We start from the raw sequence: 51,535 nt of genomic DNA on the forward strand, positions 1-51,535 counted from the left end.
GACCGGCTTCTACTGGATCGCCCACACCGCGAAAATGCCCATCGTGATGGCCTATATGGACTACGAGCGCAAGCTCAGCGGGCTTGGGCCGACCTTTGTGCCGAGCGGCGACATCGAGGCCGATATGGTCAAGATCAAGGCCTTTTACGCCCAGTTCAAGGGCAAGAACGCCTCGCAGTTCGACCACCAATGAGCGAACACCACGACAGCGCCGCGCCGCCAGCCCCGCTCGCCAAGAAACCCAAAGACCCATTACACGGCATCACCCTAGAAGCCATGGTGACCGAGCTGGCGCACTACTTCGGCTGGCGTGAACTGGGCGAACAAATCGCCATCCGCTGCTTCCAGCAAGACCCCAGCGTCGCCTCCAGCCTCAAGTTCCTGCGCAAGACACCGTGGGCACGCGCCAAGGTGGAAAGCCTCTATCTGTTCATGAAGCGCGAACAGGCGCGCCAGCGCTAACGGCCAAGAGGCAGCATGCCGCACAGAGCCGTCATTCGCTGAGATTTGAATACGAACGCAGAGTGCGCGGAGGTTCGCAGAGAGAGAGAAGAAGAAGAGCGAGGATTGTGTTCTCAGCGTCCTCTGCGGTCCTCAGCGAGCTCTGCGTGCGGCAACTTCCTCGCGACCGACCGCTCCGTGCCCTTAGGCGCCATGCAAGGCCCTTCGATGCGCCCACAAAAAAGGCCGCTTCAGCGGCCTTTTGATTCATAACTCGCAATCTCAGCGCCCTTCAGGCAGCTCGATCTTCAACTCCAGCACGTCCATATCACCATGATGCTGAACATCGACGTTGATGTCCTTCATGTCGATGTCGATGTACTTGGAAATCACCGCCAGCAGCTCGTTCTTGAGCTGAGGCAGGTAGTCGGCGCTGGGCTTGCGGCCGTTGCGCTCATGGGCCAGGATCAGCTGCAGGCGCTCCTTGGCGACGCTGGCCGTGCTCTTCTTTTCGCCCAGAAAGTATTTGAGGAAACTCATCCGGTCCTCCCGCTTACTTGCCGCCAAACAGGCGTTTGAACAGGCTGGGCTTGACGGCTTCGATGAAGCGCATCGGCTTTTCTTCGCCCAGGAAGCGGCTGATCACATCCTTGTAAGCCTCCGAAACATCGGTGCCTTGCATATGGATGGCAGGTGAGCCTTGGTTGGAAGCTTGCAGCACCACTTCCGATTCCGGGATCACGCCGATCAGCGGCGTGCGCAGGATCTCGTGGATGTCTTCCAGCGACAGCATATGGCCGCCCTCGACCCGGTTGGGGTTGTAGCGGGTGATCAGCAGGTGCTCCTGGATGGGGTCCTTGCCTTCGATGGCGCGCTTGGTCTTGCTGTTGAGCATGCCCAGGATACGGTCCGAGTCACGCACCGAGGAAACCTCGGGGTTGGTCACCACCAGAGCCTCGTCAGCGAAGTGCATGGCCATCAGTGCACCGGTTTCGATGCCGGCCGGCGAGTCGCAGACGATGTACTCGAAGTCCATGGACTTGAGCTCTTCGAGCACGCGCTCCACGCCTTCATAGGTCAGCGCATCTTTGTCGCGGGTCTGTGAGGCGGCCAAGATGAAGAGCTTGTCCAGCTGCTTGTCCTTGATGAGCGCTTGGCTGAGCTTGATCTCGTCATTGATGACGTTGATCAGGTCATAGACCACACGGCGCTCGCAGCCCATGATCAGGTCGAGATTGCGCAGACCGACGTCGAAGTCGATCACGCAGGTCTTGTGTCCACGCAAAGCCAGGCCGGTTGCGAAACTGGCGCTGGTGGTGGTCTTGCCGACGCCACCCTTGCCCGAGGTCACCACGACGATCTTGGTCATCGAATCAGTTCCTTTCAAAACTACAACTGAGGCGGCCGGCGCCAGCGCCGACCTGCTTTTTTCGTTCCGACCGGAGATTCCGGCCATTCTTTCAAATCAGGCGCTCAGAGCTTCAGCGCTTCCATCACCAGCTTCTCGCCCTCTAACCGGATCTGGGCCGGCTTGCCCTGCACCGTATCGGGCAAGGGGTTCTCGGTGGTGCGGTAGATGCCGGCGATCGAAATCAGCTCGGCTTCCATGCTCGCCGCAAAAATTCGCGCCTCGGTGTTGCCGCGCGCGCCGGCAATGGCCTTGCCGCGCAGCGGCGCATAGACATGAATATGGCCATCAGCGATCACCTCGGCACCGTGGTTGACCAGGGCCAGCACGACCAAATCGCCGCCCTTGGCATAGATGCGCTGGCCCGAGCGCAGCGGCTTGTCCACCACCAGGGTGCGGACCGCTTCGCCCGGCACGGCGACTTCACGAATGACCTCGTGCACCACTTCCCGTATCACTTCCTGCACCACGGGCGCCGGCTCCACCGAGCGTGCGCGAGGCGCTGCTGGCACTTCGGGTTCGGGCGCTTCGCCCAAACCCAAAGACAGGGCCTGCGCCAATTCAGCCGGCTGGGCGCCGTACACCGCCACCGGCGCCATGCGGTGGCGCCGTAGCAAGGTAAGCAAAGCTGCCACATCAAGGTCGGCCCGCACCGGCAGCACGGGCTCCAGGCTGAGCTGGGTCGGCTGCTCTCGCGCATCGCTCGCCTCTGCCGCCTCCAGCGGCAGCTGACTCAGATCGATCAGCAAGGGCTCGTGACCGAACACATCGGGCGTGTCGCCCAAGCGAAGCTCCAGCTGGCGCCCGAGTTCGGACAGGTCTGCGGTCTTGAGCTGCAGCGACAGCAGACTCAGCGTCGTGCTCTTCAACTCAAAACCCTCGGCGGCTTTGGCCGCCGTCCTTCCCTGTTGTGCCTGAGTCATCTGTTGCCCTGATGCCGATACCGTGCAAAGTGCGCGATTTTAGCCACGCGACGCGCGCGAGGACCTAGGCATCGCCCCCGATACCGACGCATGCCTGCACAAAAACCAGGCAAACCAGCAAAGCGCCAGCCCTATCAAGTACTTAGCAAGGCTATCGAGATTCAGCCCACAAAGTTGTCCACAGCAGCTGTGCAAAAACAAGGCATGTCTGTCACCGCAATGTCACTGAATTTCGCGACGAAGCGTGTTCAGGGCTTGACTTATCCCCACTTCTTGATCCACAGGAATTGGATCAAGCAACTCTGGGGCCGCGCCGGGCAGCTCGCGCGGACGATCGCTAAGTCATTGATTCATATAGAAACAGCAAGGGTGCCGCGAAAAGAGGCAGATTAAGCCAGATGGCCTCGCCACAAGGGTTTGGCGCGCTCCAGAGGGCCTTGTCCACAAAGTTATCCACAGCGAAAGTGGATAGTCTTTTTAGACCATAAGAATCAGGCACTTAGGGCAGATGCTTCATGTTCAACCGAGCTTTTTGCGCTAACTGGAGACGGACCAGAACCAAGCCGGCGCGCCGGCCACAGCGTCCAGCGGTTACAGTGACACCCCTATCTGCGCCCCGCAGATGCCTTGCAGGAGCATGTCCTTGGCCACACCGAACTACTCATACGAAAAACGCCAACGCGAATTGGCCAAGAAGAAGAAAACTGAAGAGAAACGCCAGCGCAAGCTGCAAAAGCCGGACGGCAGCCCCGACCAGGACGCGCCCACCGAAGACGGCAGCGGCGAAGTTGCCCCCGACGAAGGCGGCGTCAGCTCCGATCCTGCGGCGCCTGCCACGAGCAGCTGAGCCCGGCCCGCTGCGGCGGCTGCGGCGAGGCCTGTGCACGCATGGCCCTAAAATGCGCGCCTCCCAGGCACCTCCGCCAGGCCCGCAAAGACACCATGACACGCAAGCTCTTCGTCACCACCGCCCTGCCCTATGCCAATGGCAACTGCCATATTGGCCACATCATGGAGTGGACCCAGGCCGATATCTGGGTGCGCTTCCAGCGCATGCTGGGTCAGCAGGTGCATTTCGTCTGCGCCGACGATGCCCACGGAGCGCCCATCATGATTGCCGCCGAGAAGGCCGGCATCACGCCGCAACAGTTCGTGGCCCAGATTGCGGCCGGCCGCAAGGCCTATCTGGACGGCTTCCACATCGCCTTCGACAACTGGCACTCGACCGACGGAGTCGAGAACCACGAGCTGTCCAAGGAGGTCTACAAGGCCTTGCGTCGCAACGAGCTGATCGAGGTGAAAACCATCGAGCAGTTCTTCGACCCGGAAAAGGCCATGTTCCTGCCGGACCGCTTCATCAAGGGCGAATGCCCGAAATGTGGCGCCAAAGACCAGTACGGCGACAGCTGCGAATCCTGCGGTGCCGTCTACACACCGACCGAGCTGAAGAATCCCTTCTCGGTGCTCAGCGGTGCCACGCCGGTGATGAAGAGCTCGGAGCATTACTTCTTCAAGCTCAGCGATCCGCGCTGCGTCGAGTTCCTCGAGCAGTGGACGCAAACGCCGGGCCGCCTGCAGTCCGAGGTGCTGAACAAGATCAAGGAATGGTTCACCAAGGATGAAGACGGCAAGGGTGGGCTCGGAGACTGGGACATCAGCCGCGACGCGCCCTATTTCGGCATCGAGATTCCCGATGCGCCGGGCAAGTATTTCTACGTCTGGCTGGATGCACCGATTGGCTATCTGGCCTCGCTGAAGAACTACTTCAGCAAGACCGGCCAAGATTACGAGGCCTTCATGGCCGACGAGTCGGTGGAGCAGATTCACTTCATCGGCAAGGACATCACCTATTTCCACACCTTGTTCTGGCCGGCCATGCTGCATTTCAGCGGCCGCAAGACGCCCAACCATGTCTTCGTGCACGGCTTCCTGACCGTCAACAACGGCGAGAAGATGAGCAAGAGTCGCGGCACCGGCCTGGACCCGCTCAAGTACCTGAACCTGGGCATGAATGCCGAGTGGCTGCGTTACTACATCGCCGCCAAGCTCAACGCCCGGGTCGAGGACATCGACTTCAACCCCGATGACTTCGTCGCCCGCGTCAACAGCGATCTGGTCGGCAAATACATCAACATCGCTTCGCGCGCCGCCGGCTTCCTGTCCAAGCGCTTCGACGGTCACCTGTCGGCCGATCTGGGCGTGGAAGGCCGTGCCCTGCTGGACGGCCTGCGCGCCCACAGCGGCACCATTGCCGAGCTGTACGAAGAACGCGAGTTCGGCAAGGCCTTGCGCGAGACCATGCTGCTGGCCGACCGGGTCAACGAATATGTGGACCAAAACAAACCCTGGGAACTGGCCAAGCAAGAGGGCAAGGACGCCGTGCTGCACGATGTCTGCAGCGTCTGCATCGAGGCCTTCCGCCTGCTGACCATCTACCTGAAACCGGTGCTGCCAGTGCTGGCCGCCAAGGTTGAGACCTTCCTTCGCATCGCGCCGCTGCAATTCGCCGACAGCGCACGCGCCCTGGGCGCCCACCAGATCGGCGCCTACGAGCACTTGATGCAACGGGTCGATCCCAAGCTGCTGGAGGCGCTATTCGAAGCACCGGCCGCAGCCGCCGCGCCCAAGCCCGTGCCCGGCGGCGAGGAGCTGGCGCCCGAGATCAAGATCGAAGACTTCAGCAAGGTCGATCTGCGCATCGCCAAGATCGTCAAAGCCGAGCATGTCGAGGGTTCGGACAAGCTGCTGCGCCTGACCCTGGATGTGGGCGAAGGCCGCCTGCGCAATGTCTTCAGCGGCATCAAGAGCGCCTACCAACCCGAACAGCTCGAAGGCAAGCTGACGGTGATGGTGGCCAATCTGGCGCCGCGCAAGATGAAGTTCGGTATCAGCGAGGGCATGGTGCTGGCTGCCAGCCACGCCGATGAAAAGACCACGCCCGGCATCTTTGTGCTTGAGCCATTCCCCGGCGCGCAGCCAGGCATGCGGGTACGCTGAAGCGAACAGGCCCATGCCGCAGTGCGCCCGGGTTCAAGCCTGCACGCCGCGTCGCCGGGCCCTGGGCCTGATGGGCGCCGGCATGCTCGGCGCTGGCCTGCTGATGGGCCCGCTAACGTTGCAGGCCGCCGGCATCCGCCAGCGCTTGCTGATGAGCTACAACGACGACTACGCGCCCTACTCCTTCATTGACCCGCTGACCCAGCCCGGGCGCGTCCAGGGCATCCTGCCCGATGTGCTGCAGGCGCTGCTGAAGGACCTGGACAGCATCGAGATCGAAAACCTGGGCCTGCCCTGGCGGCGCGCCCAGGCCGTGGTCAAGCTCGGCCAGGCCGATGGCCTGTGCACCTTCGCCTCGGATGAGCGCAAGGTCTACGCGCACTTCAACGACGTGCCCCTTGTCGAACTGCGGCCGCATCTGTTCTTCAGCGCGCGCCATCCACAGCGTGCACAGCTCGAAAAGCTGCGCTCGCGTGAGGAACTCAAGGCCTTTCAACTGGTGGACCAAAAAGGCAATCAATGGGCCGAGCAGACCCTGGCTGATTTCCCCCATGTCGAGTGGACCACCGGCCATGACGCCATCTTCCGCATGGTGATGGCGGCGCGTGGTGATGTCCATGTCTCCCTGAGCCCCCTGGTCACGCAGTGGCGACTCAAAAAACTGGCCATCCACGCTCAGGTGATGTCGATCCCGGCCCCATATATGGCCGCGTCCGTGCCCTTCCATGTGGGCCTGCGTCAAGACTTCCCCGGGGCGCGCCAGATCATCGCCCATCTCGACCGCCGGCTGAGTCAGTCCAGCAGCGCGCAGCTGATCGACAACATCGTGCGCAACTACGCCGGCTGATCAGCGCCTCAGTTGCAGCCAGCAGGCGCAGAATCAGTGCAACGCCATGTTGCCGCTCCACCCTTTCCGACCCCGCTCGCTGAGCCTGCTGCAGGGCTACAGCCGTCAGCGCTTCATTGCCGACTTGGGCGCCGGCTTCACGGTCGGCATCGTCGCCCTGCCGCTGGCGATTGCCTTCGCCATCGCCTCGGGCGTGAAACCGGAACAGGGCATCTTCACCGCCATCATCGCCGGCTTCCTGATCTCGGCCCTGGGTGGCTCCAGCGTGCAGATCGGCGGTCCGGCGGGTGCATTCATCGTCGTCATTTACGGCATTGTGCAGCGTTACGGTCTGGCGAATCTCCTGATAGCAAGCATGCTGGCCGGCTGCTTGCTGACCGTCATGGGCGCCCTGCGTCTGGGCGCCTGGGTGCGCTACATCCCGGTCAGCATCGTCATCGGCTTCACCAATGGCATCGCGGTGCTGATCGGCCTGTCCCAGCTGAAGGACTTCCTCGGCCTGCCGATTGCCCACATGCCGGCCGATTTCTTCAGCCAGATTCACTTGATCGCACAGCATCTGGGGCAGATCAATCCGATGGCGCTCCTGGTCGGCAGCGCCTGCGTGGCCATCGTCAGCCTCTGGCCCAAAACCTACGCCATGGAGCGCGGAGCCCAGGCCTGGCGTGCTCGCCTGCGGCATTCGATGGCCTTGTTGCCCGGAACCGTGATTGCCCTGATCGCCGCCACCCTGGCCTGCTACGGGCTGGACCTGCCGCTCGAAACCATTGGCAGCCGCTTTGGCGGCATTCCCCAAGCCCTGCCCAGTTTTGCCTGGCCGAGCTTCAGCTGGACCGGGGTCAAGCAGCTGCTCATGCCCACGCTGACCCTGACCCTGCTCGGCGCCATCGAGTCGCTGCTCTGCGCACGCGTGGCCGACAAGCTCAGCGAACAACCGCGCCATGACCCCAATCAGGAACTGATGGCGCAAGGCATTGCCAATCTGCTAACACCGCTTTTCGGTGGCATCCCAGCCACCGGCACCATCGCCCGCACAGTCACCAATGTGCGCGCCGGCGCCAGCAGTCCGGTGGCGGGCATGGTACATGCGCTGGTGCTGCTGATCATCGTGCTGGCAGCCGCGCCCTTGGCCGCCCATATCCCGCTGGCGGCCTTGGCAGGAATACTGCTGGTGGTGGCCTGGAATATGGGCGAGTGGCACGAATTTGCGCGCCTGCGCCACTTCAGTCGGCCCTACCGCACCATCCTGCTGGGCACCTTCGGCTTGACCGTGATCTTCGACTTGATGATCGCCGTAGAGGCGGGCCTGGTGCTGGCCTGTCTGTTCTTCATCTACCGCATGAGCACCCTCTTCACGGTGCAAGTGCTGCCGCGGGAAGGGCTGCCACCCGGCACACGGGCGCTCAAGCTGTTCGGGTCTTTGTTCTTCGCCGCGGTCGGCAAGGTCGAGGGACTGAACCAGGCCTTGCAAGCGGGTGAGCACACCTTGGTGCTGGACATGCACATGCTGATCTCGATGGACAGCTCGGGTCTCGATGCGCTCTTGCAGTTGCAGCGCAGCCTGCAGAAACAGGGCCAGACCTTGCTGCTATGCGGGCTGAACGAGCAGCCGGCCAGCTTGATCCAGCGCGGCGGCTTGGCCGAGGCCCTGGGCCCGCAAGGGATTCATGGCGATTTCACGCAATGGCTGGTCTCGGCCAAGGCAGCAAGCCTGTAAAATTCAAGCATTGCGGTCCGCCGCCCCTCAGCACCTGCCCACACCATGCCTCTGTTCTGGAAAGCCTACAAGTCCGAAGCCAGCACCTTCATCGACGAGCTCAAGGCCAAGAAGCCGACGCTGGAAGCGGAACAGCGTGCCGGCCGTGCCCTGCTCTGGGACAAGCCAGTGGACCGAGCCGCCCAGGCAGACTACCGGGCCGCACGTGTCGAGCAGCAGCCCTACGTCTACCAGACCCAGGCCAAGTAAGCCGCGATTCCGGTTCTCGCACCGACCGAGACCATGAGCAGCGAGCACCCGCCCGCGGCCGACCTGCCGCCGCCACCGGCCGACCCTCTGCCCGGCTTGCCGGAGACCATCGACAGTGTGGCCGTGGCGCGGCTCTACGGCGAGCCGCTGTTCCAGATGCCGCTGGACCTGTACATCCCGCCCGATGCGCTGGAGGTGTTCCTGGAGGCCTTCCAGGGTCCGCTGGACTTGCTGCTCTACCTGATCCGGCGCCAGAACTTCAACATCCTGGACATCCCGCTGGCCGATGTGACGCGCCAGTACCTCAGCTACGTCGACCAGCTGCGCAAGCACAACCTAGAGCTGGCCAGCGAGTACCTGCTGATGGCGGCCATGCTGATCGAAATCAAGTCGCGCATGTTGCTGCCGCCCAAGAAAAGCGAGGACGGCAAAGAGCCTGAGGACCCGCGCGCCGAGCTGGTGCGGCGTCTGCTGGAGTATGAGCAGATCAAGCTGGCTGCAGCCCGGCTGGACGCCCTGCCGGTCTTGGGTCGGGATTTTCTACGGGCCCAGATTCACATCGAGCAATCGCTGCAGCCACGTTTCCCGGACGTCGACGCCAATGACTTGCGCGACGCCTGGCTGGACATCCTGCGCCGCGCCAAGCTCAATCAGCACCACAAGATCACGCGCGAGCAGCTGTCGGTGCGAGAGCATATGAGCATTGTGCTGCGCCGGCTGCAAGGGCAGCGCTTCGTGGAGTTCGAGCAGCTGTTTGATGTGTCACGCGGCCAGTCGGTGCTGGTGGTGACCTTCATCGCCATGTTGGAACTGGCGCGCGAGCGCCTCTTGGAAATCACCCAGGCCGAGGCCTTTGCGCCAATTTATGTGCGCTTGGCCTATACGCCAGTCTGAAACCACCCGGCCCAACCGGGCCTGAGGCTCAGAGCGGGGCCACCCGCCAGGTCGAGAAATGCGCATCGGGCTGACGCTGCACCATTTGCCCGACGGCCAACACCGCCTGCGTACGTGAACCGACGCCCAGGGCCTTGAGCACGGCTGCCACATGATCCTTGATGGTCTCCACCGAAACCCCGAGCTCGCGCGCGATGATCTTGTTCGGCTTGCCTTGCAAAAGCAGGGCAAGCACATCGGTCTGGCGCGGTGTCAGGGCCAAGCCCTCCAAACCAGTCGTCACCTGGTAGTTTGAAGCGAGCGCCTGTTGCTGAATCTGCTGCAGCTTGCTTTGCTGCGGGCTCAGACCATCGGCGCGTGCAGCGCTGTCCTGCTCCGAGCTGCCATCTGAGCCCAGACCCATAGGCGGCACATAGATGCCTCCTGACATGACCAGTTTGAGCGCCTGAGACAGCAGCTCGGTCTCGGCACGCTTGGGCACAAAGCCCATGGCTCCCTGGTCAATCGCACGGATCACATCGCTGGCACGGTCAGAGGCGGAGATGATCACGACTGGCAGGGCCGGATAAGCGGTGCGGAACTCGTCCAGCACATCGAAACCGCTGGCGTCGCCCAACTGCAGATCCAGCAGCACGAGATTGAAGTCGCTGTGAGCCAACAAAGCCTGGCGCGCGGCCGCCGCGCTTTCGGCGCCGACCACCTGCACATGATCGCCCATGCCCTCGATGACGGTCTTCAAAGCCGCCAATATCAGCGGGTGATCGTCGATCAGCAAAACCTTCATGCCCATCCTTCAGCGCAGCCTATGGTGTGTCTCATGCGGGCTGAATGATAGAGCGCCGCAGGCGACTGGGGTACACACCCCGATGGGTGATACGCCCGCACAGCTGTTCTGAAGGCGCACGGACTGGGGTGCTGCGCATCAGGGTGACTTGGCGTCCAGCCAGGCCGTTAGCGGCGCCCATTGCGCCAGGTCGCGCTCGACCCGACCTTCGGCGACATCCCAAAGGCTCAGGCCTTGCGCCGCCAGCTGCACATAGTTCTGAGTGTCACGCAAGATGGCCAGCACGGGCGTGTCCAGCCCGGCGAGAAAGCCGCGCAGCTGCTGCAGGGACAGCGTGCCCTCCTTGGCGCGCATGCCGACCAGGGCCAACTGGGGTAGACGCTTGGGAGGGTCATCACGGCTGCGCAGCTCCGCCAGTTTCTGGACAAAGTCAAAGCTGGCCTGGATGTCAAACATGCTGGGCTGCAGCGGGATGATGAGTTTGTCAGCCAGCTTGAGCAGGGTCTTGAGGCGCTTGCCGTCCAGGCCGGCGGGCGAGTCCAGCACGACGTGGCTGACTCCCTTGGGCGGCTTGACGACTTGCTCACCGTCGAAATCCCAGCCCTGGATCAAGGGCAGCTGCGCCGGGCGCTGGGCCAGCCAGCGGCGGGCCGATTGCTGTTTGTCGACGTCGCCCAACATGACTTTGTGGCCGCGCGACGCGAGGTAGCCGGCCACATTGGTCGACAAGGTGCTCTTGCCGACCCCTCCCTTGGGATTGGCGATCAGGATCACGGGCATGGGCACACTCCTCAGGGGCGTCAACAAAAGCCGCTGCAAGCGACAACACAGTCCGACATCCTAACGGTGCCCTGCTCGGGTTAACCTCGGCGCATGCCCGAGATTTCTGACATCCTCATCCTCGCTGCCCACCCCGATCGGGCCCGGTCGCGTGTCAGCGCCGCCCTGCTGGACGCACTGAGCGCCCAGCCTGCGCGCTGGACCCTGCATGATTTGTATCGCCGCTACCCCGACTACGCCATCGAGGTGGCCGAAGAGCAGCGCGCCTTGAGCGCCGCCAAGTTGGTGGTGCTCTTGCACCCGCTCCATTGGTACGGCATGCCGGCCCTGCAAAAGCTCTGGGTGGACGAGGTGCTGAGCTTTGGTTGGGCCTACGGGCCCGGCGGTCGCGCCCTGCACGGCAAGGATGTCTGGTTGGTCAGCTCCACCGGCGGCAGCGCCGAAGCCTACAGCGCCGGCGGCCACCATGAACATCCGATCGGTGATTTCTTGCTGCCCTACGCCCAGACCGCGCGCATCTGCGGCATGAATTTCCTACCGCCCCTGCTGCTGCACGGCGCCCACCAAGCCGGCGAACCGGAACTGCAGCAGCATGCCCAGATCTTCATCGACAAGCTGATGCACTACCCACAATGGTGCGACGCCGGGGCCCGCAGCGCGCAGTCCATCCCGGAAGTTCCGCTGGACGCCCGCCCGGCCCCGTTCTCAAGCCTGCAACGCCAGCCGCAGGAGGCGCAGCCATGAGCGCCGCCGGTAGCAGCTGGCTGCATTTGCCCCTGGTCTGCCTGGGCGCAGCGGTGGTCGCCGTGCCACTGGCACGTTTTCTGCGCCTGGGCTCCATCCTGGGCTATCTGATCGCCGGCGTGCTGATCGGACCCAGCGTGATGGGCTGGGTCAGCGAGCCGGGGCAGATTCTGGAAGTGGCCGAGTTCGGCGTGGTGCTGATGATGTTCCTGGTGGGCCTGGAGCTGGAACCCAAACGCCTCTGGGCCTTGCGCCGGCCGATCTTCGGCTGGGGTTCCTTGCAGCTCTTCGGCTCCGCCGCTCTGCTCCTGGGCCTGGCCTTGCTGTTCGGCGTGCCTGCTGGACTTGGCCTGGTACTGAGCTTGGGTCTGGCCATGTCGTCCACGGCCGTGGCCCTGGCGGTGCTGGCCGAGCGCAATCTGGGCCGCACCACGGCCGGGCAGAGCATCCTCAGCGTCGCCCTGCTTCAGGACATCGCGGCGATTCCCGTGCTGGCCTTGGTACCCATCGTCGCGGCCGCAGGCGTGGCTGCCACCGCCGCGGACCCCAGCAGCGGCGGCAGTGGCTGGGCAGCAGCCAAGGCCCTGGGCATGGTGCTGCTGATCGTGCTGGGCGGTCGCCTGGCCTTGCGACCGGCGCTGCGCTGGATTGCACGCAGCCGCACACCTGAGATCTTCACCGCGGCGGCCCTGCTGCTCGTGATCGGAACGGCAGCCCTGATGCACAGCGTCGGTCTGTCCATGGCCTTGGGCGCTTTTCTGGCCGGCGTGCTGCTGGCCGAGAGCGAATACCGGCGCGAGCTGGAAACCGATCTGGAGCCTTTCAAGGGCTTGCTGCTGGGCCTGTTCTTCATCGCCGTGGGCATGGGCTTGGAACTGCGCGTGCTGCGCGAGCAGACCGCCCTGGTCCTGGGTCTGCTGGCCGCACTCCTGCTCTGCAAGGGTCTGCTCTTGAGCTTCATGGCGCGCTGGATGCAGATCCCGGTGCTGGAGCGCCCGGTGTTCGTCATCCTGTTGGCCCAGGGTGGTGAATTCGGATTCGTGGTCTTTCAACTGTCGCAGCAGGCCGGCTTGATCGATGCCACCCAAAGCTCGGCCCTGGTGGCGGCCGTGGCCCTGTCCCTGGCCTGCACGCCGGCCCTGCTGCTGCTCAGTGATCGCCTGTTGCTGCCGCGCTTGCAGCGCCGCAAGGAGGCGGTGCCTGGAGAGCAGGAGGCGCCGGAGCCTGCACCCATCCTGATCGCCGGTTTTGGGCGCTATGGCCAGATTGTCGGTCGCCTGCTGTTCGCCCACGGCTATGAAGCTACGGTGCTGGACCATGACGCCGAGGCGATCGAGACCATGCGCAAGTTCGGCTGGCGGGTGTTTTTCGGCGATGCAACGCGCCTGGACCTGCTGCGCAGCGCCGGGGCAGCACAGGCGAAAGTGCTGGTGATCGCCGTCGACGATATGGAGCAAAGCCTGGCGATTGCCGAGCTGGCACGCGAACATTTTCCGCAAGCCCGGGTGGTGGCTCGGGCACGCCATGTGCGCCATTACTTCGGCCTGCGCAACCTCGGCGTGGAGCTGATCGAGCGGGAAACCTTTGACGCCGCGCTCAACAGCGGTCGCAGTGTCATGGAGGTTTTGGGGCTGGAGCCCCATGCCGCACGCAAGCTGGCCTGGCGCTTCCGCCAGCACAATATCGAGCAGCTTGAGCAAATGCTGCCGCTGCAACACGACACCGGCGCCCTGATTGCCGCCGCTCGCCAAGCAAGGCTGCAGCTCGAAGCGCTGATGGCCCAGGAGCGCGAACAGGCCCGGCAGCAACAGCAAGCCCGCGCCGGCGGGAGTTGGAGCCGCGCAGACAAGCAAGAGCCCGACCTCAAGCCGAGCAAGGATTGAGCGACTGCAGCGACAATCGGCGCCTATGTTTGCCCCCTCCCAACTCGAGGTGCGCCGTTTTTTCTGCGCCACCTACCGCAAGCTGCGCGACGGCCTGCCCTTGATTCCCATGGAGGCAATCGCCGCCGACTGGATCGCCCAGCATCCGGAGTACCACGCCGAACTCGACGACGAGGAAGCGGCGCTGGCCGCGGTGTACAGCGTGGAGGAGGGTCGAACCAACCCCTTTCTGCACCTGTCCATGCACCTGACGATCAGCGAGCAGCAGTCCATCGACCAGCCGCACGGCGTGCGCCAGGCGGTCGATCTGCTGGCGGCCAAGCGCAATTCGCTCCATGAGGCCCACCATGTGGCCATGGACTGCCTGGGCGAGATGATCTGGGAATCGCAGCGCAGCGGCCTGCCGCCGGACGGCCACGCCTACCTGGACAAGGTGCGAAAAAAAGCCACGCAGTGAGCGTGGCTGGCAGCGAGGTCGGCTCTGGGGCCCATAGCGACCCGGGCCGGCTTGGGCTCAGGCCTGAATCGAGGGGCCGCCCAAGCTCTTGCGCTCACTCTTGCCGAGCGCCGAGTACAAGCCCGTGGGCTCGCCGGGCATCAGCACATCGATAGCGCGGTCGAGTGCGGCCGTGGCACGGGCCAAAGACTCACGCTGCGCTGCCACTCGCCCGCCGGCCTGGACCAAGCGGTGGCGCAGATGCGGTGGCACGACGCCGGCGCGTGCGGCTTCGCTGAAGCTGGCAATGGCCTGCGCCAAGGCTTGGTGTAGGCGACCGGCGTACTGTTCGATCGCCTGGGTGTCCCGGCGCAACAAGGCGTCGCCGAGCAGATTCAGACAGCTTTCCACCTCCAACAAAGGTTGTTCGAGTTGCTGGCCGACCGCGGCCGGGCTGGATTCAGTTGGAGGCAAAGCGTGCATGGCTGTCCCCGCCATAAGGCGTTGAGAACGCGTTGGGTATCAATCGAAACTCCTGGCAGCAGGCCGACTCGCGCTTGCTGACCCTGCCGTCAAAGCGCCTCAGTGCGGCGACATGCGACTGAGCATTTCCTGGGCATTGGCAATCAGCTTGTCGGCAATGACATTGGCATTGACCGTGAATTTGCCGTCTGAAATCGCCTGGGAGATGCGGCCGACCTTTTCCGTGTCAAAGCTGCCATCTTCAGGAACGCCGGCTAGCAGCTTGGTGGCATTGGTCGACAGCTCCAACGTAGCGCTGGCTTCGGGCGCCTTTTTGCCGGCCACCGCTGCGGCCGCGCCCTGAGCCTGCGAACGCCCGGCCTGGGTTGCGCCCGCCTTGTCGGCACCAACGGCCGACGCTGCGATTTCTGGGCTATTACCGATTTTCATGGTGCTCTCCATAGGCCTGGGTCATGCCCAAACCTGTCCAGGTTTTCCGGTGTATCGACGCTCAACATGAAGACTTTAGTACTTTCGACAAGATCGACCCCACCCCGCGGCAGTTTGTCACTGCCACAGAGCTGCGCCGCAACACCGGCCGGCTGAAGCGAAAGGCTGTTCACAACAGCACCTCCACCCGCCGCTCACCGACGACCCGACCCGTCACGACCCGCCCATTGTCAAAACGGACCTTGACGTTCTGTCCTTCCAGACCTGCGGCCATGGCCTGCCCTTCGCCGGCGACGGCATAACCCGGGCCGGACACCCGGACCTGCACCGTCTCACCCGCAGCGAACCATTGCCGCATCTTCAAGCTGCTGCTGCTCAGCGCCTCGCCAGCCGCCACCGGGTGGCTGAGCGTACGCCCCAGCAGACCGGCGGCATCTGTGAACACCGCGCCAGGCACTGCAGCTATGTCTATTTCGGCCGTTGCCAACTGCGCTTGAGTCAGATTGACCCCCGAAGCCAGGGGTTCAGCGGCCACCACGGCGCGGGCAAACACCCGCACCTGCACCGGCACCGTGACATTCCAGCGCGCACGGCCGTCGACGCAGCGCAGACCGACGCGGGTGCGACCCCACATTTGCAGGCCAGCCGGCAAATAGGGCTGCACCTGGCTGCAAGGCGCCAGCTTCAGACGAGGATCGAGTTGCCCGACCTGCACATCCACCCGGGCCTGTGCCGGCATGCCGGCACGCGCTCCGCTCTGGGCCATGTCCTGCACTTGCAAGCGCAGCTCGGCACTCAAGCCGGACAGAGCTGCAGCCGGTGCCTGCGAGCGAGCCACCAGGGGCAGGCCAGCGAGCACCAGCAGAACCGCCAGCGCCGGACGGCGGAGCGACTCAGTTGCAGGAATGTGGGCTCGGGAAATCATGCGTGGACTTTAGGCCTGCCCCCCCGTCGCCCTTGGTCCGAAATGCGCAGCAAAGCCCATGCTATTCCCGCTAATGTTTTGGAAAGCACCCAACACAATCCTTTCACATCGCCCAATCCCGTCCATCCGGCCGGAACCTGGCAGCTCTGCAGCTGTCCAGGCGTGGCGCTCCAGCCCGAACATCACCGGGGCACGCATCATGCTGAATCGACTCACCGACAACCTGAACTTCCAGACCCAGGCCCTGGCCTTGCGCTCGGAACGCCAGCGCATGCTTGCCAGCAATATCGCCAATGCGGACACCCCGGGCTTCCAGGCCCGCGACCTGGACTTTGCCCGCGCCCTGCGCGAGGCCACGGCTTCAAGCAGCACGGGCAGCGGCAATCTGCTGAGCACCCATGGCGGCCATATGGGGCTGGCGGGCGGCGGGCGCAGCGAAGCCAGCAAACTCTACGCGGTGCCGGCCCAGACCAATCTGGACAGCAACACCGTCGACATGGACCGTGAGCGTGCCAGCTTCGCCGACAACACGGTCAAGTACGAGGCCACCTTGCGCTTCATCAGCGGCTCGGTGCGCACCACGCTCGACGCGATGAAATCGCACAACGCGTCCTGATGCACTGAGCGCCCACGCAGTCACCCGGCCAGGAGCACCCCATGTCCATGTTTCAGATCTTCAACGTTGCCGGCAGCGCCGTCAGCGCGCAGAGCCAGCGCCTCAATGTGGTGGCCAGCAATCTGGCCAATGCTGACACCGTGGCCGGCCCCGATGGCAAGGCCTACAAGGCCAGGCAGGTGGTGTTTCAGACCGCGCTCATGGGGGCCAGCGGCGACCAAGCGGCGGCCGGCGTGCGCGTCAGCACGATCAGCGAAGACCAGACCCCCGGCCGGCGCGTGCACGACCCCAAGCACCCCAAGGCCGATGCCGAAGGCTATGTGACCTACAGCAATGTCAACACGGTCGAGGAGATGGTCAACATGATCTCGGCCTCGCGTTCCTACCAAAACAACATCGAGGTGATGAGCACCGCCAAGAACCTGTTGCTCAAAACCCTGCAGCTCGGCCAGTCCTGAGCTCCACCTGAAAGAGGCCCGCCATGGATGTCATCAGCGCCGTCAAGTCAACCGGCACCACCACCAACTCCGCCCAGGAATCGGCCAGCAAAAAGGCGGTGGACACGCAGGACCGCTTTCTCAAGCTGCTGGTGGCCCAGATGCAGAACCAGGACCCCATGAACCCCATGGACAACGCCCAGGTGACCAGCCAGATGGCACAGATTCAGACAGTGAGCGGCGTCAGCACCCTGGACACCAGCATCAAGTCCCTGGCCAACCAGTTCACCCAGATGCAGGCTCTGCAGAGTGTCTCCTTGGTCGGCCGCGAGGTCAGCGTGGAAGGCAATCGCCTGCAAATGAGCAACGGAGTCGCCGAGGGCAGCTACGACATCAGCAGTCCGGCCGATGCCGTCAAGCTGGAGGTACTGAGCCCAGCCGGCGGCGTCATCGACACCGTCCAACTGGGCGCCCAAGGCACCGGGCGCCATGACTTCAAGTGGCCTTCCGACAAATACGCAGACGACGCCGGGCTGAAGTTCCGCATCACCGCCACCAAGGGCACGGCGGCCGTCAGCAGCACCCTCTATGCCCAGGACAAGGTGCTGGCCGTCAACACGACGGGCACCTCGCTCAAGCTGCAGCTGCAGAACGCCGGCCTGGTGGACTACGCCAGCGTCAAGACCTTCGACTGACGCCGCGCGCACAGCAGCCACTCCAGCAGTCCATCACAACAGATCCATCCGAAGGAAACACCATGAGCTTCCAACAAGGCCTCTCCGGTTTGAACGGCGCGAGCAAGAACCTCGACGTCATCGGCAACAACATCGCCAATGCCGGCACCTACGGTTCCAAGGCTTCTCGGGCCGAGTTCAAAGATGTCTATGCCGGTGCATTGAATGGCGCAGGCGGCAGCCCGGTCGGTATCGGTACCAGCCTGGCGGCCGTGGCACAGCAGTTCACCCAAGGCAATATCACGACCACAGAAAGCCCCATGGACCTGGCCATCAACGGCGGTGGTTTCTTCCAGGTCAGTGATGGCGTCAACCCGATCATGTACAGCCGCAATGGCCAGTTCAAGCTCGACCGAAACGGCTACGTTGTCAACAACGACCAGCTCAAGCTGATGGGTTATCCGGCCGATGGCAGCGGTGTGATCCAGCCGGGCCTGGCCCAGCCACTGAAACTGCCGACCTCGGGCATCGCACCCAAGACCACCTCGGAAATCACGACCGAGTTCAACCTCGACTCGCGCTCCAAGATCACGGCCAATGCCGCTGCGCCCGGCATCGACATGAAGAACCCGGCCACCTACAACAACGCCACCTCGCTGACCGCCTACGACGCCAAGGGCCAGGACGTGGCCATCACCATGTACTTCCAGAAGAACGAGCCGGCGGCCGACGGCAGCACCACCTGGAACATCTTCGCCACCGCCAACGGTGTGCCCTTCGCCACCGACGCACTCGGCGGCGCCATCGGCACCGATGCCAATGGCAACCCATTGACGCCCTATGCCACCGTCACCTTCCCCAAGACCGGCGGCAAGCCCATCGACCCGACCGCCAAGATCAATATGGATGTACCGGCCGGCAAGAACGCGGCCGGCGCGACCACCCTGGACATTCCAGGGATCCAATTCGACATGCTCGGCGCCACCGAGAACGGCTCCAGCTTCGCGGTCACCAACCTGACTCAAGATGGCTATGCCCCGGGCCAGCTCTCGGGCATCCTGATCGAGAACAGCGGCATCGTCATGGCGCGCTACTCCAACGGACAGTCCAAACCGGCCGGCCAGGTTGAGCTGGCCACCTTCCGCAGCCCGCAAGGCCTGCAGCCCATGGGCGGCAACGTCTGGGCGCGCACCTTCGCCTCGGGCGAGGCGGTGGTGGGTGTGCCAGGCGATGGCAATCTGGGCAAGCTGCAATCGGGCGCCCTGGAGGAGTCCAACGTCGACCTGACCGCCGAGCTGGTCAATATGGTCACCGCCCAGCGCGCCTACCAGGCAAGCGCCCAGACCATCAAGACCCAGGATCAGGTGCTGCAGACCATCGTCAACCTGCGTTGACCTGTCTGAACCTGAATCCACTCTCGCCTGACTGAAGCCAAGGACCCGCCATGGACCGCATGATCTACCTCTCGATGGCAGGCGCCAAGGCGGCCATGCAGCGCCAGGATGTACTGGCCAACAACCTGGCCAATGTCTCGACCAACGGCTTTCGCGCCGAGCTGCAGGCCTTTCGCTCGGTGCCGATTCGCGGCGACGGCGCCAGCACCCGCGCCTACGCACTCGAGACCACCACCGGCTACAACTCCGACCCCGGCGTGATGCAAGCCACCAGCCGAAATCTCGACGTGGCCATGAAGGGCAACGCCTGGCTGGCCGTGCAAGGACTGGACGGCACCGAGGCCTACACCCGCGCCGGCGCGCTCGATGTCAACGCCGAGGGCCTGCTGGTCATGCGCAATGGCTTGCAGGTTCAAGGCGATGGCGGCCCCATCAATGCACCGCCGAACACCGAGCTGTCGATCGGCAACGACGGCACCGTCAGCGCCAAGGCCGCCAATGGCACCAGCACCACCATCGGCAAGCTCAAGCTGGTCACGCCCGAGGCGCGCATGACACGGGGCGCCGACGGCTTGTTCCGCGCCCCCGATGGCGACCTGCCCGCCGACCCCACGGCCCGCTTACAAGACGGCGCCCTGGAAGGCTCCAACGTCAGCGCGGTCGAGACCATGGTCAGCATGATCGCGGCCGGCCGCCAGTTCGAGCAGCAGATGAAGCTGATGCAGATTGCCCAGACCCAGGGCCAGCAGTCGGCCAAGCTGCTCGGCACCTCCTGACCTCCCGATTCGCCTGAAGGACACCCACCATGATCCGCTCACTCTGGATTGCCAAGACCGGCATGGAGGCCCAGCAGACTCAGCTGGACACCATCTCCAACAACCTCGCCAATGTCGCCACCAACGGCTTCAAACGCTCGCATGCCGTGTTCGAGGATCTGATCTACCAGAACCTGCGGCAAAGCGGCGCCAACACCACCGAACAGACCCAGCTGCCCACCGGCTTGCAAGTCGGCCTGGGCGTGCGCCCGGTCGCCACCTCGCGCATCTACAGCCAAGGCAATCTGCAGCAGACCACGAACAATCTGGACCTGGCCATCAAGGGCAATGGCTTCTTCCAGGTGCAGATGCCCGACGGCACCACCGCCTACACCCGCGACGGCTCCTTCCAGCTGGACTCGGCCGGCCAGATCGTCACCAACAACGGCTACACGGTGCTGCCCGGCATCACCGTGCCGGCCAATGCCCAAAGCCTGACCATCGGCAACGACGGCACCGTCAGCATCACCGTGCCGGGTTCGCCCGCGCCGCAGACCTTGGGTCAGGTGCAGCTGGCCAATTTCGTCAATCCGGCCGGCCTGGACCCCAAGGGACAGAACCTGTTCTCGGAGACCGCCTCATCGGGCACACCGAATGCTGGCGCGCCCAATGCCAATGGCCTGGGCGCCTTGCAGCAGGGCTTTGTCGAAACTTCGAACGTCAATGTGGTTGAGGAGCTGGTGTCCATGATCCAGACCCAGCGCGCCTACGAACTGAACTCCAAGGCCGTGCAGACCTCGGACCAGATGCTGCAAAAGCTCGCCCAGATCTGATGGAGCGCCTCATGAAGACCCTGCCTGACGCCCGATTCCTGCTGACCCTGGGCAGCGCCCTGTTGCTCGGCGGCTGCAGCACCTTGTACCGCGAACCCCAGGTCGAGCTGCAGCACATGCCGGTGGTCAATTTGCCGGCCCTGCCACTGCAGCCACCCAACAATGGCGCCATCTACCAAGCCGCAGCCTACCGCCCCCTGTTCGAGGACCACCGCGCCCGCTTGGTCGGCGACACCCTGACCATCCAGATCGTCGAAAAAGTCACGGCCAGCCAAAGCAGCACCAGCGAGCTGAACAAGAGCGGCTCGCTGACGGCTGGCGTCACCGCCCTGCCCTTCATCAGCGCCAACTCCTTCGGCCGGGCCTCGGCCGGCGGCAGTTCGGCCACCAAATCGACCGGCAAGGGCACGAACGAAAACACCAACGACTTCTCCGGCAGCATCACCGCCGTGGTGACCGCCGTGCTGCCCAACGGGCATCTGATGATCAGCGGCGAGAAGCAGATCGGCGTCAACCATAACGTCGATGTTCTGCGCTTCTCGGGCCAGGTCGACCCCCGTTCGATCACCCAGGGCAATGTCGTGCCCTCCGCGTCCGTCGCCAATGTTCGGATCGAACAGAAGGGCCGCGGCGCCACCGCCGACGCCCATGGAATAGGCTGGTTGTCGCGGTTCTTTTTGAACCTTTGGCCCACTTAAGTTTGCCCAGAATCGGTCGTAGAGGATTCCCCCTCCACGACCATCATGCAAACAGCCACCGAAAAACTCCTACGCGCCCTGATCGGCCTTGCCGCCCTGCTGGCCAGTGCCGCCTTGTGGTGGCCCGTTGAGGCCGAAGCGGCCCGCATCAAGGAAGTGGCCGCGATCCAAGGAGTGCGCACCAATGCCCTGACCGGCTACGGCCTGGTGGTCGGCCTTGATGGCACGGGTGACCAGACCACCCAGGCCCCCTACACAGGCCAGAGCTTGGCCGCCATGCTGCAGCAGTTCGGCGTCATCCTGCCGCAAGGCGTGACCATGCAGCCGCGCAATATCGCCGCGGTCATGGTGACCGCTCAGCTGCCCGCCTTCGCCCAGCCCGGCCAGCAGCTCGACATCGCCGTGTCCTCGGTTGGCAATGCCAAAAGCTTGCGCGGCGGCACCCTGATCACCACCCCACTGCGCGGGGCCGACGGCCAGGTCTATGCCCTGGCACAAGGAAATCTGATCGTTGGCGGTGCCGGCGCTTCGGCGGGCGGCTCGAAGGTCCAGATCAACCACCTCTCGGCCGGCCGCATCCCGGCCGGCGCCCTGGTCGAGCGCTCGGTGCCGACACCGTTGCAGAACGGCGACTTCATCCAGCTCGACCTCAACGCCGCCGACTTCAACACCGCACGAGCCGTGGCCCGCGCCATCAACAAGGCCAAGGGCGCCGGCGTGGCCCAGGCCATGGATGGCCGCGTGGTGCGCGTGCGCGCCCCCAACGACCCCGACGAACGAGTCAACTTCCTGGCCGATATGGAAAACCTGGCCCTGGACTTGGCCGAACCTGCAGCGCGCATCGTCATCAATGCCCGGACCGGATCGGTGGTCATGAACCAGGCCGTGACCCTGGCCGCCTGCGCTGTTGCGCACGGCAACTTGTCGGTCACCATCAGCTCCACACCCCAGGTCAGCCAGCCCAATGCCATGTCGGGCGGACAGACCCAGGTCACCGAGAAAGTCGACATCTCCATCAAGCAAGACCCGGGCTCGCTGATCCAGCTGCCCGCCGGTGCCAAGCTGGCCGATGTCGTCAAGGCGCTGAATTCGCTGGGCGCCACGCCGCAAGACCTGCTGGCCATTCTGCAAGCGATGAAAACCGCCGGCGCGCTGAACGCCGAGCTGGAGGTGATCTGATATGGCCCTCTCTCCCAACAATGGCATGGCCCTGGGCGGTGGCACCAGCCTGGGCAATGACCACCGCTCGATCGAAGCCCTGCGCTCGGCCGCCGCGCGCGACCCCAAGAGCAGCATCCGCGAAACCGCCAAGCAGTTCGAGTCCCTGTTCATGCAGGAGGTGATGAAGAGCATGCGCTCCAACACCATGGCCACCGGCATGCTCGAGAACTCCGCCACCCAGATGGGCAGCGAGATGCTGGACACCCAGTTCGCCGGCAAGATGACCGGTCTGCCCGGCGGACTGTCCGATGCGATCGCGCGCCAACTGCAGCGCCAGATGGGCGTCAGCGATGGCAAGGCCGAGCCGCTCAAGACCTTGCAGCCCCTGCCCACACTGGCCAAGAAGAATGTGGCGCCTCATGTGGCCAGCTTTATCCAGAAGCACGACGACGCGGCCAAGGCCGCAGAAGCCAGCACCGGCATCCCGGCCAGCTTCATGATTGCCCAGGCCGCACACGAATCTGGCTGGGGCAAGCGCGAGATCAACACCAAGGACGGCCAGCCATCCTTCAACGTCTTCGGCATCAAGGCCACGTCGGCATGGAAGGGTGCCGTGGCCGAGGTGCAGACCACCGAGTTCATCGACGGCAAAGCCCAGCGCGTCACCGCCAAATTCCGCGCCTATGGCAGCTATGAAGAAGCCTTCAAGGACTACGCCAAGCTGATCAGCAACAACGAGCGCTACAGCAAGGTGGTGGCGCAGGCCCAGAACGGCGGCGCCAAGGGCTTTGCCCAAGGCTTGCAAAACGCCGGCTACGCCACCGACCCCGACTACGCCAGCAAGCTGGCCCGGGTCATCAACACCACGGTGCGCGTCCAGCGCGCCCTGGCCTGAAGTTCAGGCCTGAGGAGCGCAAGCCATGAGCGGATTGCTGTCCATCGGCGTACGGGCGATGTTTGCCAATCAGGCCGCCCTGCAGGCGGTCGGGCAGAACATCGCCAATGCAAACACCCCGGGCTATTCCCGCCAGTCGGTGGTGTTGACCACGCCGGAAGGCCAGTACACCGGCGCCGGCTATTTCGGCAAAGGCGTGACGATCCAGACGGTCGAACGCTCGCACAATGAGTTCCTGACCCGCCAGGCGGCCGGCAGCAAGTCGCTGGCCCATATGGACTCGACCCGCATGAGCCAGCTGTCGCAGCTGGAGAAGATCTTCCCGCCTGGCGAAACCGGCTTGGGCGCGGCCGCAGGCCAGTTCCTGAACGCCATGGTGGATGTCAGCAGCCGGCCCTCCGACCCGTCCGCGCGCCAAGTCGTGATGGGCCGGGCGACCGAAGTCGCGGCCCGCTTTGCCAGTGCCGGCCAGCAGCTGGTGGAACTGCAGTCGGGCGTGGTCAGCGACCTCAAAGCCAATGTCGACGTGGTCAACCAGTTGAGCAAGCAAATCGCCTTCGCCAACGACCAGATCTCGCGAGCCAACGGCAATGGTCACACCCCCAATGACCTGCTGGACCAACGCGACAAGCTGGTCTCCGAGCTCAGCCAGTACATCCAGGTGTCGACTCTGCCGGCCACCGATGGCACCTTGGGGGTTTTCATCGGCGGCGGCCAGCGCTTGGTTCTCGGCACCGAGGCACAGCAACTCACCGTCACGCAGGACCCCTACGACAGCCAGCGTGCGGCCCTCAGCATCACCGATTCCAGCGGTCCGCGCTCCTTGGATGAAAGCGTGCTCACAGGCGGCTCGATTTCTGCCTTGCTGCAGTACCAGAACAAGGACCTGCAGGACGCCCGCAATATGTTGGGCCAGATGGCAGCAGCGCTGGCCTCGCGGGTCAATGACCAGCAGGCCCTGGGCCTGGACCTGTCCGACCCACCGGGCAAGGGCGTGCCGATCTTTGCCTTCGGCTCACCTCGCGCCTTGCCGGCGAGCACCAATGCACGCGCCCCCGACGGCAGCTTTGCGTCTGATGTGACCATGACCATCACCAACGCCAGCCAGCTGCAGGCCAGCGCCTACCGCCTGGAGACCGATCCGACCGGTGGTGGTGCCAGCTACAAGCTGACCCGGATCAGCGACGGTTACAGCCAGACCGTGGTCAATGGCGACACGGTGGATGGCTTCCGCATCGACTTCTCGGCCACACCGCCTGGCCCCGGTGACTCCTACATCCTGGAGCCCGTCGCACAGGCTGCCGTGGAAATGCGCCGGGTGCTGGAGCAGCCTACCGGCATCGCCGCCGCGTCGCCGCTGACCGCGACCACCAATGTCGACAACAAGGGCTCGACCACGGTCAATTCCATCTACGCGGTGAATGACAAGTTTGACGCCAGCAAGCTGCCCATCAGCCTCGCTTTCGGTGACCCCGACCCAGTCAACCCCGCCAAGCTGCAGTACACCCTGACCCTGGGCGATGGCTCGGTGCTGACCGGCACCTGGTCAGCCGGCCAGAACATCGGCAACCAGCCCACCGCCGTGCCGCCGATCGACCTGGGCTTCGAACTCAGCCTGAACGGCGTGCCGCGCAAGGACGACACCATCACGCTGGAGCGCACCCAGTTTCCGGCCACCAACAACGGCAATGCCAAGGCCTTCCTGAACATCCAGGGCGAAAAATTCGTCGGCCAGCGCGTGCGCGCCGATGGCAGCGTCGCCGTTGGTGCCACCATCAACGAAGCCTACTCCGCCACCATGAGCGAAATTGGTTCGCGGGTGCAGGGTGCCACCTATTTGTCCAGTGTCTCCGTGGCGGTGGCGGCCGAAGCAGAATCCAGCCGCGCTGGCCAGGCTGGCGTCAACCTCGACGAAGAAGCCGCTCGGCTGATGCAGTACCAGCAGGGCTACCAAGCCGCGGCCAAGGTGCTGCAAGCCGCCCAGAGCCTGTTCGATGAATTGCTGCGCCTGGCTGCGCGCTGAGCTCTCAGCGGCTGGCAGGCACTGAGCCGACCCCATACGAATAAGGAGCACCGCCATGCGCCTCGCCACATCCAATATCTTTGACACCAGCATCGCCACCTTGCAGCGCCGCCAGCAGTCCATGCAAGCTTCGCAGCAGCAGCTGACCTCGGGCAAGAAAATCAACCTGGCCAGTGACGACCCGACCGGCGCCGCGCGCGCCGAGCGCTCGCTCGCCACCATCGGCCGGGTCGATGCCAACCAGCGCGCCTTGGAAGCCAGCCGCAACGGCATGACGCTCAGCGAGGCCGCCCTGGGCGACGCCAACGAGCTCCTGCAGCAGATGCGCGAGACCATGATCGCTGCGGGCAACGCCAGCTACAGCGATGCCGAGCGCGCCGGCTTGGCCAACAAAATTGCCGGCCTGCGCAACCAGCTGCTGGCGATTGCCAACCGCGGCGATGGCGCCGGCGGCTATCTGTTCTCAGGCCAGGGCGCCAGCGACCCGCCCTTCCTGGACCAAGCCGGCGGCGTGCGCTTCAATGGCGTGTCGGGCTCCATTCAGACCGGCAATATCGACAACTTCCCCCTCACCGTGGACGGCCGTCTGGTGTTCGAGCAAGCGAGCAGCGGCAACGGCACCTTCGAGACTGGCCCCCTGCCCAATCTGATCTCGGTGCCGCCCGGCGCGGCACCCAAGGGTTGGATCGACGCCGGCCGCACGGCCGACCCCTCGCAGCTGACCGGTCACAACTACTTGGTTGAAATCAGCGGCACCGGGCCCGGCGCCACCGTCACCGTGACCGACACAGACCTGGGCGCAGCCGTGATGTCCGGCCCCTTCACCCCGGGCAAGGCCGTGACCTTCGACGGCATGGCCATCAACATCTCAGGGCAGCCGGTCGACGGCGACCGCTTCGAGATCAAGCCGTCCACCAACTCGCTGAAGCTGTTCGACGTGCTGGACCGCACTGTGGCCGAGTTGCGCACGCCGCTGCGCACTGGCGTCGAAATTTCCCAGTCCAACTCCGGCCGCGTGCGCGACCTGGATGCGGTGATGACGAACTTACAAAATGTTCGCAGTCAGCTGGGCGAGAGGTTGAATAATCTGGATGGCACCGAGTCCCGCATGGCGGCACTCAAGCAGTACAACCAAGCCGAACGTTCCGCGGCCGAAGACCTCGACATGGTGCAAGGCATTTCCGACTTCCAGAACCAGCAAACCGGCTATGACACGGCGCTGAAGACCTATGCGATGGTGCAGCGCATGTCGCTGTTCCAGTACCTCAACGTTTGATTCCCCCAGCGGCTTCATGAACCATCCCATACTCGGCGCCATTGCCCTCGGCTACACCCCTTTGATCGACCGCCAGCGCATGGTCGGCGCGACCCGACTGACCGTGGTTCCCCTGCGTCCGGACGCGCCGCTGGAGGCAGCCGAGCTGCTGGCCGCCGTGGCCGAAGTCTGGCCCGCCGGCGGCGGCCAAGTGATTCTCAACGTCATCAACGAAGGCCTGCTGACGGCCTTGCTGAGCAGCGAGCTCAGCCCCAATGTGCTGATCGAGGTGCCGGCCTTCATGGCCTGTGACGCGGTACATGCAGAACTTCTGCTGGCACTGAAAAAACGCGGCACCGGCCTGCTCTTGAAAGGTCGACCTGCCGCGGCCGTGCCAGCCGAGCTGCTGCCCTGCTTCAAGCAGGCCGTACTCGACCTCGATGACGAAAGCCGGCCCTCCGATGTGGCCATGCCTGCCTTGCCGCGCTATGTGGCGGGCCTGCGCAGTGCGGTCGACATCGATGCAGCCTTCGGCCGCGGCGCAACCGGCGTGATCGGCTGGCCCATGCAAGGCCCCTACGAGCCGCCGGCCAATGCAGCGCGCAGCGATATTCAGGCCGACCTGCAGGTGATCGTTGAGCTGATGTCCCGGGTGGATCAGGATGAAGACATCGAGCGCTTGGAACAGACCCTCAAGCGCGACCCCAGCCTGGCCTTCAAGCTGCTGCGCTACCTGAACTCGGCCGCATTTGGCCTGCCAGTCGAGGTGTCTTCCTTCCGGCACGCCATCATGCTGCTGGGCTATCCGCGCCTCAAGCGCTGGCTGGCCCTCTTGCTGACCACGGCCAGCAAGGACCACAGCATGCGACCCATCATGTTCGCCGCCCTGCGCCGCGGCCTGCTGATGGAGGAGCTGGCCAAGAGCATGAGCGACAGCGAGCTGCGCGACGAAATGTTCATCTGCGGCTTGTTCTCCCTGCTCGACCACATGCTCAAGCAGCCCTTCACCAAGCTGCTGCAGTCGATTCCCATGCCCGAACGCGTTCGCCAGGCCCTGGTCGAAGGCAGCGGCCCCTACCAACCCTATCTGGAGCTGGTGCACGCGATCGAGAACGAATCGGTCTATGACTTCCGCAGCGCCGCCGAGCAGCTGATGCTGAGCGCCGAGGAGATCAACCAATGCGTGCTGCGGGCGCTGAGCAAGGCCGCCCAGCTCGAGTGAACCCGGCATCCCCCGGGCGGCCCGTAAACTCGGCGCCAATGTCAGCCCAACTCTCTCTCCTGCCCCAAGACCTCGCCGCCCTGCGCGGCGTGTTCGGGCTCATCAGCGACCCGGTCCTGCTGCTCGGCGAAGCGCTGGAAGTGGTGGAAGCCAATCCCAGTGCGCAGAGCCTTTTGGAGCAAGCCGCAGGGCTGAGTGGTGGCAAGGGTCTGCACGGCCTGCAGACCAGCCATGGCGGCCGGGTCGGCGACTGGTTGCGTCTGGCCAGCCGGGCCCTGCTGGACGGCCGACAGGGCCCACCGCCGACCGGCATCAAATTGGTCAGCGGCCAGAAAGCGCTGCTGACCCTGGTGGCGCTGGAGCCCCGCGACGATGATGCAGCGCGCTGGATGCTCCATGCCCGCCCGGAAGAGAAACACCGCGGCAAGCCGGCGGCCGGCAAGGCCAACTCGCCCGAGCCCGCCGCAGAGGGTCAGGTCTTGCCTAGCACCCCAGCGCCCAGCCCTGCTGCAGCCCCTGCCCAGCCGGGTGAGGCCGGCGCGCGCGAGCAGCTGCTGCGTGAACAGACCGAACGCGCCCAGACCGAACTGGCCCAATGGTTCGAAATGAGCCCCCTGCCCATGTGCAGCTTCGACGCGCAGGGCCTGCTGCTCAAAGCCAACAGCGCCTTCAGTGCACTGTGCCTGCGCCCGCTGAGCACCTTGCACGAGGCCGATGCCGCCATCCAGCAATTGCTGGCTTGGGACCAGGGCCGCCTCAGCGAAGCCCTGACGGCGCAGGACGAAGGGCTGCTGACCCAGGCCACCCTGATCGACCCGGCCGGGCGCACGCGCTGGCTGCTCGGTCGGCTGCGGCCCCTGGCAGGCAGCGGCGGCTCAGCACGCCGCTTCCTGGCTGTGCTGGAGGACCGCAGCTCGGAGCAAGAGCGAGACCTCGCTCACCAGCAGCTGGACGCCCTGATGGACACTGCCGGCGTCGGCCTGGCGACTTTCCAGCAGGATGCCGGCTGGCTGCGCCCGCGCGCGCCGCGCACACCGCCACCGGCGACAGGCAGCCTGGGCCAGACAGCCGCCAGCCAGCGCAACTCGCTGGCCAGCCTTCAAGGCGTCGGCCGCGACATCGTCGAGCCGGGCTCGCTGCATGAATTCGAACGGCTGCAGAAAGCACTCAAAAAAGGCGATCGGATCGAAGTCCGCTACGCCGTACGCCACCCCGAACTGGGCCGGCGCTGGCTGCTGACCCGGGTCGAGCCCGGCCAGCTGGCTTCGGGCAAACGGACCACTTCGGTCGTCACCCTGGACGTGACGGCCCAGGCCCAGGCCGAAACCCGCAGCGAGCAACTGTTGCATGAGTTGACCACCATCATGGACAGCGCCAGCCTGGGTCTGGCCTATCTGCGCGGTGACCAGCTGGTGCGCTGCAATGGCGGGTTCGAACAGATGCTGGGCCTGCCCGGTCTGCAACATGCCGGCACGCCGGTGGCGCAGCTGTTTGCGGCCCTGCCCGAACTGGCGCAGCAGGTGCAGGACGCCCTGCCCAAACTACAAGCTCAGCAAACCTTCGAGGCGGAATTCCTGCAAGTGGGCAGCGAAGCGGCCCAGCCGCGTTGGCTGTCCCTGAGCCTTCGTCAGGTGCGCGCGGCCACCCCGGCCGGCGAGGCCGACAGCGGCCCGCCGCGCGACAGCGAAACCATTGTGGTCATCAGCGACATCTCGCGCCTCAAGGCGCAGCAGAGCGAGCTGGAGGCCCTGGTGCAGGACCGCGAGCTGATGTTCAGCCTGTCCGACGTCGGCATCGCCATCTTGCGCAAGGGCCGCATCGCCCGTGCCAATGACGCGCTGGCCGCCCTGACCGGCTACCGCATCCACGAGCTCGGCGGCCTGGCCCATGAAGCCCTGTTCGAAAGCCCACAAGATTTCGAGCACCTGAGCGCCGAGGTGCGCGAGGCCTTGCAAAACCGAGGTCTCTGGCGTGGTGAACGCCGGGTGCGACGCCAGGACGGCAGCGTGCTCTGGATGCAAGTCAGCAAGCGCGTGATGCGGCCCGGCGCCCCGGACGAGGGCATCATCGCCACCTACGTCAATGTGGACGACCGCTGGCGCGCCCAGCAGTCGCTGATGCTGCAGACCGAGCGCGAACGCGCGGTGCTGGACTCGGTGCTGGTCGGCATCGTCACCGTCGGCCGCGGCGGCATCGAGTGGATGAATCGCTCGGCGCGACGCATGTTTGGCGGCGACCTGAGCGAGTTTGCCGGCCACTCCATGAGCATTGTGGCCACGCCGGCGTCTGACCACCCCTTCCGCCAGACCCATTACCTGGACGAAATGACCGAGGGCCAGACCGAGGCCTTCGAGTGCCGCCTGAAAGCGCGCGACGGGCGTGAATTCTGGGTGGTCGGCAATGTGGTGGTCACTGGCGCGCGCGGTACCGGCCGCCAGCTGACCTTCGCCCTGCTCGACATCGACCGCCGCCGCCAGGCCGAGGCCCAGACCCTGCAGGCGCAGGCCTCGCTGAGCCGCATCATCGAAGCCGCGCCGCTGGCCATCAGCCTGCATGACGCCAAGACCTTGCGGGTCGAACAGATCAACCAGGCCGCCGCCGCGCTGGCCGGGCGCAGCGAAGAGGAACTGATGGGCGCCAGCCCCGAGGACTTGTTCGGCCCCATGCAGGGCGAGCTGATCCGGCGCGATATGTTGAGCGCCCTGTCCGCCAGCGCCAGCACCGTGCTGCAACGCGAGTACCGGCTCGGCGAGGGCGAGCATGAACGCGTCTGGGACGCGCGCATCCTGCACCTGGCCGGCACCGGCGACAGCCCCGACGCGATCGACGAAGGCACGCCCGAGCAGCTGCTGCTGGTGGCCAGCGATGTGACCGAGCACCGCGCCGCTGAAGAAGCGCGCTTGCAAGCCGCCATCTCGCAGCGCGAATTGCTGGTGCGCGAGGTGCACCACCGCATCAAGAACAATCTGCAAGGCGTGGCCGGTCTGCTGCAGCAGATCGCGGCGCGCCGACCCGAGGTGGCCGGCGTGATCAACGAGGCGGTCGGCCAGGTGCAAGCGATTGCCCAGGTCTACGGCCTGCAAGTCGGCAGCTCCGGGCCGCTGCGTCTGCGCCGGGTGGTGGACGCCATCATCGGCTCGGTGCAGCGCATGAGCGGGCGCCAGATCGCCAGTCACATCGAAGGCGCCACGGCCGAACGTGTCAATGACTGGACCCTGCCCGAGGCAGAATCGATCCCGATCGCCCTGACCCTCAACGAGCTGCTCAGCAATGCGCTCAAGCACAGCCCGGCCGGCGCTGTCAGCTGTACCTTGCACTGCGGAGCCGATAGCGTCAGTGTGGCCATCACCAATCCGGGCCGTCTGCCGGCAGACTTCAGCCTGGCGCAAGTGCCTGGCGGTGTTTCGGGTCTGGGCTTGGTACGCGCCCTGTTGCCGCGTCGCACCGCCCGCCTGAACCTGGAGCAGGAGGGCGAGCTGGTGGTCTGCCGAGTCGAGCTGCTGCAACCGAGCGTCAGCCTGCTGCCAAACTCTCCCACAGCCCCGTAGTCACCCCAGGGCGCCCCCTTCGCTGGTTTGGGCGACAATGCCGCCAAACACAAGGTCGGCAGCAGCCGGCCATATTCCAGCACAGCGGGGGACCTCCAACGGTGAGCAGCAAGGGCAAGATTCTCGTAGTCGACGATGACCGTCTGGTTCTGGCGACCCTGACCTATGGGCTGGCGCAGGCCGGCTTCGAAGTCATTGACGCAGACAACGGCGACGACGCCATCCTGCTGGCGCGCGAACACCGCCCCGAGTTGGCCTTGCTCGACATCCGCATGGAAGGCTTGAGCGGCTTCGATGTCGCCGCCTATTTGCGCGAGTACCTTCAGATCCCCTTCATGTTCCTGTCGGCCTTTGCCGACGAGGAAACCGTGGCCAAGGTCAAGGAGCTGGGCGCCGTCGCCTACCTGGTCAAGCCGCTGGACATTCACCAGATCGTTCCCGCGGTCGAAGCTGCGTTTGCCCAGCGGCGCCAGAACCCGAGCCAGGAAGCAGCGCCCAGCGCCCATGCCCGGCGCGATCCCCACCCGGTGCTCGACGATCTGCAAGCACTGGCCGTGGGCGTGCTGATGCACCGCTACTCGCTGGCGCGTGGCGACGCCCTGGCGCGGCTGCAGAAGCTGAGTGCCAGTGAAGGCAGGTCGGATGCCGAGCAGGCTCGCCTGCTGGTCGAAGCGGTGGAGATGCTGGCTCAGCCAGCCAATGTGAAGTAAAACCGGGCGCCCTCGCCCACGGCCGACTCGGCCCAGATGTCGCCGCCATGGCGACGCACAATGCGGCGCACCGAGGCCAGGCCGACGCCCGTGCCCTGGAAGTCACTGGCGCTGTGCAGGCGCTGGAAGACGCCGAACAGGCGGTCGGCGAAGCGCATGTCAAAACCGGCGCCGTTGTCGCTGATCCGATAAGTCCATTGCCCCTCTTCCAGCTGTGCCTCGAAGCGGATCTGGGCCTGCGCACATTTGCCGCTGTACTTCCAGGCATTGCCGAGCAGGTTCTCCAACACCATGCGCAAGAGGGTCGGGTCACCCTGCGCCACCATACGGGGCTGGATGTGCACGGTCACCGAGCGCTCGGGCGCACTGCGGCGCAGCTCTTCCACCACGAAGCCGGCCAGCTGAGACAGGTCGACCGGCTGGCGCGCCAGCGGCTGGGCCGAGAGCTGGGACAGCGACAGCAAGGAATCGATCATGCTGTTCATGCGCGCGGCCGCGCCCATGACCCGGTCCAGGTGGTCGTTGCCGATGCGATCCAGCAAGCGACCGTAGTCCTCTTTCAAGATGCGGGCAAAGCCCTCGACCACGCGCAGTGGTGCGCGCAAATCATGGGAGACGGTGTAGCTGAAGGACTCGTGCTCGCCGGCATCGCTGGGCGGCGGCAGGGCCGGTGCCGTGACCGGCGGCAAGAGTGCCAAGGCGTAGCTGCCGGATGCATCGGTGTAGGCGCGTGGCAAGTGCCCGCTCAAGCGTTCGCACAGGCCGGCGCTGAACTGGCCCTGGCAGTCTTGCCAGCGTTCGCCAACGCGCGCGCCGGCCGCTGCAGCCTGCGAATTCTGAGCCAGCAGCAGAACCGGTGGCACGACACTGAGCAACCAGGCCGGGCCGGGCAAGGCCTCCAGCCAGGCGGTGCTCAGCACCGGCGGCGGCAGATCGAGCGGCAAGGCCAGCTCCTGCAAAGGTCGGGCGCTGCCGCAATAGCCTTCAAAACAACCCTGCGCATCCCAGCGCGCAAGGCCGTGCAAGAGCCACAAACCGGAGTGCGGCGCGCCGTCCACCGCCTGAACCTGCAGTTCAAACTCCTGCCTCTGCTGGCCGAGCAGCTCGCGCAAGCTACCGGTCGCGCTGCCCTCGGCGCCACTCAACAAGTGGAAGCGCTCCCAAAGCGCCTGACAGGTGCTGTGGCCGACCCACTGGGAGCTGAGCGCCTCACGCGGCCCCTGCCAGCGCACGAGATGGTGTTCGGCGTCGGTGGCCCATTGCCAGTCGGTCTGTAGCTGCGACATCAAGCGGCTGTGCTGCCGCGCCTCGCGCAGGCTGTCGTGCAGACGCTGGCGGGTCAGTCGCACGCCCACATGCCAGCCCAAGCCAGCCACCAGCAAAAACAGCAGTCCGGTGCAAAACACTGTCAGCAGGCTGACCGTCCAGCTCAGGGAAACAAGCTCCTGCAGCGCCACGAACCAGGCCAAACTCAGCAAGGAAACGCCAGCCAGCAGCAGCGCCAGCGTGGCAGCGGCGGCCCGGCGGGGCAGGCGGCGTGTGCTGACACGGGCATCGCTGGAGCTGTTCATGCGAGGCATTGTACGGAGCACGATCGGGCGCTCAGCGCACTCAGTGGAAACGCACCGTCAGCCGCCCTCAGACGCTTGGATCAAGTCCTTGACAGTGCGGCTACATTCCGTCAGTGACTGCCATCCACACCGTCTTTTCAGCCCGTCAAGCCGAGGCACCGGCATCGCCGGCGGCTGGCTTTTCAGCAGGCAAAATGAAGTCCGTCAGCTCACCGCCCAGCCGGGCGAGGGAAAACCGCGTCAAGCGCCATAAGAATTCTCAAGCTTTGCTACCGCAGCCCCGATATCCTGATCAGGCCACGTATGCCTGCCTGCCCGCACAGGCGCCGGACGGTCGACATCCCGTGCTTGCGCATCTCGTCCAGCCGCCATCTGCCTTCTGACATGTCCACGCCCACGCCGCCTCTAGCCCACACCGACGTGCAGCCTGCCGCTGCGAGCACCTGCCTGGACCCGATTGCCCTGGAACGGCTGCGCGAGCTGGACCCAAGCGGCCAGAACAAGCTGATCGAACGCGTGCTGGCGGCCTATATGAAGTCGCTCGACCGCATGCTGCCCGAGCTCAGCCAGGCGCGCGGCGAAAACCTGGACCTGCAAGTGATTCGCCACATCAGCCACACCCTCAAGTCCTCCTCGGCCAGCCTGGGCGCCATGGCGCTGGCCGAGCGCTGTGCCGAAATCGAGACCCTGGCCAGAAATCAGCAGACTGAAGGCATGGAGACCTTGTTGGACGCTATGCTTGACGACATCCAACAAGTGCGCCTGGCACTCACCGCCCTCGCCCCGACGACGCCATGAATTCAGCCGGATCGACCATCCACGACGAACTGCCGGAACGCGCCAAGGTGCTGCTCGTCGATGACGACGAGGTCAACCTGCTGCTGACGGCGGCGGCACTGCGCGAGCGTGGCTTCGAGGTCACCGAGTCGGCCAGCGGCGAAGCGGCCCTGGGGCAGATCGCGACCATGTCGCCGGACCTGATCGTGCTCGACGCAATGATGCCCGAGTTGGACGGTTTCGAGACCTGCACCCGCCTGCGTGAATTCCCCGGCTTCGAGTCGACCCCGGTGCTGATGCTCACCGGCCTCGACGACGATGCCTCCATCAATCGCGCCTACCAGGTCGGCGCCACTGATTTCTTCGTCAAGTCCACCCAGTGGAGCCTGCTGGCCGGCCGGCTGCGCTACCTGCTGCGCAGTTCGCGCACCCGCATCGAGCTCGAACGTAGCAAGGCCAGGCTGGCGCGTGCGCAGGATTTGGCCCGCATGGGCAGTTTCGAATGGCATTTGGGTGGCGGTTTCACCCTGGCGGCGGAAGCCCTGCGGGTGTTCGGTCGCGGGCCGCAGGAAGGGCTCGATTTCATCGGTGTGATGCGCATGATCCCGCATGAAGAGCGTGCTCTTTTCCTGCGCCTGCTGCGCGACGTGATCGCCCACAACTCGGTGCTGGTGACCGACCTGCCGGTGACCCTGCTCGACGGCCGCCAACGTGTGGTCCATATCGAGGCCGAGCCAGAATTCAACGAGCAAGGCAATGCCAACGGCTACACCGGCGTGATGCAGGACGTGACCGACCGGCGCCAGGCCGAGGACCGCATTCGCCAGCTTGCCCACTTTGACGCCCTGACTGGTCTGCCCAACCGGCGCCAACTGATCTGGCGCGTCGAGCGCGCCATTGAGCAAGCGCGTCGCGGCGGCCATGAAGTCGGACTGCTGCTGATCGACCTCGACCGCTTCAAGATCATCAACGACACCTTGGGCCATGCCGCCGGCGACGAGCTGCTGATCGAGGTGGGCCGGCGCCTGCGCGCCTGCGTGCGCCATTCCGACCAGGTCATGGAAGGCATGCTGGAAACCATCGGCGGGCGTTCGCACCGCACGCTGGAAGCGGTCGGCCGGCTGGGTGGCGACGAGTTCGTGGCCCTGCTGCCCGAGATCACGGACGAGCGCGATGCCGAGCGCGTCGCAGAGCGCGTGCTCGACGCCATGCGCGAGCCCATCTTCATCTCGGGCCAGGAGTGCTTTGTCACCGCCAGCGTCGGCATTGCCATCTACCCGCGCGACGGCCTGACCATGGCCGATCTGCTGCGCAATTCCGACGTGGCCATGTATGCCGTCAAATCGCAGGGCCGCAATGCTGCGGCACTCTACACACCGCAGCTGGCCGGCCAGGGCCGCGAGAAGCTGGAGCTGGAAAGCGCCCTGCACAAGGCCCTGGAGCGCGGCGAAATCGTGCTGCATTACCAGCCCAAGATCGATGTGCGCGCCGCCCGCATGGTCGGCGCCGAGGCGCTGATGCGCTGGAAGCGCGGCGACAAGTTGGTGCCGCCCAGCGAGTTCATTCCGCTGGCCGAGGAGACCGGCCTGATCGTGCCGCTGTCCGAATGGGCGCTCAAGGAAGCGGCGCGCCAGGCCAAGGTCTGGCAGCTCAATTTCGGCTTCTCGGATTCGATCGCCGTCAACCTGCCCAGCCGCATGTTCGAGCGCTCCGATCTGGTCGAGCACATCCATCAATGCGTGAGCGCCTATGGCGTCCCGCACCGGGCGATCCAGCTGGAGATCACCGAAAACAACCTGATGAAAGACCTGCAGAACGTCATCCCGGCTCTGCACCGGCTGAACGAAGTGGGCGTGGAGATTTCCATCGACGACTTCGGCACTGGCTATTCATCGCTGGCTTACCTGACGACGCTGCCGATCTCCGAGGTCAAGATCGACCGCACCTTTGTGCGCGACCTGGGCATCACGCCGCAGAGCTCGGCCGTGGTCACGGCCATCATTGCCCTGGCCCGCGCCATGGGCCTGCGCGTGATCGCTGAGGGCGTGGAGACCCTGCGCCAGATGGATGTGCTGCACCGCCTGGGTTGCAGCCTGATGCAAGGCTTTCTGTTCAGCAAGCCGCTGCCGCCGGAAGAAATCGAACTGTGGCTGGCACAGACCGTGCTGCCGCGCAAAGCACCCTGGATCGCCCAGGCCCACAACGAACTCGACGGCGACTCGGGCACGGCCGGCAGCGGCCTGCCCAGCGGCACGCTGCGACCCCATGGCGGCAAACTGCCCTTGAAATGATGGACGACTCACGCCGCCCCGCGCCTCTGCCCGCCAACTCGGCCCGCAAGCCCGGCGCCACGCCGCCGGCCCAGATCGCCAAGGCCGCCTTGCTGCGCCTGGCCCAGGCCCAGCTGGAGCCGACGCCCGAGAACTATGCGCGCGCCTTTGCCATGGAATCCGGTGTCGAGGCCGCCGCCGCGGCCCTGCCCGAACGGGCCCAGGCCGTGCTCGCCAAGCTGCTGAGCATGGGCGTCAGCAATGCACAAGTACGGCTGGAGCTGCAGGTCTGCGTGCGCGAGAACCGCTGGGATGAGGCCCTGCGCGAGCTGGAGCGCTTGCAGCGCAGCGAAGGCCCGGGAGCCCAGGCCGAGGCCATGGCCCAGACCCTGGAGCGCCTGGTGCGCGGCCTCGAACGCGGCGGCCGCCAATGGACCGTGGCACGCAAGAAAGATGGCCTGCAGCGGGTGCTGGAGGGCAACCGCAGCGACGGTCAACGCCTGCTCAAACGCTTGGATCAGCTGGTCAACAGCTGGGACAGTGACGTCGCCGACGCCAGCATTGCCACGTCGGAGGAGCCCGGCGGCACGCCCAGCCAGTTTTTTGCGGAAGAAGATTTTCCGCCCAGCACCCTGGAGCCGACCGAGCCTGAAATCAGCGGCAGCACGGGCAACCATGAAACCCTGAGTTTCCGCGCCGCAGGTGTCGGCCTGCCCAGTCCCTGGCCCGGCATCGAAACCAGCTTGCAGAGCACGGTCCAACATGCACTCAAGAGCCCGGAGCGCTATGCAGACGAGTTGATGGCCGAGCTCGACGCTGCCCACCTCGATTTGCAGGCCGGCGGCCCCACACCCGAAAAAGCGGCATTGATCGAGACCCTGTGCCAGCGCGCGCGCCATCTGCTCGACCACCGCCAGCATCTGTTCGGCGAGCTGGGCGAACTCTGCCGTGAACTGAGCGCCAGTCTGGTCGACTTGGCCGAGGATGATTCCTGGGCCAAGGGCCAATGCGAGGCCATGAACGACACCCTGGAGCAGGGCCTGAGCGGCCGCGGCGTGCGCTCGGTCACAGAGATGCTGAGCGGCACGCGCGAGCGCCAGCGCACCCTGCGCGAGGAACGCAGCCGCGCTCGCGATTCGCTCAAGTCCCTGATCCATCAAATGCTGGCCGAGCTCGGCGAGCTGGGTCAGCACACCGACCGCTTCCAGAACAGCGTCGGCCGCTATGCCGAGGTGATCGAAAAGGCCGACTCGCTGGAGAGCCTGACCGGCGTGGTGCGCGAGATGGTGGAGGAAAGCCGCAGCGTGCAGTCCCTGGTCAAGCAGACCCAGGATCGCCTGACCCTGGAGCATGACAAGGCCAGCAGCCTGAGCCGCAAGGTGGCCGAGTTGGAAGGCGAGTTGCAGCGCCTGTCCAATGAAGTGCAGACCGACCAGCTGACCCAGATTGCCAACCGGCGCGGCCTGCTGGCAGCCTTCGCTACCGAGCAGGCCAAGGCCGAGCGCGAAACCGGTGACAACGCCCTGATCGCCTTGGCCCTGCTGGACATCGACAATTTCAAGAAGCTCAACGACACCCTGGGCCATGGCGCCGGGGATGTCGCGCTCAAGTCCCTGGCCGAGCGGGTGTCACAGCATCTGCGGCCGGGCGATCTGGTGGCCCGCTACGGAGGCGAGGAATTCGTGCTCATGCTGCCCAGCACACCGGTGGCGGAAGCCCAGGCCGTGCTGCAGCGCCTGCAGCGCGCTTTGTCGGCCAGCCTGTTCATGCATGAGGGCAAGGACGTGTTTGTCACCTTCTCGGCCGGCGTGACCCTGTACCGCCCAGGCGAGACCCTGGAAGTGGCCCTGGACCGCGCCGATGTGGCGCTCTACGAGGCCAAGCACACGGGCAAGAACCGCGCCTGCGTCGCGCCCTGAGAGTCGCCATCAAAATCCTTCTGGCGTCGTTGGACCGGCTTGCCGTACTGAGCGTACTGTCTGCACCGGTCCGCCTAGCCAGACCTGCTTCGCTGGCTTTTGCTGGCGACTCTAATGCTCGGAGCGCGCCAAGGGTTCAGAAGCCAAAGGCCAGCCGCAAGCCACCCCAATGGCGACCCTGCACGGTGATGGGCGCCGAGGCCTCCTTCAGTAGCACGAAGCGGCCGCCGCCCATATCGCGGCGGTAGGTCTGCAACAGGAAGGGGCGCTGATTGCGGGCCGAGGCCAGGCCGGTGCGGTCGTTGAAAATGCGCCGGTAGCGGCTGTTGGCCGTGTTCCAAACCACATCGCCGGGGCGCTGCGGCTGGCAGTACTTCTTGTTGTGGGTGGCCACATAACCATTGCGATCCACGGCAATGCAGTACACCACCTTGTCGCTGAGCTGCAGCATCGCTTCCTGAACAGCCGGAAAGAGGCGGTCGGCGAGTTCGACAAAGTCGCTCAAATGTTGAGCCGGCTCGCTGCCGGCGACCGGGCGATAGCGCTCATCGAAAAGTTGCTGCATGGAGATCTTGCGGCTCTGCAAAGCCTGCTCCAGCAACTCGGCAATCTGTGCGGCGCCGCGCTGCGCCGCCTCGATGTACAGCGCGTCCTCGACCTTGATGCCCGAGGCCGCGATCTGCTCGATCAGCTCCTCTGACAGCTTCAGGAAACGATTGCTGCACTGCGCGGCACTGTCCAGGCTGATCATGGCCTGCTGGATCTCCTGCTCCAGTTCAATCGCACGATCGCCGAGTGAGGCTGTGATGCGCTCGCTTTGCTGGGCTGAACTGGCGATGCGGTCGACATCATGCTCGACATCGGCGAAGGCTTGGTGAATGGCGCTTTTGTGTGCCTGACCCCCATCGCTGCGCAGCTCGCGGCTGAACACTTCGATGCGCGCATCAAGAGCCGACAAAGTGCCCATGATGGCCTTGGAGGAAGCGTCAACCTTGCCGGCCAGGTCCTTGACCGCATCGGCGACGACGCCAAAGCCGCGCCCGGCCTCGCCAGCGCGTTTGGCCTCCACCGATGCATTGAAGGCGACCAAGCGGGTTTGTAGGGCGATTTTGCTGATGTCTGAAGCCGCGTCGGACACCTCGCGCAAGGTCTGCACGATTCCGCCAACCTCGTTGCCAATGCCAGCCAGGGACTGGCGGGCCCGCAGCACCGCGTGACGGCTTTGCTCGGTGGCCTGGTTGATGCCTTGCTGGGCTTGCTGCACCTGGACCAGTTCGCCGGACAGGGCGCCCATGGCTTCGCACTGAGTGTTCACCACCTTTTGGGCGTCTTCCAGCACGCCGCGCACCTCGGCGGCATCGCGCCCGACATGGGACACCGAGCGTGACAGACTCTGGACCAGCTGGGTCAGAGCCTGGCTGCCGTCGGCTGCGGCCTGGGGCGATCGCGGCTTGGGGTCCGCCCCTGCAGGCGCGCCCGGCGTGCCCCGCTTCATTCCGAAAAACATAGGCCCCTCCCCTTGGGCACGAGTCGCCCGGCTGCCTTGCAGGCTAGCAGCAAAGTCCGACGGGCGCCGCTGAAGCGGAGAATTACCAATCGCGCAGCTTGACGCGCAGGCGGGCGATGGCCTGGCTGTGCAGCTGGCAGACGCGCGATTCGGTCACCTTGAGCACGACCGCGATCTCTTTCAGGTTCATGTCGTGCTCGTAGTACATGCTCATCATGTGCTGCTCGCGCTCGGGCAGGTTCTTGATGGCCGCCACCAGGGCCTCGCGCATGCGGTGGTCCTGCAGGCGCAACATGGGGTTGTTGCTGTGGTCGGCGACATGGCGATCGAGGAAGTCCTCGTCTCCCTCGTCGCCCGACATGTCTTCGAGGTAGACCAGCTGGGTGCCGCGTACCTTGCCAAGCAAGTCCTGGTATTCGTCCAGCGGGATCTTCATCTCGGCGGCGATCTCGCTCTCGACTGGCGCTCGGCCCAGCTGCTGCTCGAGCTTGCGCACCGCGCCTTCGATCTCGCGCTGCTGGCGGCGGGTGCCGCGGCTCATCCAGTCGCCGCCGCGCAGCTCGTCGAGCATGGCGCCGCGGATGCGCTGGGTGGCAAAAGTTTCGAATTGCACACCCTGGCCAATGTCGAAGCGCGAGAGCGCATCGGTCAGGCCGATCAGACCGACCTGGATCAGGTCGTCGATTTCGATATTGGCGGGCAGCTTGGCGATCATCTGATGCGCCAGTCGTCGCACCAGGGGGCTGTACTGCTTGATCAGCGAGGAGTTATCGAGGCGGCCTTTGGCGGTATACATCATCAGCTCCTGCGGCAATCAGTAGGTGGCAGCCATGGCCGGGCGGGCAGCGGCCGTCATGCGCACGGGCGGGCGCAGCGGGCTGGCGTTGACCGAGGCTTCCAGCGCGGCTCCTGGCGGGGCGGCCAGCAGCAACTCACGGGCCAGATGGCGGATCTCGGGCGAGACCGGTGCCGTCGGCGGTGTCTTGGGATCCAGGCAGGCCCAGTCGCGCAGCACGGCACCGAGGAAACCATCGGCGCAAGAGCTGATCTGCTGGGCAATGCGGTCGGACAGGCGCAGCTGCGGCGAGCTGGCCAGCAGCAGGCTGTAAACCATCAGGCCGGCGCGGCTGGCCAACCACTTCATTCCGGCGTAGGCATGGGTGACGCTCATGCTGTCGGTGTCAGCCAGCAGCACCGGGCGCACCTCGCGCAGGGCCACCACGCGGGCCAGTTCGGCCGCGCTGGCGTGCAGCAGCACGACATCGGCAAAGGGAGCGGCATCGGTCACCGCTTCCAGGAACTGGGCGGCCGAGCCGTTGGCATTGATATAGCGCATCGGCAGGCCGCGGGCGGCCAGGTAAGACACATCCTTGGACAGGCTTTCAATGCAAGAGGCCAGGTCCACGCTGGCCAGCTCAGAGGGCTTGGGCGAGCTCTCGCCGGCATCAACCACCAGGGTGTGCAGGCCCAGCTCGGCAAAGGCCGCGCACAAGCCTTCCAGCAGCACGCCGCCGCCCACCACATGGGGGTTGCTGACGACTGGGATGAAGCGCACCCGCGAGCTGGCGAACAGGCGGCGCAAGCCATGGGCCTGGTCCTGCGGGGCGTGGGATGAAGAGGTGCTGTGAGCGTCGCGCATGATGGGTGAGTCTCGGTTGGCTGCTGCGTCAGGGCTCAGAACATGCCCATGGCGGCAGTGTGCGAAGAGCCAAGCGCGGGCCCTCCGGCGAAAATCAGGTTCACATCGGCGCTGTCCATGCGCCAGGCGCCGGCGGCCGTGCTGCGCAGCGCGCGCTGCACCAGAGCCTGGGCCGAGAGACGGTGCCAGTCTTCGGGCACGCGCTGGCCGTTGGTCACGCCCAGCACGGTCAGCTTGTGACGGATCAGGGTGTCCAGGGCCGGGGCCAGCTTGACGGCCTCATCGATCTTGGACAGCACCAAGCCGTGACAATCCTTGGCACGCCAAGCCGTGGTCACGTCCTCGATGGTCTCGCCTTGCTGGGCGGCATTGACGACCAGAATCTTGCGCACGCTGGGATGGGCCAGCATGTCCAGCAGCTCCTGGGTGCGGCTGTCGCGCTGGGCCATGCCTGCGGTGTCGATCAGGACCATCTTCTTGGCCGAGAGCAGCTCCAGCAGGTCCTCCAGCGAGGCGCGGTCGTGCGCGGTGTGGACCGGCACGCCGAGGATGCGGCCATAGGCACGCAGCTGCTCGTGGGCGCCGACCCGATACGCATCCAGCGTGATCAGGCCGAGATGGGCAGCGCCAAAGCGGGTGGCAAAGGCGGCGGCAATCTTGGCCGTGGTGGTGGTCTTGCCGACGCCGGTGGAGCCGATCAAGGCAAACACGCCACCCTGCTCTTCCAGGGCCGGACCGGTTTCGTCGGTGTGCAGATTGCGGGACAGCACATTGGCCGCCCACTGGGTTTCATCGGCCGGCTCGCCCTTGGCGGCTTGTGCACCCTTGAACTCATTGGGGCAGCCTTCGACCAGCTTGCGCACCAGGGCGGGCGAGAAACCCAGCTCCAGCAGCTTTTGCGTCAGGCGGGCCTGGATGGGCTGGCGCTGCAGCTTTTCCATGAAGGCCAGGGCGCCGAAACGCTCTTCGATCAGGCCCTTGACCTGGCGCAGCTCGTTCATCATGTCCTGCTGGTCGCGGCGGCCGCGGCCGGGCAGATCGGGCAGTTCAGCGGCCAGACCGGCGGCCGACAGGTCACGGCCGGCATGGGGCATGCGGATCTCGTCGCGCAGCACCGGCGGCGAAGGCGGCACGGGCAGCGGGCGACGCGCCGCGGTCTGAGCCGGCTCCGGGCGACGCGGTTGCATGGCTTGCAAGGCGGCCTGAGCACGCTGCTGACGCACGGCATTGAGCGAGCTGACGCCGGGCTGGTCCTGAGGCGCGGGCGCCTCGGCCTGCTGCTGGGCATAGACCGGATCGGGGGCACCGTCGAGCTCGGCTTGGCGGCGCTTGAGTACACGTTCACGCACATAGTCCTGGAAGGACAAGGTGCTCATGGCCAGGGTCTGCACATCGTCGGCGACCTCGTTGCCGAAGCCGCTGACCGGATCGTTGTGGCCGAAGCTCGGCTCGCTGCGCTGGCCGGTGCGGGCTGCAAAGCTCTTGGCGGACGGATTGATGACCGGCGAGGACGGTGCAGCGGGGCGTGCCGCCAGACGGCCGGGCGAAGCCACACGCGGTGCAGTGGCGGCCACGCGCTCGATCTGGGACATGCCCTCCGGCGCCATGGCCAGCACTTCCACGCCTTCGGCGCAGGGCTTGTTGGACAGCACGACGGCGTCATCACCAAAAGCCTTGCGGACCAGGGCCATGGCTTCGCGTGATGTGCGGGCGGTGAAGCGTTTCACGTTCATGGGGCCTCCTGCCGATTTGCCTCAAAGGAGGCCAAGCCCCCCAGAGACCTGAAAGGGCTCTTCACGCGCCCTAGGGGCAGCGAACAAATGTGAGCGTGGGGGTTCATGCCGCCCCTCCGATGATGGAACCGATACGGATGGAATGAGTCTCAGGAATTTCGCTGTGGCCCAGCACCTTGAGGCGCGGCGCAGCGCGGCGCAGCAGGCGGGCCATGGGGGCGCGGATCAAGTCAGGCACCAGCAGGCAGGCGGGCACGCCGCGGTCTTCCTGGGCTTGCGAGGTTTCAGCGGCGCTGCGGGCCAAGGTGTCGGCGACACCGGGGTCCAGGGCGGCGCCGTTGGGGGAATTCAGGGCTTGCGTAACCAGGCGCTCCAGCTCGGGCTCGAGGGCGATCACATCGAGTTCCTTCACCGGGCCGTAGATCTGCTGAACGATGGCCGGGGCGATGTGGGTTCGGATGCGACGGGCCAGCTCGGCCGGATCGCTGATCTGGGCGGCGTTCTCGGCGATGGACTCGACGATGGAGCGCATATCGCGGATGTGCACGCCCTCTTCCAGCAGCAGCTGGAGGACACGTTGCAAATTGGCGATGCCTAGCATTTTGGGAATCACATCTTCGATCAGTTGCGGCGCCTGCTTGGTCAGGTGTTCAACCAGGGCCTGGGTCTCGACTCGGCCCAGCAGCTTGGCCGCGTGAACCTGCATCAAGTGTGAAAGATGGGTGGCCACCACGGTCGAGCAATCAACCACGGTAAATCCGGCCATTTGCGCCATATCTTTCTGGCGCTCCTCGATCCAGACGGCGGGCAGGCCGAAGGCGGGATCGGTGGTCTGCGTGCCGAGCAACTTCTGGGTGGCCTGACCCGGGTTGATGGCCAGCCACATGCCAGGGAAGGCCTCGGCCTCGCCCACCACGGCACCACGCAGGCTCAGGCGGTACTGACTGGGGCGCAGCTCCAGGTTGTCGCGGATGTGTACAGCCGGCGGCAGGAAGCCGACCTCTTGCGCGAACTTGCGCCGCACGCCTTTGATGCGGCTGAGCAGATCGCCCTCGCGGCTCTTGTCGACCAGGCTGATCAGGCGATAGCCGACCTCCAGGCCCAGGGTGTCGACCGGGATCAGGTCGTCCCAGCTGGCCTCGGCATTGGGCTCGGCGGCCACGGCGACAGGCGTCTTGGGCGCGGCTTGCGCCGCCTTCTGGGCCGCCTGGTCGCGGGTGCGCAGCCACCAGGCCAGATAGCCCAGGGCGCTGGCGATCAGCAGGAAAACCACATGGGGCATGCCCGGGATCAAGCCCAGCATGCCGATCACACCGGCGGTGATGGCCAGAGACTTGGCCGAACCGAAGACCTGGCGGCCGATCTGGCTGCCGATGTCTTTCTCGGTGCCAACCCGCGACACCACCATGGCCGCGGCCACCGAGATCAGCAAGGCCGGAACCTGGGCCACCAGCGCGTCGCCGACCGCCAGCAAGATGTAGGAATCGGCCGCCTGGCCGGCCGACAGGCCATGCTGGACCACGCCGATGATGAAGCCGCCGACGATGTTGATGGCCAGAATCAGCATGCCGGCCACGGCATCACCGCGCACGAACTTGCTGGCACCGTCCATGGAACCGAAGAAGTCGGCCTCGTCGCCCAGCTCGGCACGGCGGCGTTTGGCCTCGGCCTCGTTGATCAAGCCGGCATTCAGATCAGCATCCACTGCCATCTGTTTGCCGGGCATGGCGTCCAGGGAGAAGCGCGCACCGACTTCGGCGATCCGCTCGGCACCCTTGGTGACGACGATGAAGTTGATCACCACCAGGATGGCGAAGACGATCAGGCCGACCGCGAAGTTGCCGCCAATCAGGAAGTGGCCGAAAGCCTCGATCACCTTGCCGGCAGCGCCGGTGCCGGTGTGACCTTCCATCAGCACCACGCGGGTCGAGGCCACGTTCAGCGACAGGCGCAGCAAGGTGGTGAGCAGCAGCACGGTCGGAAAGGCCGCGAAGTCCAGAGGCTTGACCATATGGGCGGCCACCATCATCACCATCACCGCCATGGCGATGTTGAAGGTGAACATCAGGTCCAGGGCGAAGGGCGGCAGCGGCAGCACCATCATGGACAGCACTAGGATCACCGCCACCGGCGCGCCCAGTGCGCTCAGCAGCGCGGCGCGTGGACCGAACAGGGCCTGCATCTGGGCAATCAGCGCATTCATTCTTGGTCATCCTCCAGCAGGTCCAGATCGGCGGCCGAGCGGGCATGGGGTTTGTTGTGCGGGTCCAGTTCGGGCGGCACCTGCGGCGTCGGCTGCTCAGGCTTCTGGCCGCGCCCGGCCATGGCGGCGCGCAGCTGGTAGATGTAGGCCAGCACCTGGGCGACGGCACCGAAGAGGGCGGCGGGGATCTCGCGGTCCACCTCGGCGTGGGCATAGAGCGCCCGGGCCAGCACCGGCGACTGCAGCACGGGGACCTTGGAGTCCTTGGCCAGATCGCGGATCTTCATGGCGAGCAGGTCGGCGCCCTTGGCGACCACCTTGGGTGCAGCCATGCTGGCTTCGTCGTACTTGAGCGCGACCGCATAGTGGGTCGGGTTCATCACCACCAGATCGGCCGTGGGCACAGCCGCGAGCATGCGGCGCTTCGCCATCTCGCGCATCTTGGCCCGCATGCGGGCCTTGATCTCCATATTGCCCTCGACCTCTTTCATTTCCTGCTTGGCCTCTTCTCGGGTCATGCGGATGCGGCGCAGGTAGAGCTGGCGTTGCAGCGGCACGTCGATGGCGGCAAACAAGGCCAGGGCCACACCGAGCAGAACCAGGCCGCTCATCAGTTGCTGACCCGCATAGGCCAGGGCCGCGGGCAGCGGCACGCTCATGATGCTGATGTAGGCCGCCATGCGGTCCTTGAGCACCAGAGCGCCGACCACACCCAAGACCACGGCGAGCAAGACCGCCTTCATGGCCTGGCCGAGGCCCTGCCCGCTGAGCAGCCGGCCGAAGCCGCTGATCGGGTTGAGATGGGAGAACTTGGGCTGCAGGGGTTTCATGGTCCAGTTCCAGCCCCCCAGGGCCAGATTGCTGGCAATCGCCACCAGCAGCAGGCCGGCGCTGATGGGCAGCATCAAGCTCAGGAAATGCAGGGTCAGCTCGGTCAGGCGCATGGCCATGAAATCGGAGCGGGCGAGCTGGCGGGCATCGAAATGCAGAGCACCTTCGAGCATGCGCTGCAGGGAGCTGGCAATGCTGGGGCCACCGACTGCCAGGATCACCCCGCCGGCGGCCATCATGGCGAAATGAGCCAGGTCCCGGGAACGCGGCAGCTGGCCCTCTTCCCGTGATCGTTGGATCTTGCGGGCTGAGGCCGGTAAATTTCTGTCCTGTGCGTCTTGGTCGGCCATGGCGAATGCGGTTAGACGGGCAGACTCACTGCCCGTGTCGCCATTGTTCGCGGCAGGCCGGAAAACTTAAGCCAGAAAAGGCCTGGGAAAGCGCGCTTTCACTGCGCCCGACACCCGGAAGCGCATCTCCAGTGCTCCACGGGGCCTCGGTCGGCTTGCGGCACGAAGCGGAAATTCAATTGCAACCACAGAGGCACGGAGGCACAGAGCAAAAACCAATTCGGCTTTGTATTTCTCTGTGCCTCTGTGCCTCCGTGGTTGCCTTTTGCATTCGGCTGCTTTGTGCCGTTAGCCGCCACACGCCCCTCGACGAGGAGCAGACATGAAAAAACCCGCCGTAGCGGGTTTCTCTCTGGGATTTCGTCGAGTGGCCGGCTTCAAAAGCCCAAGCTGGCAAGCAGGTCGTCGACTTCGCCTTGGTCGGCGACGATGTCGGTACGACCTTCGGGGTTGACCACCGGGCCCTGCAAGATGTTGGGGTCGACCTTTTCGCGCTGCTCGGGCGGCACGATGGACACCAGCAATTTGACCAGGCTGTCTTCGAGATCATTGGCCAGGGTCACGACCTTGGCCACCACTTGGCCTGTCAGGTCATGGAAGTCCTGCGCCATCATGATGTCGGTCAGATGGCCGTCAATCCGAGCCGTGCGGTCCTCGACTTCCTTGACGAAATTCATCACTGCACCACTGGCCACCGCCTTGACCGGGTCCGCCACGATGGCCGCAGCCATGGCATTGGTCGCGGAGGTGATGAAGGCGTGGTCTTCCTTGGCCTGGTCGACCGAGTTCAGCACCTTGTTGGCCGCCGCCGCCGTCTTGGTGGCGATATAGCTCAGCCGGCTGCGCGCGTCAGGCAGACCGTCGGTCGCCACCTGCAGCTTGGGCATCACGCCCAGCTGCTGCATGGTGTCGTGCAACACCCGCGTGATGGTGCCGATCTGCTGAAAGACTTCAGGAGAGACAGACAGCGGATCGGTGCCGCTGGTGAGTTTGCTCAGATCGTCCAAATGCATGGTCGTCTCCTGGTGCTCAGGCCGAAGCGGCCAGTTTCTGCATGATCTTGACGACCTTTTCCTCCAGCGTGGCCTTGGTGAAAGGCTTGACGATGTAGCCGGCTGCGCCGCTCTGGGCGGCCAGCACGATGTCTTCCTTGCGGGCCTCGGCAGTCACCATCAGCACAGGCAGGTGCTTGAGGTTGGGGTCTTCCTTGATCGCCTTGAGCAACTCGAAGCCGGTCATATTCGGCATATTGATGTCGCTGACGACAAAGTCGTACTTGGCCAGCTTGAGCTTGCTCAGGGCGTCCACCCCGTCTTCTGCTTCTTCGCAGTTGTTGTACCCAATCTCCTTCAGCAGGCCGCGGACGATGCGACGCATGGTGGAGAAATCGTCAACAACCAAAAATTTCATGTCAGTGCTCATGGCTTTCCTCGCAGGGGCTAGAGAGACTTATCGGGGTTTGGGGTTGGAACTTGAGGGGATTTTCGCTGCCGCCGGAGCATCAGCAACGCCCGCCTCATCGCTTTCTTCTTCCGGGGGAACATTCTTCAGTACCGCGTCCTCAGCATCGCGGTTCATGACAATGATGCTGATGCGGCGGTTGATCGGACTTTCAGGTTGTTTGGGCTCCAGCAACTTGCTGGACGCCAGGCCCTGGACACGGAGCGTACGCGACTCGGGCAGCCCGCCCGCAATCAACTCGCGCCGGGAGGAATTGGCACGGTCGGCCGACAGCTCCCAGTTGCTGTAGCCACGCTCGCCACCGGCGAATCCCAAGGCATCCGTGTGTCCTTCCAAGGTCAGGCGGTTGGGCACTTCGCTGAGCACCGAGCCCAACTCCCGCAACAAAGCCCGCATATAGGGTTTCACAACTGCGCTGCCGCTGTCAAACATCGCACGGTTGTTTTCATCCACGATCTGGATGCGCAAGCCTTCTTTGGTCATGTCCAGGCGGATCTGTCCGCCGAGCGTTGCCAGCTGAGGGTTGTTCGCCAGCACCTCCTCGACCTTGTCCTTGAGTTCCTCCAGCCGGGCCTTCTCCGCCTTGCGCTGCTCTTCCTTGAGCGCGCGCAGGCTGAAAGTGCGCTGACGGGCCTCGACATCACCGGCCTTGACCTGGCCGGACTCGCGCGTCAGGTCCTTGCCGCCGCCCTTGACCACATGCGAGGAATCACCCGAACCCGAGCCGCCCTGCATGGCGACTTTGAGCGGTGAGCCGAAATAGTCGGCAATGCCCTTCTTGTCACCCTCGGTGGTCGAGCCGAGCAGCCACATCAGCAGAAAGAAGGCCATCATGGCCGTCACAAAGTCGGCGTAGGCAATCTTCCAAGCGCCGCCATGGGCGGCATGGCCGCCCTTCTTGACGCGCTTGATGATGATGGGCTGGAGCTTCTTGGCGTCACCAGCCATCACGTGCCCCCACGTCGCCGATTACGGCTCCTGCCCCCCGAGGGGGCGCGGCACGCCTTGGGAGCGGCCCGGCGGCGTGCCATGCCCCCACCTCGCCGATGACGGCTCCTGCCCCCCGAGGGGGCGCGGCACGCCTTGGGAGCGGCCCGGCGGCGTGCCATGCCCCCACCTCGCCGATGACGGCTCCTGCCCCCCGAAGGGGCGCGGCACGCCTTGGGAGCGGCCCAGCGGCGGGCCAGGCCCCCACGTCGCCGATGACGGCTCCTGCCCCCCGAAGGGGCGCGGCACGCCTTGGGAGCGGCCCGGCGGCGGGCCAGACCGCTTCGAACAATCGATTGGGCTTGCTGCTGCTCATTGCGCTCACTTCTTCTTCACATGAGCTTCGAGCTCAGAGAAGGTGGGGCGGTCGCCGGAGTACAGCACCTTGCGACCGAATTCGATGGCCACCTGCGGCGCATAACCCTGCATGCTGGCCAGCAAGGTGGTCTTGATGCACTGCAATTCCTTGCCCGCATCTTCCACCTTCTGCTCCAGCAGTCCCGCCAGCGGCTCGGCAAATCCATAGGCCATCAGAATACCCAGAAAGGTACCGACCAGGGCCGAACCGATCATGCCGCCCAGCACAGCCGGTGGTTGACCCACCGAGCCCATGGTGTTGACCACGCCGAGCACGGCCGCCACGATGCCGAAAGCCGGCAGACCGCCGGCAATCCGCTGCAAGGCGGCCACGGCCGCATGTTCTTCTGCATGGTGGGTGTCAATCTCGGCGTCCATCAGCGACTCGATCTCGTGCGCATTGAGGTTGCCAGAAACCATCATGCGCAGGTAATCGGTAATGAACTCGGTGACATGGTGATCATTCCCCACCACCGGGTACTTCTGAAACAAGGGCGAGCTGTGAGGGTCCTCGACGTCTTTTTCAATCGACATCAGCCCTTCCTTGCGAGCCTTTTGCAAGATGTCGTACATCAGGGCCAGCAGCTCCATATAGCGGGCTTTGCTGAACTTGCTGCCCTTGAAGCAGCGGCCCAGGCCGGCCACGGCGCCCTTGACCACCTTCATCTGGTTGTTGGCCAGGAAGGCGCCAATGGCGGCCCCCAGAATGGTGGTCACCTCAAACGGCAAGGCGTGCAAGATGACGCTGATATTGCCGCCGTGGGCAATATAGACGCCGAAGATGCAAGCCATGGAAACGGCCCAACCAATGATGACGAACATGGTGTTTTCTTAGGAAGCTCTCCAGCCCTTATCGGCCGGAGCGGGTTGCGCTTGAGTGTGCCCGGCCGGGCCGCGGCCGTTCGCTTCAACTGGCCGGCTTTGACCGGCCAAAACCAGCTCCATCAGCGCGCCGGCCCTGGCAGGCGGTAGACCCAGACCCGGTGCCGGCCGCCGAGTTCCAGACAAGCTTGCGCGACTTGACCCTCAATTTCGAAGTCCAGGCTGACCAAGGAGGCTCCCGGGCGCATCTCGGCCCGGGCTTTGGCCCAGACTCGTGCCATGGACTCGGGCCGCTGGAACACATAGACCAGGCCGAAGGGCTGCCAGCTCTGCGCCCACATATCTCCCCGCTCGATCTGCGCCCAGGGACAGAGCCAGCCGGCGAGGCGTGCCAACAAAGGGCTCCACTCGATGCCCTGCAGTTGGACCTGCGGGTAGCTGCGGCGCAGCTCGCGCAAACCATGGCCCAGGCCGCAGCCGGCATCGAGCACGCGTTCGCCGTCCGCCAGGGGCAGCAGCTCGCTCAGCGCCTGCAAAGCATGGCGAGGGGTTGGAAACAGGGGCGCGTCGCCCCAGCTGCGCCGCGGGTAGGCCAGCAACAGCAGCGCCAGCGGCAGCAGCCAGGCCCAAGCCGGCCACGCGGCTGCGCCGCCGGTCAACAGCATGGAAAGCGGGAAGCCCAGCGCCACCATGAGCCTGCGCCAGCGTGCGCTGTGAAAAAACGCCAGTGCGGCGCCCAGGAACGCTGCGGCCAGCAAGGCGGACATGGGCGAGACCCCGAGGCGCTGCAGCTGCATGAACAGCAGCCATGCGGCACCCCAGCTCAGCAAGGCAGGCAGGGGCCAACGCGTCAGAGGCATGGGGGGGCAGCCGCGGACAAGATGAATCGAATACGGCGCAAAGGCCTTCAGTGCATCTGGATGGCGCCCTGGGCGCGGCCCTTGCCG

Annotated in this window: 49 protein-coding genes (1 of these 49 cut by a window edge); 29 read left to right on the forward strand and 20 right to left on the reverse strand. The window is 65.0% G+C overall.

The features are described 5' to 3' along the window. Window positions 1–193 carry the end of a 1-acyl-sn-glycerol-3-phosphate acyltransferase gene (locus LNV23_RS12720; RefSeq protein ID WP_263563306.1) on the forward strand. It extends 398 nt beyond the left edge of the window, so the window shows 193 of its 591 coding nt (coding positions 399–591); its start codon lies off the left edge, out of view; it ends in the stop codon at window positions 191–193. Beyond that, window positions 190–462 (forward strand): VF530 family protein, encoded by a 273-nt coding sequence (locus LNV23_RS12725; RefSeq protein WP_263563307.1) that lies wholly within the window; start codon window positions 190–192, stop codon window positions 460–462. Before LNV23_RS12720 ends, LNV23_RS12725 begins: the two co-directional genes overlap by 4 nt. A 261-nt stretch (window positions 463–723) precedes the next feature. Here LNV23_RS12725 and minE read toward each other — a convergent pair whose 3' ends face one another. From minE to minC, 3 genes are all read right to left on the reverse strand, one after another. Continuing rightward, window positions 724–981 carry a cell division topological specificity factor MinE gene (gene minE / locus LNV23_RS12730; RefSeq protein ID WP_102769837.1) on the reverse strand — a complete coding sequence of 86 codons (258 nt, stop codon included), beginning with the start codon at window positions 979–981 and terminating at the stop codon, window positions 724–726. Between the two features lie 13 nt (window positions 982–994). Beyond that, window positions 995–1,810, reverse strand: a complete 816-nt coding sequence (gene minD / locus LNV23_RS12735; RefSeq protein WP_263563308.1) for a septum site-determining protein MinD — start codon at window positions 1,808–1,810, stop codon at window positions 995–997. A gap of 104 nt (window positions 1,811–1,914) precedes the next feature. Continuing rightward, entirely contained in the window at window positions 1,915–2,772 is an 858-nt protein-coding gene (gene minC / locus LNV23_RS12740; RefSeq protein WP_263563309.1) for a septum site-determining protein MinC, read from the reverse strand. A 90-nt stretch (window positions 2,773–2,862) separates the two neighbouring features. On the opposite strand from minC, the gene LNV23_RS12745 reads away from it, so the two are divergent. The 7 genes from LNV23_RS12745 (at window position 2,863) to LNV23_RS12775 (ending at window position 9,476) form a co-directional block, all read left to right on the forward strand. After that, a complete protein-coding gene (locus LNV23_RS12745) occupies window positions 2,863–3,165 on the forward strand; it encodes a hypothetical protein (protein WP_263563310.1) in 303 nt (100 codons plus the stop codon). Window positions 3,166–3,415: 250 nt separating this feature from the next. After that, a complete protein-coding gene (locus LNV23_RS12750; protein ID WP_263563311.1) occupies window positions 3,416–3,619 on the forward strand; it encodes a hypothetical protein in 204 nt (67 codons plus the stop codon). Window positions 3,620–3,714: 95 nt separating this feature from the next. Then, window positions 3,715–5,769 (forward strand): methionine--tRNA ligase, encoded by a 2,055-nt coding sequence (gene metG, locus LNV23_RS12755; protein WP_263563312.1) that lies wholly within the window; start codon window positions 3,715–3,717, stop codon window positions 5,767–5,769. Window positions 5,770–5,782: 13 nt separating this feature from the next. After that, on the forward strand, window positions 5,783–6,616 hold the full coding sequence (locus tag LNV23_RS12760) for a substrate-binding periplasmic protein (RefSeq protein ID WP_263563313.1): 834 nt from the start codon (window positions 5,783–5,785) through the stop codon (window positions 6,614–6,616). 46 nt (window positions 6,617–6,662) lie between these two features. Beyond that, entirely contained in the window at window positions 6,663–8,333 is a 1,671-nt protein-coding gene (locus tag LNV23_RS12765; protein WP_263563314.1) for a SulP family inorganic anion transporter, read from the forward strand. Window positions 8,334–8,378: 45 nt separating this feature from the next. Beyond that, entirely contained in the window at window positions 8,379–8,582 is a 204-nt protein-coding gene (locus LNV23_RS12770) for a DUF3460 family protein (RefSeq protein ID WP_263520570.1), read from the forward strand. Between the two features lie 33 nt (window positions 8,583–8,615). Next, window positions 8,616–9,476, forward strand: a complete 861-nt coding sequence (locus LNV23_RS12775; protein WP_263520569.1) for a segregation and condensation protein A — start codon at window positions 8,616–8,618, stop codon at window positions 9,474–9,476. Window positions 9,477–9,504: 28 nt separating this feature from the next. Here the strand turns inward: LNV23_RS12775 and LNV23_RS12780 are convergent, their stop codons facing one another. Together LNV23_RS12780 and LNV23_RS12785 are read right to left on the reverse strand one after the other, a co-directional pair. Beyond that, on the reverse strand, window positions 9,505–10,260 hold the full coding sequence (locus LNV23_RS12780; RefSeq protein ID WP_263563315.1) for a response regulator: 756 nt from the start codon (window positions 10,258–10,260) through the stop codon (window positions 9,505–9,507). A 138-nt stretch (window positions 10,261–10,398) separates the two neighbouring features. Further along, window positions 10,399–11,040: an AAA family ATPase gene (locus LNV23_RS12785; RefSeq protein WP_263563316.1), complete on the reverse strand. Its 642-nt coding sequence runs from the start codon at window positions 11,038–11,040 to the stop codon at window positions 10,399–10,401. Window positions 11,041–11,133: 93 nt separating this feature from the next. Between LNV23_RS12785 and kefF the strand changes: the two genes are divergently transcribed. Genes kefF through LNV23_RS12800 form a run of 3 tightly spaced genes read left to right on the forward strand, consistent with a single transcriptional unit; the run spans window position 11,134 to window position 14,124 of the window. Then, window positions 11,134–11,784: a glutathione-regulated potassium-efflux system oxidoreductase KefF gene (gene kefF / locus LNV23_RS12790; protein WP_263563317.1), complete on the forward strand. Its 651-nt coding sequence runs from the start codon at window positions 11,134–11,136 to the stop codon at window positions 11,782–11,784. Beyond that, window positions 11,781–13,667, forward strand: a complete 1,887-nt coding sequence (gene kefC, locus LNV23_RS12795) for a glutathione-regulated potassium-efflux system protein KefC (protein ID WP_263563318.1) — start codon at window positions 11,781–11,783, stop codon at window positions 13,665–13,667. The genes kefF and kefC overlap by 4 nt, the downstream gene beginning before the upstream one ends. A gap of 25 nt (window positions 13,668–13,692) precedes the next feature. Next, window positions 13,693–14,124 (forward strand): DUF1841 family protein, encoded by a 432-nt coding sequence (locus tag LNV23_RS12800; protein WP_263563319.1) that lies wholly within the window; start codon window positions 13,693–13,695, stop codon window positions 14,122–14,124. 57 nt (window positions 14,125–14,181) lie between these two features. On the opposite strand, the gene LNV23_RS12805 is transcribed toward LNV23_RS12800, so the two are convergent. The 3 genes from LNV23_RS12805 to flgA form a co-directional block, all read right to left on the reverse strand. Then, entirely contained in the window at window positions 14,182–14,586 is a 405-nt protein-coding gene (locus LNV23_RS12805; protein ID WP_263563320.1) for a hypothetical protein, read from the reverse strand. A 99-nt stretch (window positions 14,587–14,685) separates the two neighbouring features. Further along, window positions 14,686–15,027, reverse strand: a complete 342-nt coding sequence (gene flgM / locus LNV23_RS12810) for a flagellar biosynthesis anti-sigma factor FlgM (protein WP_263563321.1) — start codon at window positions 15,025–15,027, stop codon at window positions 14,686–14,688. A gap of 157 nt (window positions 15,028–15,184) precedes the next feature. Beyond that, on the reverse strand, window positions 15,185–15,940 hold the full coding sequence (flgA, locus tag LNV23_RS12815) for a flagellar basal body P-ring formation chaperone FlgA (RefSeq protein ID WP_263563322.1): 756 nt from the start codon (window positions 15,938–15,940) through the stop codon (window positions 15,185–15,187). A gap of 199 nt (window positions 15,941–16,139) precedes the next feature. Between flgA and flgB the strand changes: the two genes are divergently transcribed. From flgB to LNV23_RS12885, 14 genes are all read left to right on the forward strand, one after another. Next, window positions 16,140–16,556 (forward strand): flagellar basal body rod protein FlgB, encoded by a 417-nt coding sequence (gene flgB / locus LNV23_RS12820; protein ID WP_263563323.1) that lies wholly within the window; start codon window positions 16,140–16,142, stop codon window positions 16,554–16,556. A 41-nt stretch (window positions 16,557–16,597) separates the two neighbouring features. Continuing rightward, window positions 16,598–17,014 (forward strand): flagellar basal body rod protein FlgC, encoded by a 417-nt coding sequence (gene flgC / locus LNV23_RS12825; protein WP_263520559.1) that lies wholly within the window; start codon window positions 16,598–16,600, stop codon window positions 17,012–17,014. Window positions 17,015–17,037: 23 nt separating this feature from the next. Then, complete coding sequence (locus LNV23_RS12830) at window positions 17,038–17,688, forward strand: flagellar hook assembly protein FlgD (protein WP_263563324.1); 651 nt, start codon at window positions 17,038–17,040, stop codon at window positions 17,686–17,688. A gap of 62 nt (window positions 17,689–17,750) precedes the next feature. After that, on the forward strand, window positions 17,751–19,061 hold the full coding sequence (gene flgE, locus LNV23_RS12835; RefSeq protein ID WP_263563325.1) for a flagellar hook protein FlgE: 1,311 nt from the start codon (window positions 17,751–17,753) through the stop codon (window positions 19,059–19,061). 50 nt (window positions 19,062–19,111) lie between these two features. Continuing rightward, window positions 19,112–19,837 carry a flagellar basal-body rod protein FlgF gene (gene flgF / locus LNV23_RS12840; RefSeq protein WP_263520555.1) on the forward strand — a complete coding sequence of 242 codons (726 nt, stop codon included), beginning with the start codon at window positions 19,112–19,114 and terminating at the stop codon, window positions 19,835–19,837. Window positions 19,838–19,866: 29 nt separating this feature from the next. After that, window positions 19,867–20,649, forward strand: coding sequence for a flagellar basal-body rod protein FlgG (gene flgG / locus LNV23_RS12845; RefSeq protein ID WP_263520554.1), 783 nt, complete (start codon window positions 19,867–19,869; stop codon window positions 20,647–20,649). Between the two features lie 11 nt (window positions 20,650–20,660). After that, entirely contained in the window at window positions 20,661–21,347 is a 687-nt protein-coding gene (locus LNV23_RS12850) for a flagellar basal body L-ring protein FlgH (protein WP_263563326.1), read from the forward strand. A 45-nt stretch (window positions 21,348–21,392) separates the two neighbouring features. After that, window positions 21,393–22,526 carry a flagellar basal body P-ring protein FlgI gene (locus tag LNV23_RS12855; RefSeq protein ID WP_263563327.1) on the forward strand — a complete coding sequence of 378 codons (1,134 nt, stop codon included), beginning with the start codon at window positions 21,393–21,395 and terminating at the stop codon, window positions 22,524–22,526. 1 nt (window position 22,527) lies between these two features. Continuing rightward, window positions 22,528–23,403: a flagellar assembly peptidoglycan hydrolase FlgJ gene (flgJ, locus tag LNV23_RS12860; RefSeq protein ID WP_263563328.1), complete on the forward strand. Its 876-nt coding sequence runs from the start codon at window positions 22,528–22,530 to the stop codon at window positions 23,401–23,403. A gap of 25 nt (window positions 23,404–23,428) precedes the next feature. Then, a complete protein-coding gene (gene flgK / locus LNV23_RS12865; RefSeq protein ID WP_263563329.1) occupies window positions 23,429–25,426 on the forward strand; it encodes a flagellar hook-associated protein FlgK in 1,998 nt (665 codons plus the stop codon). Between the two features lie 55 nt (window positions 25,427–25,481). Beyond that, a complete protein-coding gene (gene flgL, locus LNV23_RS12870) occupies window positions 25,482–26,702 on the forward strand; it encodes a flagellar hook-associated protein FlgL (RefSeq protein ID WP_263563330.1) in 1,221 nt (406 codons plus the stop codon). Between the two features lie 16 nt (window positions 26,703–26,718). Next, entirely contained in the window at window positions 26,719–27,903 is a 1,185-nt protein-coding gene (locus tag LNV23_RS12875; protein WP_263563331.1) for an EAL and HDOD domain-containing protein, read from the forward strand. A 38-nt stretch (window positions 27,904–27,941) separates the two neighbouring features. Further along, complete coding sequence (locus LNV23_RS12880) at window positions 27,942–31,451, forward strand: PAS domain S-box protein (protein ID WP_263563332.1); 3,510 nt, start codon at window positions 27,942–27,944, stop codon at window positions 31,449–31,451. Window positions 31,452–31,552: 101 nt separating this feature from the next. Beyond that, window positions 31,553–32,161: a response regulator gene (locus tag LNV23_RS12885; RefSeq protein WP_263563333.1), complete on the forward strand. Its 609-nt coding sequence runs from the start codon at window positions 31,553–31,555 to the stop codon at window positions 32,159–32,161. Here LNV23_RS12885 and LNV23_RS12890 read toward each other — a convergent pair. Then, window positions 32,140–33,732: a sensor histidine kinase gene (locus LNV23_RS12890; protein ID WP_263563334.1), complete on the reverse strand. Its 1,593-nt coding sequence runs from the start codon at window positions 33,730–33,732 to the stop codon at window positions 32,140–32,142. The genes LNV23_RS12885 and LNV23_RS12890 overlap by 22 nt on opposite strands. 384 nt (window positions 33,733–34,116) lie before the next feature. On the opposite strand from LNV23_RS12890, the gene LNV23_RS12895 reads away from it, so the two are divergent. The 3 genes from LNV23_RS12895 to LNV23_RS12905 are packed head-to-tail and all read left to right on the forward strand — an operon-like array spanning window position 34,117 to window position 38,698. Then, window positions 34,117–34,530, forward strand: coding sequence for an Hpt domain-containing protein (locus LNV23_RS12895; protein WP_263563335.1), 414 nt, complete (start codon window positions 34,117–34,119; stop codon window positions 34,528–34,530). Next, entirely contained in the window at window positions 34,527–36,800 is a 2,274-nt protein-coding gene (locus LNV23_RS12900; RefSeq protein WP_263563336.1) for a putative bifunctional diguanylate cyclase/phosphodiesterase, read from the forward strand. Before LNV23_RS12895 ends, LNV23_RS12900 begins: the two co-directional genes overlap by 4 nt. Further along, window positions 36,797–38,698, forward strand: coding sequence for a sensor domain-containing diguanylate cyclase (locus LNV23_RS12905; RefSeq protein ID WP_263563337.1), 1,902 nt, complete (start codon window positions 36,797–36,799; stop codon window positions 38,696–38,698). The genes LNV23_RS12900 and LNV23_RS12905 overlap by 4 nt, the downstream gene beginning before the upstream one ends. Before the next feature lie 136 nt (window positions 38,699–38,834). Here LNV23_RS12905 and LNV23_RS12910 read toward each other — a convergent pair whose 3' ends face one another. The 11 genes from LNV23_RS12910 to LNV23_RS12960 form a co-directional block, all read right to left on the reverse strand. Beyond that, the gene (locus LNV23_RS12910) at window positions 38,835–40,205 is read right to left on the reverse strand and encodes a methyl-accepting chemotaxis protein (RefSeq protein WP_263563338.1); all 1,371 of its coding nucleotides are present in this window, start codon (window positions 40,203–40,205) and stop codon (window positions 38,835–38,837) included. Window positions 40,206–40,287: 82 nt separating this feature from the next. Further along, entirely contained in the window at window positions 40,288–41,001 is a 714-nt protein-coding gene (locus tag LNV23_RS12915) for an RNA polymerase sigma factor FliA (protein ID WP_263520633.1), read from the reverse strand. Window positions 41,002–41,019: 18 nt separating this feature from the next. After that, the gene (locus LNV23_RS12920) at window positions 41,020–41,844 is read right to left on the reverse strand and encodes a MinD/ParA family ATP-binding protein (RefSeq protein WP_263563339.1); all 825 of its coding nucleotides are present in this window, start codon (window positions 41,842–41,844) and stop codon (window positions 41,020–41,022) included. 35 nt (window positions 41,845–41,879) lie between these two features. Beyond that, window positions 41,880–43,577 carry a flagellar biosynthesis GTPase FlhF gene (gene flhF, locus LNV23_RS12925; protein WP_263563340.1) on the reverse strand — a complete coding sequence of 566 codons (1,698 nt, stop codon included), beginning with the start codon at window positions 43,575–43,577 and terminating at the stop codon, window positions 41,880–41,882. A gap of 103 nt (window positions 43,578–43,680) precedes the next feature. Further along, entirely contained in the window at window positions 43,681–45,780 is a 2,100-nt protein-coding gene (flhA, locus tag LNV23_RS12930) for a flagellar biosynthesis protein FlhA (protein ID WP_411910575.1), read from the reverse strand. Then, window positions 45,777–46,961: a flagellar biosynthesis protein FlhB gene (gene flhB, locus LNV23_RS12935; protein ID WP_263563341.1), complete on the reverse strand. Its 1,185-nt coding sequence runs from the start codon at window positions 46,959–46,961 to the stop codon at window positions 45,777–45,779. Before flhB ends, flhA begins: the two co-directional genes overlap by 4 nt. A 377-nt stretch (window positions 46,962–47,338) precedes the next feature. Continuing rightward, a complete protein-coding gene (locus tag LNV23_RS12940; protein WP_263563342.1) occupies window positions 47,339–47,974 on the reverse strand; it encodes a protein phosphatase CheZ in 636 nt (211 codons plus the stop codon). A 16-nt stretch (window positions 47,975–47,990) separates the two neighbouring features. Then, entirely contained in the window at window positions 47,991–48,383 is a 393-nt protein-coding gene (gene cheY / locus LNV23_RS12945) for a chemotaxis response regulator CheY (protein ID WP_102769803.1), read from the reverse strand. 27 nt (window positions 48,384–48,410) lie between these two features. Then, window positions 48,411–49,370, reverse strand: a complete 960-nt coding sequence (motB, locus tag LNV23_RS12950) for a flagellar motor protein MotB (RefSeq protein ID WP_263563343.1) — start codon at window positions 49,368–49,370, stop codon at window positions 48,411–48,413. A gap of 360 nt (window positions 49,371–49,730) precedes the next feature. Beyond that, a complete protein-coding gene (motA, locus tag LNV23_RS12955; protein ID WP_263563344.1) occupies window positions 49,731–50,588 on the reverse strand; it encodes a flagellar motor stator protein MotA in 858 nt (285 codons plus the stop codon). Window positions 50,589–50,710: 122 nt separating this feature from the next. Continuing rightward, window positions 50,711–51,448 carry a methyltransferase domain-containing protein gene (locus LNV23_RS12960; protein WP_263563345.1) on the reverse strand — a complete coding sequence of 246 codons (738 nt, stop codon included), beginning with the start codon at window positions 51,446–51,448 and terminating at the stop codon, window positions 50,711–50,713. Window positions 51,449–51,535: the final 87 nt, after the last annotated feature.

Origin of the sequence: Kinneretia sp. DJ1R-11 (assembly GCF_025717595.1) — a bacterium.
GTDB lineage: Bacteria > Pseudomonadota > Gammaproteobacteria > Burkholderiales > Burkholderiaceae_C > Paucibacter_A.

Coding starts and splice junctions, on each gene's coding strand:
- LNV23_RS12725 (WP_263563307.1), top strand. CDS start 190: ATGAGCGAACACCACGACAGCGCCGCGCCGCCAGCCCCGCTCGCCAAG.
- minE (WP_102769837.1), bottom strand. CDS start 981: ATGAGTTTCCTCAAATACTTTCTGGGCGAAAAGAAGAGCACGGCCAGC.
- minD (WP_263563308.1), bottom strand. CDS start 1,810: ATGACCAAGATCGTCGTGGTGACCTCGGGCAAGGGTGGCGTCGGCAAG.
- minC (WP_263563309.1), bottom strand. CDS start 2,772: ATGACTCAGGCACAACAGGGAAGGACGGCGGCCAAAGCCGCCGAGGGT.
- LNV23_RS12745 (WP_263563310.1), top strand. CDS start 2,863: ATGCCTGCACAAAAACCAGGCAAACCAGCAAAGCGCCAGCCCTATCAA.
- metG (WP_263563312.1), top strand. CDS start 3,715: ATGACACGCAAGCTCTTCGTCACCACCGCCCTGCCCTATGCCAATGGC.
- LNV23_RS12760 (WP_263563313.1), top strand. CDS start 5,783: ATGCCGCAGTGCGCCCGGGTTCAAGCCTGCACGCCGCGTCGCCGGGCC.
- LNV23_RS12765 (WP_263563314.1), top strand. CDS start 6,663: ATGTTGCCGCTCCACCCTTTCCGACCCCGCTCGCTGAGCCTGCTGCAG.
- LNV23_RS12770 (WP_263520570.1), top strand. CDS start 8,379: ATGCCTCTGTTCTGGAAAGCCTACAAGTCCGAAGCCAGCACCTTCATC.
- LNV23_RS12775 (WP_263520569.1), top strand. CDS start 8,616: ATGAGCAGCGAGCACCCGCCCGCGGCCGACCTGCCGCCGCCACCGGCC.
- LNV23_RS12780 (WP_263563315.1), bottom strand. CDS start 10,260: ATGAAGGTTTTGCTGATCGACGATCACCCGCTGATATTGGCGGCTTTG.
- LNV23_RS12785 (WP_263563316.1), bottom strand. CDS start 11,040: ATGCCCGTGATCCTGATCGCCAATCCCAAGGGAGGGGTCGGCAAGAGC.
- kefF (WP_263563317.1), top strand. CDS start 11,134: ATGCCCGAGATTTCTGACATCCTCATCCTCGCTGCCCACCCCGATCGG.
- kefC (WP_263563318.1), top strand. CDS start 11,781: ATGAGCGCCGCCGGTAGCAGCTGGCTGCATTTGCCCCTGGTCTGCCTG.
- LNV23_RS12800 (WP_263563319.1), top strand. CDS start 13,693: ATGTTTGCCCCCTCCCAACTCGAGGTGCGCCGTTTTTTCTGCGCCACC.
- LNV23_RS12805 (WP_263563320.1), bottom strand. CDS start 14,586: ATGCACGCTTTGCCTCCAACTGAATCCAGCCCGGCCGCGGTCGGCCAG.
- flgM (WP_263563321.1), bottom strand. CDS start 15,027: ATGGAGAGCACCATGAAAATCGGTAATAGCCCAGAAATCGCAGCGTCG.
- flgA (WP_263563322.1), bottom strand. CDS start 15,940: ATGATTTCCCGAGCCCACATTCCTGCAACTGAGTCGCTCCGCCGTCCG.
- flgB (WP_263563323.1), top strand. CDS start 16,140: ATGCTGAATCGACTCACCGACAACCTGAACTTCCAGACCCAGGCCCTG.
- flgC (WP_263520559.1), top strand. CDS start 16,598: ATGTCCATGTTTCAGATCTTCAACGTTGCCGGCAGCGCCGTCAGCGCG.
- LNV23_RS12830 (WP_263563324.1), top strand. CDS start 17,038: ATGGATGTCATCAGCGCCGTCAAGTCAACCGGCACCACCACCAACTCC.
- flgE (WP_263563325.1), top strand. CDS start 17,751: ATGAGCTTCCAACAAGGCCTCTCCGGTTTGAACGGCGCGAGCAAGAAC.
- flgF (WP_263520555.1), top strand. CDS start 19,112: ATGGACCGCATGATCTACCTCTCGATGGCAGGCGCCAAGGCGGCCATG.
- flgG (WP_263520554.1), top strand. CDS start 19,867: ATGATCCGCTCACTCTGGATTGCCAAGACCGGCATGGAGGCCCAGCAG.
- LNV23_RS12850 (WP_263563326.1), top strand. CDS start 20,661: ATGAAGACCCTGCCTGACGCCCGATTCCTGCTGACCCTGGGCAGCGCC.
- LNV23_RS12855 (WP_263563327.1), top strand. CDS start 21,393: ATGCAAACAGCCACCGAAAAACTCCTACGCGCCCTGATCGGCCTTGCC.
- flgJ (WP_263563328.1), top strand. CDS start 22,528: ATGGCCCTCTCTCCCAACAATGGCATGGCCCTGGGCGGTGGCACCAGC.
- flgK (WP_263563329.1), top strand. CDS start 23,429: ATGAGCGGATTGCTGTCCATCGGCGTACGGGCGATGTTTGCCAATCAG.
- flgL (WP_263563330.1), top strand. CDS start 25,482: ATGCGCCTCGCCACATCCAATATCTTTGACACCAGCATCGCCACCTTG.
- LNV23_RS12875 (WP_263563331.1), top strand. CDS start 26,719: ATGAACCATCCCATACTCGGCGCCATTGCCCTCGGCTACACCCCTTTG.
- LNV23_RS12880 (WP_263563332.1), top strand. CDS start 27,942: ATGTCAGCCCAACTCTCTCTCCTGCCCCAAGACCTCGCCGCCCTGCGC.
- LNV23_RS12890 (WP_263563334.1), bottom strand. CDS start 33,732: ATGAACAGCTCCAGCGATGCCCGTGTCAGCACACGCCGCCTGCCCCGC.
- LNV23_RS12895 (WP_263563335.1), top strand. CDS start 34,117: ATGTCCACGCCCACGCCGCCTCTAGCCCACACCGACGTGCAGCCTGCC.
- LNV23_RS12900 (WP_263563336.1), top strand. CDS start 34,527: ATGAATTCAGCCGGATCGACCATCCACGACGAACTGCCGGAACGCGCC.
- LNV23_RS12905 (WP_263563337.1), top strand. CDS start 36,797: ATGATGGACGACTCACGCCGCCCCGCGCCTCTGCCCGCCAACTCGGCC.
- LNV23_RS12910 (WP_263563338.1), bottom strand. CDS start 40,205: ATGTTTTTCGGAATGAAGCGGGGCACGCCGGGCGCGCCTGCAGGGGCG.
- LNV23_RS12915 (WP_263520633.1), bottom strand. CDS start 41,001: ATGTATACCGCCAAAGGCCGCCTCGATAACTCCTCGCTGATCAAGCAG.
- LNV23_RS12920 (WP_263563339.1), bottom strand. CDS start 41,844: ATGCGCGACGCTCACAGCACCTCTTCATCCCACGCCCCGCAGGACCAG.
- flhF (WP_263563340.1), bottom strand. CDS start 43,577: ATGAACGTGAAACGCTTCACCGCCCGCACATCACGCGAAGCCATGGCC.
- flhA (WP_411910575.1), bottom strand. CDS start 45,780: ATGAATGCGCTGATTGCCCAGATGCAGGCCCTGTTCGGTCCACGCGCC.
- flhB (WP_263563341.1), bottom strand. CDS start 46,961: ATGGCCGACCAAGACGCACAGGACAGAAATTTACCGGCCTCAGCCCGC.
- LNV23_RS12940 (WP_263563342.1), bottom strand. CDS start 47,974: ATGCATTTGGACGATCTGAGCAAACTCACCAGCGGCACCGATCCGCTG.
- cheY (WP_102769803.1), bottom strand. CDS start 48,383: ATGAGCACTGACATGAAATTTTTGGTTGTTGACGATTTCTCCACCATG.
- motB (WP_263563343.1), bottom strand. CDS start 49,370: ATGGCTGGTGACGCCAAGAAGCTCCAGCCCATCATCATCAAGCGCGTC.
- motA (WP_263563344.1), bottom strand. CDS start 50,588: ATGTTCGTCATCATTGGTTGGGCCGTTTCCATGGCTTGCATCTTCGGC.
- LNV23_RS12960 (WP_263563345.1), bottom strand. CDS start 51,448: ATGCCTCTGACGCGTTGGCCCCTGCCTGCCTTGCTGAGCTGGGGTGCC.